44 protein-coding genes (1 of these 44 running past the window's edge) are annotated in these 42,322 nt (G+C 59.0%); 28 read left to right on the top strand and 16 right to left on the bottom strand.

What is annotated here, in order from left to right:
• The 11 genes from J7413_RS17735 to J7413_RS17685 all read left to right on the top strand — a co-directional run.
• A partial coding sequence (locus tag J7413_RS17735; RefSeq protein ID WP_209100662.1) for an aldehyde dehydrogenase family protein occupies window positions 1-378 on the top strand: 378 nt, incomplete at its 5' end.
• 31 nt (window positions 379-409) lie between these two features.
• Window positions 410-1,660 (top strand): ABC transporter substrate-binding protein, encoded by a 1,251-nt coding sequence (locus tag J7413_RS17730; protein WP_209100660.1) that lies wholly within the window; start codon window positions 410-412, stop codon window positions 1,658-1,660.
• An 87-nt stretch (window positions 1,661-1,747) separates the two neighbouring features.
• Window positions 1,748-2,641 carry a sugar ABC transporter permease gene (locus tag J7413_RS17725; RefSeq protein WP_209061973.1) on the top strand — a complete coding sequence of 298 codons (894 nt, stop codon included), beginning with the start codon at window positions 1,748-1,750 and terminating at the stop codon, window positions 2,639-2,641.
• Entirely contained in the window at window positions 2,641-3,522 is an 882-nt protein-coding gene (locus tag J7413_RS17720; RefSeq protein ID WP_209100659.1) for a carbohydrate ABC transporter permease, read from the top strand. Before J7413_RS17725 ends, J7413_RS17720 begins: the two co-directional genes overlap by 1 nt.
• A gap of 6 nt (window positions 3,523-3,528) precedes the next feature.
• Window positions 3,529-4,641, top strand: a complete 1,113-nt coding sequence (ugpC, locus tag J7413_RS17715) for a sn-glycerol-3-phosphate ABC transporter ATP-binding protein UgpC (RefSeq protein WP_209100657.1) — start codon at window positions 3,529-3,531, stop codon at window positions 4,639-4,641.
• 11 nt (window positions 4,642-4,652) lie between these two features.
• Window positions 4,653-5,402, top strand: coding sequence for a 3-ketoacyl-ACP reductase (locus J7413_RS17710; protein WP_348538774.1), 750 nt, complete (start codon window positions 4,653-4,655; stop codon window positions 5,400-5,402).
• Between the two features lie 9 nt (window positions 5,403-5,411).
• Complete coding sequence (locus tag J7413_RS17705) at window positions 5,412-7,004, top strand: GMC family oxidoreductase N-terminal domain-containing protein (protein WP_209100653.1); 1,593 nt, start codon at window positions 5,412-5,414, stop codon at window positions 7,002-7,004.
• Window positions 7,001-7,309: a Dabb family protein gene (locus J7413_RS17700; protein WP_209100651.1), complete on the top strand. Its 309-nt coding sequence runs from the start codon at window positions 7,001-7,003 to the stop codon at window positions 7,307-7,309. The genes J7413_RS17705 and J7413_RS17700 overlap by 4 nt, the downstream gene beginning before the upstream one ends.
• A 24-nt stretch (window positions 7,310-7,333) precedes the next feature.
• Window positions 7,334-8,494 carry a dihydrodipicolinate synthase family protein gene (locus tag J7413_RS17695; RefSeq protein WP_209100648.1) on the top strand — a complete coding sequence of 387 codons (1,161 nt, stop codon included), beginning with the start codon at window positions 7,334-7,336 and terminating at the stop codon, window positions 8,492-8,494.
• A gap of 12 nt (window positions 8,495-8,506) precedes the next feature.
• On the top strand, window positions 8,507-9,514 hold the full coding sequence (locus J7413_RS17690) for a LacI family DNA-binding transcriptional regulator (protein ID WP_209100646.1): 1,008 nt from the start codon (window positions 8,507-8,509) through the stop codon (window positions 9,512-9,514).
• Between the two features lie 3 nt (window positions 9,515-9,517).
• Entirely contained in the window at window positions 9,518-10,765 is a 1,248-nt protein-coding gene (locus tag J7413_RS17685) for a glycerate kinase (protein WP_348538775.1), read from the top strand.
• A 39-nt stretch (window positions 10,766-10,804) separates the two neighbouring features.
• Here J7413_RS17685 and J7413_RS17680 read toward each other — a convergent pair whose 3' ends face one another.
• Window positions 10,805-12,160, bottom strand: a complete 1,356-nt coding sequence (locus J7413_RS17680; RefSeq protein ID WP_209100642.1) for a hypothetical protein — start codon at window positions 12,158-12,160, stop codon at window positions 10,805-10,807.
• Window positions 12,161-12,498: 338 nt separating this feature from the next.
• Here J7413_RS17680 and J7413_RS17675 point away from each other — a divergent pair, with 338 nt between their 5' ends.
• Together J7413_RS17675 and J7413_RS17670 are read left to right on the top strand one after the other, a co-directional pair.
• Complete coding sequence (locus J7413_RS17675) at window positions 12,499-13,185, top strand: D-lyxose/D-mannose family sugar isomerase (protein ID WP_209100640.1); 687 nt, start codon at window positions 12,499-12,501, stop codon at window positions 13,183-13,185.
• 9 nt (window positions 13,186-13,194) lie between these two features.
• On the top strand, window positions 13,195-14,124 hold the full coding sequence (locus tag J7413_RS17670; protein ID WP_209100638.1) for a carbohydrate kinase: 930 nt from the start codon (window positions 13,195-13,197) through the stop codon (window positions 14,122-14,124).
• Window positions 14,125-14,135: 11 nt separating this feature from the next.
• Here J7413_RS17670 and J7413_RS17665 read toward each other — a convergent pair whose 3' ends face one another.
• Window positions 14,136-14,993 carry a DUF302 domain-containing protein gene (locus tag J7413_RS17665; protein ID WP_209100636.1) on the bottom strand — a complete coding sequence of 286 codons (858 nt, stop codon included), beginning with the start codon at window positions 14,991-14,993 and terminating at the stop codon, window positions 14,136-14,138.
• 8 nt (window positions 14,994-15,001) lie between these two features.
• Complete coding sequence (locus tag J7413_RS17660; RefSeq protein WP_209100634.1) at window positions 15,002-15,385, bottom strand: DUF4345 domain-containing protein; 384 nt, start codon at window positions 15,383-15,385, stop codon at window positions 15,002-15,004.
• A gap of 229 nt (window positions 15,386-15,614) precedes the next feature.
• On the opposite strand from J7413_RS17660, the gene J7413_RS17655 reads away from it, so the two are divergent.
• The 15 genes from J7413_RS17655 (at window position 15,615) to folD (ending at window position 29,964) form a co-directional block, all read left to right on the top strand.
• Window positions 15,615-16,241: a hypothetical protein gene (locus J7413_RS17655; protein WP_209100632.1), complete on the top strand. Its 627-nt coding sequence runs from the start codon at window positions 15,615-15,617 to the stop codon at window positions 16,239-16,241.
• Window positions 16,242-16,316: 75 nt separating this feature from the next.
• Window positions 16,317-16,703, top strand: coding sequence for a tol-pal system-associated acyl-CoA thioesterase (gene ybgC, locus J7413_RS17650; RefSeq protein WP_209100630.1), 387 nt, complete (start codon window positions 16,317-16,319; stop codon window positions 16,701-16,703).
• A 112-nt stretch (window positions 16,704-16,815) separates the two neighbouring features.
• Window positions 16,816-17,493 carry a protein TolQ gene (tolQ, locus tag J7413_RS17645; RefSeq protein ID WP_209100629.1) on the top strand — a complete coding sequence of 226 codons (678 nt, stop codon included), beginning with the start codon at window positions 16,816-16,818 and terminating at the stop codon, window positions 17,491-17,493.
• 3 nt (window positions 17,494-17,496) lie between these two features.
• Window positions 17,497-17,997 carry a protein TolR gene (tolR, locus tag J7413_RS17640; protein ID WP_209100628.1) on the top strand — a complete coding sequence of 167 codons (501 nt, stop codon included), beginning with the start codon at window positions 17,497-17,499 and terminating at the stop codon, window positions 17,995-17,997.
• A 9-nt stretch (window positions 17,998-18,006) separates the two neighbouring features.
• Complete coding sequence (locus J7413_RS17635; RefSeq protein WP_209100627.1) at window positions 18,007-19,101, top strand: hypothetical protein; 1,095 nt, start codon at window positions 18,007-18,009, stop codon at window positions 19,099-19,101.
• Window positions 19,098-20,423: a Tol-Pal system beta propeller repeat protein TolB gene (gene tolB / locus J7413_RS17630; protein ID WP_209100626.1), complete on the top strand. Its 1,326-nt coding sequence runs from the start codon at window positions 19,098-19,100 to the stop codon at window positions 20,421-20,423. The genes J7413_RS17635 and tolB overlap by 4 nt, the downstream gene beginning before the upstream one ends.
• A gap of 113 nt (window positions 20,424-20,536) precedes the next feature.
• Window positions 20,537-21,046: a peptidoglycan-associated lipoprotein Pal gene (gene pal, locus J7413_RS17625; protein WP_209100625.1), complete on the top strand. Its 510-nt coding sequence runs from the start codon at window positions 20,537-20,539 to the stop codon at window positions 21,044-21,046.
• A 6-nt stretch (window positions 21,047-21,052) separates the two neighbouring features.
• A complete protein-coding gene (ybgF, locus tag J7413_RS17620) occupies window positions 21,053-21,889 on the top strand; it encodes a tol-pal system protein YbgF (RefSeq protein ID WP_209100624.1) in 837 nt (278 codons plus the stop codon).
• Window positions 21,880-23,094 carry a tRNA lysidine(34) synthetase TilS gene (gene tilS / locus J7413_RS17615; RefSeq protein WP_348538773.1) on the top strand — a complete coding sequence of 405 codons (1,215 nt, stop codon included), beginning with the start codon at window positions 21,880-21,882 and terminating at the stop codon, window positions 23,092-23,094. The genes ybgF and tilS overlap by 10 nt, the downstream gene beginning before the upstream one ends.
• A gap of 124 nt (window positions 23,095-23,218) precedes the next feature.
• Window positions 23,219-25,138: an ATP-dependent zinc metalloprotease FtsH gene (ftsH, locus tag J7413_RS17610; protein WP_209100623.1), complete on the top strand. Its 1,920-nt coding sequence runs from the start codon at window positions 23,219-23,221 to the stop codon at window positions 25,136-25,138.
• 185 nt (window positions 25,139-25,323) lie between these two features.
• On the top strand, window positions 25,324-25,920 hold the full coding sequence (locus J7413_RS17605) for an MOSC domain-containing protein (protein WP_209100622.1): 597 nt from the start codon (window positions 25,324-25,326) through the stop codon (window positions 25,918-25,920).
• A gap of 187 nt (window positions 25,921-26,107) precedes the next feature.
• Window positions 26,108-27,784, top strand: a complete 1,677-nt coding sequence (locus J7413_RS17600) for a formate--tetrahydrofolate ligase (protein WP_209100621.1) — start codon at window positions 26,108-26,110, stop codon at window positions 27,782-27,784.
• Between the two features lie 61 nt (window positions 27,785-27,845).
• On the top strand, window positions 27,846-28,142 hold the full coding sequence (locus J7413_RS17595; RefSeq protein WP_209100619.1) for a chorismate mutase: 297 nt from the start codon (window positions 27,846-27,848) through the stop codon (window positions 28,140-28,142).
• A gap of 13 nt (window positions 28,143-28,155) precedes the next feature.
• Entirely contained in the window at window positions 28,156-29,049 is an 894-nt protein-coding gene (locus J7413_RS17590) for a bifunctional 5,10-methylenetetrahydrofolate dehydrogenase/5,10-methenyltetrahydrofolate cyclohydrolase (RefSeq protein ID WP_209100617.1), read from the top strand.
• A 12-nt stretch (window positions 29,050-29,061) separates the two neighbouring features.
• Complete coding sequence (gene folD, locus J7413_RS17585) at window positions 29,062-29,964, top strand: bifunctional methylenetetrahydrofolate dehydrogenase/methenyltetrahydrofolate cyclohydrolase FolD (protein ID WP_209100615.1); 903 nt, start codon at window positions 29,062-29,064, stop codon at window positions 29,962-29,964.
• A gap of 49 nt (window positions 29,965-30,013) precedes the next feature.
• Here folD and J7413_RS17580 read toward each other — a convergent pair whose 3' ends face one another.
• The 13 genes from J7413_RS17580 to J7413_RS17520 all read right to left on the bottom strand — a co-directional run.
• The gene (locus tag J7413_RS17580) at window positions 30,014-30,442 is read right to left on the bottom strand and encodes a PaaI family thioesterase (RefSeq protein ID WP_209100613.1); all 429 of its coding nucleotides are present in this window, start codon (window positions 30,440-30,442) and stop codon (window positions 30,014-30,016) included.
• 54 nt (window positions 30,443-30,496) lie between these two features.
• Window positions 30,497-31,159, bottom strand: a complete 663-nt coding sequence (gene pdeM, locus J7413_RS17575; RefSeq protein ID WP_209100612.1) for a ligase-associated DNA damage response endonuclease PdeM — start codon at window positions 31,157-31,159, stop codon at window positions 30,497-30,499.
• Between the two features lie 86 nt (window positions 31,160-31,245).
• Window positions 31,246-33,663: a ligase-associated DNA damage response DEXH box helicase gene (locus tag J7413_RS17570; protein ID WP_209100611.1), complete on the bottom strand. Its 2,418-nt coding sequence runs from the start codon at window positions 33,661-33,663 to the stop codon at window positions 31,246-31,248.
• Window positions 33,664-33,669: 6 nt separating this feature from the next.
• Entirely contained in the window at window positions 33,670-33,960 is a 291-nt protein-coding gene (locus J7413_RS17565) for a metalloregulator ArsR/SmtB family transcription factor (protein WP_209100610.1), read from the bottom strand.
• A gap of 114 nt (window positions 33,961-34,074) precedes the next feature.
• Window positions 34,075-35,304 (bottom strand): mandelate racemase/muconate lactonizing enzyme family protein, encoded by a 1,230-nt coding sequence (locus J7413_RS17560; RefSeq protein ID WP_209100609.1) that lies wholly within the window; start codon window positions 35,302-35,304, stop codon window positions 34,075-34,077.
• Window positions 35,305-35,440: 136 nt separating this feature from the next.
• Complete coding sequence (locus J7413_RS17555; protein ID WP_209100608.1) at window positions 35,441-35,809, bottom strand: hypothetical protein; 369 nt, start codon at window positions 35,807-35,809, stop codon at window positions 35,441-35,443.
• A gap of 118 nt (window positions 35,810-35,927) precedes the next feature.
• Complete coding sequence (locus J7413_RS17550; protein ID WP_209100607.1) at window positions 35,928-37,130, bottom strand: TCR/Tet family MFS transporter; 1,203 nt, start codon at window positions 37,128-37,130, stop codon at window positions 35,928-35,930.
• 161 nt (window positions 37,131-37,291) lie between these two features.
• Window positions 37,292-38,086 carry a hypothetical protein gene (locus J7413_RS17545; protein WP_209100605.1) on the bottom strand — a complete coding sequence of 265 codons (795 nt, stop codon included), beginning with the start codon at window positions 38,084-38,086 and terminating at the stop codon, window positions 37,292-37,294.
• A complete protein-coding gene (locus J7413_RS17540; protein WP_209100603.1) occupies window positions 38,086-38,820 on the bottom strand; it encodes an alpha/beta fold hydrolase in 735 nt (244 codons plus the stop codon). The genes J7413_RS17545 and J7413_RS17540 overlap by 1 nt, the downstream gene beginning before the upstream one ends.
• The gene (pcaD, locus tag J7413_RS17535; RefSeq protein WP_209100601.1) at window positions 38,813-39,601 is read right to left on the bottom strand and encodes a 3-oxoadipate enol-lactonase; all 789 of its coding nucleotides are present in this window, start codon (window positions 39,599-39,601) and stop codon (window positions 38,813-38,815) included. Before pcaD ends, J7413_RS17540 begins: the two co-directional genes overlap by 8 nt.
• Window positions 39,602-39,606: 5 nt before the next feature.
• Entirely contained in the window at window positions 39,607-40,800 is a 1,194-nt protein-coding gene (locus tag J7413_RS17530; RefSeq protein WP_209100599.1) for an endonuclease/exonuclease/phosphatase family protein, read from the bottom strand.
• A gap of 192 nt (window positions 40,801-40,992) precedes the next feature.
• Complete coding sequence (locus J7413_RS17525) at window positions 40,993-41,967, bottom strand: threonine/serine dehydratase (protein WP_209100597.1); 975 nt, start codon at window positions 41,965-41,967, stop codon at window positions 40,993-40,995.
• Window positions 41,964-42,322, bottom strand: partial view of an alpha/beta hydrolase gene (locus J7413_RS17520; RefSeq protein ID WP_209100595.1) — the 3' end only. The gene runs 487 nt beyond the window's last position; only the last 359 of its 846 coding nucleotides appear in the window; the start codon falls outside the window, past its right edge — the gene reads right to left on this strand; the stop codon is at window positions 41,964-41,966. The genes J7413_RS17525 and J7413_RS17520 overlap by 4 nt, the downstream gene beginning before the upstream one ends.

Here is a 42,322-nt window from a genome sequence, read left to right as displayed (position 1 = left end):
GTTTTAATTGATGTGAGCGCTCACATGGGGGCTGCACAAGACGAAATTTTTGGTCCAGTGTTGTCGGTGATGACATTTGACTCGCTGGAGGAGGCGGTCACATTGGCCAATAGCACGGATTACGGGCTGTCTGCGGGCGTATGGAGCGACAGTGTCCATAACTGTCTGGAATTTAGCCGCCGCGCCGAAGCCGGTACGGTTTGGACCAACACGTGGATGGATGGCTTTCCTGAGGTCGCCTTTGGCGGGGCAAAGCAATCCGGCCAGGGCAGAGAAATCGGGCGCTATGGCTTTGAGGAATTTTTGGAGGTGAAATCGGTTGTGATGCGGATCGGGAATACCCGGGCGCGTTGGGTGACCGACACAAACGAGGAATAACGAAAGAAACTTCGCAGATTGGGAGGATAACATGCGAATTTTTACAAAAACTAAGGCTGCTGTTGTGGGCGCATTGCTGGCCAGCACCAGCATGGTGCAGGCTGCAGACGTTGAGGTGCTGCACTGGTGGACCTCTGGTGGCGAAGCGGCGGCGCTGAACGTTCTGAAACAGGATCTGGAAGGCCAGAGTGTTGGCTGGCAGGACATGCCTGTTGCGGGTGGCGGTGGTGAGCAGGCGATGACCGTGCTGCGCGCCCGTGTGACCGCAGGCAATCCGCCAACCGCCGTACAAGCGCTGGGCTTTGATATTCTGGACTGGGCCAATCAGGGCGCGCTGGCAAACCTGAATGATGTGGCTGCCAAAGAAGGCTGGGACGAGGTTGTTCCTGACGCCCTGAAGGCATTTGCAAAAGCGGATGGCAAATGGGTTTCCGCACCTGTGAACGTGCATTCCACCAACTGGGTCTGGGCGAACAAAGCTGTGCTTGATGCCAATGGCATCGCTCAGCCGACCACATGGGATGAGTTTGTCTCTGCTGTGGAAGCTCTGAAAGCGGCGGGTGTCACACCAATCGCGCATGGCGGACAAGCCTGGCAGGATGCCACCGTGTTTGACGCGGTTGCGATGGGCGCATTGGGCCCGGATGGCTACAAAGCGGCCTTCATTGATCTGGACAGCGAGACGCTGGGCAGCGACGCCATGAAGACTGCGTTTGATCGCATGGCTTTCATCCGCGACAACGTGGATGACAACTTCTCCGGTCGTGACTGGAACCTCGCAACCGCGATGGTGATCAACGGCGAGGCAGGCTTCCAGATGATGGGAGACTGGGCGAAGGGCGAATTCCTGAACGCAGGCAAAGTGCCAGGCGAAGACTTCCTGTGCTTCCGTTTCCCGGGCACGGCGGAGCAGGTGACCTTTAACGCTGACCAGTTCATGATGTTTGATCAGGGTGGTGACGTCTCCACCGAGCAGGCGGCACTTGCGAGTGCGATCCTGTCGCCCAGCTTCCAGTCTGCGTTCAACGTGGTGAAGGGTTCTGTGCCAGCGCGTACGGATGTGTCTGATGCGGATTTTGACGCTTGCGGCAAGCAGGGCATGAAAGACCTCGCGGCGGCAGCCAGCAGCGGCAATCTGTTTGGCTCCATGGCGCATGGTCACGCGGCCCCGGCCTCTGTCAAAAACGCGGTTTATGACGTGGTGACAGCGCATTTCAACGGCGAGTACGACAGTGAAACTGCCGTGCAAGAGCTGGTGGATGCGGTGGATATCGCGAAGTAATCCATAGGGTTACCTCCCCTGGCGGGGCTGCCAATTCAGGCCCCGCCGTCTTTCTCAGACTTTTTCTTTCCCAATGGAGGTCGCGTCATGGCGCAGACTGCTGAGGCGGATTTCAAAACCCGTCTACAGAATTGGATTCCCAAATTGGTGCTGTCACCCTCGCTGGCGGTGATCCTTGTGTTTGTCTATGGGTTCATTCTGTTTTCCGTCTATCTTTCTTTTACGGACAGTCGCCTGTTGCCGTCGTATGGCTGGGTTGGCTGGGAGAACTACTCCAAGCTCTGGCGCCTGAGCCATTGGGAGATTTCGCTGACAAACATGGGCATATTTGCCCTGCTGTACATCACGCTTTGCACGGCAATTGGCCTTGGGTTGGCGATCTTTCTGGATCAGAAGATTCGGGGCGAGGGCCTGTTGCGGCCGCTCTACCTTTATCCGATGGCGTTGAGCTTTATCGTGACGGGGACCGCCTGGAAGTGGTTCCTTGATCCGGGGATTGGGCTTGAGAATGTCATGCACACCTGGGGCTGGGAAAGCTTCAAGTTTGACTGGATCAAGAACCGGGACTTCGCGATTTACACCGTGGTTTTGGCCGCTGTCTGGCAAACCTCTGGATTTGTGATGGCGATGTTTCTGGCGGGCTTGCGCGGGATCGACAATGAGATCCTGAAAGCCGCGCAGATGGACGGTGCGAGCAATTGGAACCTCTATCGCCGGATCATCATCCCGCAGCTGCGGCCTGCGTTTCTGTCAGCCTTTGTGATCCTGAGCCACCTTGCGATCAAGACCTTCGATCTGGTGATTGCGCTGACAGGTGGTGGACCGGGGCGGGCCACTGAGCTGCCTGCGACCTTCATGTATTCCTATACGTTTACGCGCAACCAAATGGGGATTGGTGCGGCATCCGCCACCATCATGCTGATGGCGATTGCCTCGATCATGATCCCCTATCTCTACTCTGAACTGCGGGAGAAACGGTGATGTCTGTTGCGACCCAAGACACAGCGATCCGCACGGGGCGTTTCACGCGCACGCTGATTTACGTGGTGCTGATCCTGTTTGCGCTGTTCTACCTGCTGCCGCTTTACGTGATGCTGGTGAACTCGGTGAAACCGCTGGATGAGATCACTGGCGGCGGCATGATGAGCCTGCCTGATGCCTTCACGCTTGAGCCGTGGAAGCAGGCCTGGGCGAGCGCGCAGATTGGTGTGGAGCCTACGGGCCTGAAGCCATACTTCTGGAATTCCATCAAAATGGTCGTGCCTGCGGTGACAATTTCCACCGTGCTTGGCGCGCTCAATGGCTATGTGCTGACCAAATGGCGCTTCAAAGGGGACACGATCCTCTTTGGCCTGATGCTCTTTGCCTGTTTCATTCCGTTTCAGATCGTTCTGATCCCAATGGCGCGGATGCTGGGGCTGATGGGGCTTGCTGGATCGACCTATGGTCTGTCCTTTGTCCACATCGTTTTTGGCATCGGTTTCACCACGCTTTACTTCCGCAATTATTACGCGGTGTTCCCAACCGAGCTGATCCGTGCGGCGCAGATTGATGGGGCAGGGTTCTTTCAGATCTTCTGGCGCATTCTGTTGCCAAGCTCTGGACCCATCGCGGTGGTGAGCGTGATCTGGCAGTTCACCAACATCTGGAATGACTTCCTGTTTGGAGCCTCTTTTGCGGATGCCAGCAGTCAGCCGATGACCGTGGCGCTCAACAACCTCGTGCAATCGAGCACGGGTGTCAAAGAATACAACGTGCATTTTGCCGGGGCGATCCTGGCGGCGATGCCCACTCTCTTCGTTTACATCGTGGCCGGACGGTACTTCGTGCGTGGCCTGATGGCGGGCTCAGTTAAAGGATAAGACGTTATGGGCTTTCTCGACATTGATAAGGCAACCAAATCGTATGGCGCGGTCGAAGTGCTGCATAATGTGGACATCTCGGTGGAAGAGGGCGAATTCCTTGTGCTGGTTGGCCCTTCAGGCTGCGGCAAATCCACATTGCTCAATATGATTGCAGGATTGGAGGACATCACCGGCGGAGAGATCCGCATCAAAGACCGGGTGATGAACGGGGTGCATCCGTCCAATCGCAATATCGCGATGGTGTTTCAGAGCTATGCGCTCTATCCAAATATGACTGTGGGACAGAACATCACCTTCGGTCTGGAAATGCACGGTGTGCCAAAGCCTGAGCGAGAAAAGGCGATGCACGATGTGGCCAAGCTCTTGCAGATAGAGCAGTTGCTTGATCGCAAGCCGGGGGCGCTTTCCGGTGGTCAGCGGCAGCGGGTTGCCATGGGGCGTGCGCTAGTTCGGGACCCGGATGTGTTCCTGTTTGATGAGCCGCTTTCCAATCTTGACGCAAAATTGCGCGTGGATATGCGTACGGAAATCAAGAAGCTGCACCAGAAGCTTGGCACGACGATTGTCTATGTGACCCACGATCAGATCGAGGCGCTGACGCTGTCGACAAGGATTGCGGTGATGAATGGCGGCTATGTTCAGCAACTCGGTACGCCGCAAGAGATCTATGACAACCCCGCCAATATCTTTGTGGCAACCTTCATGGGGTCGCCCGCGATGAATGTTCTTCCGGCAAAGGTGGTGATGCAGGGTGGTCGCCCGGCTGCAGAAGTTGCGCTGTCAGATGGGGGGCAGGCGGTGCTGCCTTTCAGTCAGGACAATCTGGCGACCTATGAGGGGCGGGAGATCTTGCTCGGCATTCGGCCAGAAACCATCACGGACCCTGACAGCGCCGATCGCAAATCCAGCAACATTGCTGAGCTGTCCAACCGCATCGATGTGACCGAACCGGCGGGCTCTGACACCTTTGTGTCGATGCAGCTTGGCGGGCGCGATGTGATTTCGCGCATGCGCTCTGACGTGCCTGTGGCGGCGGGGCAGCAGTTCACCTTTGCGGTCAATATGGAGAAGGCCGTGGCCTTCGACCCGGACACAGAGATGCGGATTGCCCCCTGATGGAAGCAGGTGTGGCTCTGATCACGGGCGGGCAGCAAGGCATCGGGTTGGGCATTGCCAAGGCGCTTCAGGAGGCGGGCTTTCAGATTGCCATTGCCTCCTTGCCAGAGGCGGGCGCGCCAGAGGTTGCAGCGGGTCTGGCAGCGCTTGGCGGCGCGGCGCTCTATATCCACCACGATGTGAGCGATCTTGCTGCGATCCCGGCCCTATTTGATCAGGTGGAGGCGGCGCTGGGGCCGGTCACAACATTTGTGAACAACGCAGGGGTGGGCGCGCCCGTGCGCGGTGACCTGCTCCATCTGAAACCTGAGAACTGGGATTTTGTCCAGAACATCAACCTGCGCGGAGCCTTCTTTCTGGCGCAAGAAGCGGCGCGGCGCATGGTGACGATGGACGGGGCGAGTTATCGATCCATCAGTTTTGTGACTTCAGTGAGTGCCGAAATGGCTTCGCCAGAACGCGGGGAGTACTGCGTCTCCAAGGCCGGGGCGTCGATGGTGGCAAAGCTCTTTGCTGCGCGACTGGCCATCGAAAACATCGGTGTTTTTGAGCTGCGTCCGGGCGTGATTGCGACGGATATGACAGCGGCTGTGAAGGGCAAATACGACGCGCGGATTGCGGATGGGTTGATCCCGGCTGCGCGATGGGGACAGCCCGGCGATATTGGGCAAGCGGTGGTGCCGCTGGCGTTGGGACAGATGGCCTATTGTAGCGGATCGGTGATTGCCGTGGATGGCGGCCTGTCGATTGCGCGGCTGTGAGGAATAGAGATGAAGACGGATTTTGATTTCATCGTTGTTGGCGGTGGCTCTGCCGGGTCGGTGATTGCGGCGCGGCTGAGCGAAGTGGCGGATGTGTCTGTCTTGCTGCTTGAGGCAGGGGGCACGGATCGGCATCCGTTTTTCCATCTGCCAGCCGGCTTTGCCAAGATGACCAAAGGCATTGGCAGCTGGGGCTGGACAACTGTGCCGCAGAAGCACATGAAAAATAAGGTGTTTCCTTACACGCAAGCCAAGGTGATCGGCGGCGGCTCTGCGATCAATGCGCAGATTTACACCCGCGGCGCGGCGCAGGATTATGACGATTGGCGCCAAATGGGTTGTGAAGGCTGGGGCTATGAAGATGTGCTGCCTTATTTCCGCAAGTCCGAGGATAACGACACGCACAACAACCAATTTCACGGACAGGGCGGGCCGCTGGGTGTGAGCCAGCCCGCCGCCCCATTGCCGATCTGTGATGCGTTTATCGCGGCAGGGGGAGAACTTGGCATTCCTGCAGCTGGTGACATGAATGGCGAGACGCAGGATGGGGTTGGATACTATCAGCTGACCCAGCGCAATGCGCGGCGCTCTTCGGCGGCGATGGCGTTTCTGGCACCCAATCGCAATCGCGCTAATTTGACGGTTCAGACGGGTGCTCAGGTGCGCCGTCTGACAGTTGAGAGCGGGCGCGTGACCGGTGTGGAACTGATGGACGGCACCAAGCTGCATGCAGCGCGCGAGGTTGTGCTGTCCTCTGGCGCGATTGGATCCCCACGCCTGCTTCAGCTTTCTGGTATTGGGCCAGCGGACGACCTCTCAGCCTTGGGCATTGAGGTGATGCTGGATCAGCCAAATGTGGGGGCCAACCTGCAGGACCATCTGGATCTCTACGCGATTTGTGAGGTCAGCGGGCCGCACACCTATGATCGCTTTGCCAAGCTGCATATGTCGGCCATCGCTGGGCTGCAGTATCTGTTTGCGCGCAAAGGGCCTGTGGCGAGCAGTCTCTTTGAAACCGGCGGTTTTTGGTATGCAGATGAAGGCGCGCGGTCACCAGACATTCAGATGCATCTTGGCCTTGGCACAGGGATTGAGGCGGGCGTGGCGGCGATGCCCAATGGCGGCGTGACCTTGAACGCATGCTTCTTACGACCCCGCTCGCGCGGTTCAGTCAGGCTGCAAAGCGCAGATCCGAGCAAAGCGCCATTGATTGACCCAAACTATCTGGCCGATCCCTATGACCGGGAAATGTCGCTTCGAGGGTTGCAACTGGTGCGGGACATTCTCGCGCAGGACGCACTCAAGCCCTACATACTGGCAGAGCGTTTGCCGGGGCCGAACGTGCGCACTGAGCAGGAGGCGTTTGACTTCATCTGCCAGCATTCCAAAACCAGCCACCATTGTGCAGGGACCTGCCGCATGGGGCCGGATGACGCGGCGGTGGTCGACATTCGCTTACGATTTAACGGGCTTGAAGGGCTGCGCGTGGCGGATGCCTCCATCATGCCAACCGTCAATTCATCAAACACCAATGCACCATCCATCATGATCGGCGAAAAGGCCGCCGACATGATCAAAGAAGATCAAGGGCTTACAAAATGATCAAACATATCGTTCTCACCCGGTTTCGCGCAGATGTGTCTGAGGAGACCATCGCAGAAATCTATGCCGGTTTGGCCAGCGTCACAGGGCGGCTCGCAGGGGCATCTGGGTTTCATGGTGGGCGGTCAACAAGCCCGGAGAAGATTGAGCGCGGCTATATGCACGGCTTCACCATTGATTTTGAGAGTTTTGACGCCCTTGCCGCTTATTCGGAGGATGCAGAGCACAAGCGTTGGGGCGCGGAGATCGTGGCGCATGCTGAAGGCGGGCTCGATGGTGTCCTGGTTTTGGATGTGGAAGCCTGAGCCGATGGTCGGAGGAGTGATTTCATGCTGAAGCTGCCGACACAGGACGGGCGTATCGAGGACTATCGTCTGCAAGGCACACCGCTTGTGCCGCGCGCACCGCGAGTCGACCTGACCCGCACGGCATTTGCCGCAGCGCATGTGGTGTCTGATCCACTTGCTGAGCGAGATCCCTGGACAGGTCGCCCGGCGGTGGATTGGGACACGACTCTGGCGTTTCGTCAGGGCCTTTGGGATCAGGGGCTTGGTCTCGCGGAGGCGATGGATACGGCGCAGCGCGGCATGGGCGTGGATTGGGCCACAGCGCGGGAGCTGATTGAGCGCACCATGGTTGCGGCCAAGGCGCATCCGCAAAATCCCCGCGTGGCCTGTGGCGCCGGGACCGATCATTGCGCGCTGTCTGAGCTGACCTCTGCCGATGCGATCATCGCAGCCTATGAGCATCAGGCCGAGGTGATTGAAGCAGCGGGTGGGCAGTTGATCCTGATGGCGACACGCGCGCTGCCTGCGATTGGGGCGGACAAAGAGGTCTATCGCACGGTGTATCGTCGGTTGATTGACGGGGCCGCGCAACCGGTGATCTTGCATTGGTTGGGCGATATGTTTGACCCGGCGCTGGCGGGATATTGGAGCTGTAAGAGCGTTCAAGAGGCGAGCGATTTTGTACTTGAGCTGATTGGCGAGAATCCGGGGCAGGTCGATGGCATTAAAATCTCTCTGCTCGATCAGGCCCATGAAGAGGCGTTCCGCGCGCGTTTGCCCGACGGGGTGCGGCTTTATACCGGGGATGATTTCAATTACGCGCCGCTGATTGAGGGGGATGGCAGTCACCATTCTCATGCGTTGCTGGGCATCTTTGCCGCCATCGCACCGGCGGCAAGTCAGGCGCTGGAAGCCTTGGCGCTGGGTGACACAGCACGCTATCACGCCCTGCTTGCGCCCACTGTGCCGCTGTCACGCGAGATTTTCCGCGCACCCACCCGGTTTTATAAGGCGGGCATCGCCTATCTGGCATGGTTGAACGGCGCGCAGCGCCATTTCATTATGCCGGGCGGGTTTCAGGCGAGCCGCGACATAACCCACTATGCAGAGGTGTTTCGTTTGGCAGACACAGCTGGTTTGCTGACCCAACCAGAGCTGGCAGAAACACGTATGAAAGCCTTGCTTTCCCTGCATGGTATCTGACACGTAGCGGCCATGGAACGCAGACCAACAATCAAAGATGTGGCCCGCGAGGCTGGGGTGTCTAAATCCACCGTCAGCCTCGTGTTGCAGGGCAGCGCTTTGGTAAAAGCGGAAACGCGTGACCATGTGCAGAAAGTGATGGCTGAGATCGGTTATGTCTATAACCGTGCGGCGGCCAAACTGCGCTCTGGGTCTACGGGGTTGATTGGGCTGGTCATCAATGATCTGCGCAACCCGTTTTTTTCAGAGCTTGCCGCATCCCTGCAACGCAGCCTCAGCCAACAGGATTATGCGGCGGTGGTGGCCAATACCGAAGAGGACCCGGCACAGCAGCAGAAAATGATCAAAGCGCTGATTGAGCACGGTGTGTCTGCCATTGTGATCTGTCCGGCATATGATGACAGCGGGCAGGCGCTCGAGCCAATTGCACGCGCTGGTCTGCCTGCGATACAGGTGTTCCGCCGGGTGGATGACAGGCTTGATCTGTTTCCTTTTGCGGCGCCGGATTATGCCGAAGGCGGTCGGCTTGCGACTGAGCATTTGTTGGCACAAGGCGCGCGCAAAATCGCTTTTGTGGGTGGGCTTGAAGGGCGGCCTGTGACGCAGGAGCGTGCGTCTGGGCACCTGAAGGTGATGGCTGAGCGCGGGCAAGAGCCTGTTGTGCTGGCAGGCGCATCAACGCGGCAGTTTGGGCGCGAACAGGCGCAGGTTTTGGCAAGCCAATATCCAGATGTGGATGGGGTTGTCTGTTTCAACGACTTGGTTGCGCTCGGGCTGGTTGCGGCATCAGCGGCGCAAGGGCGGGCCATTGGGTCCGAATTAAGGGTTGTTGGCGTCGATGACATCGAAGAATGTGCACATAGTGCGCCCCCGTTGAGTTCGGTGAGCTGCCGCATTCCTGAATTTGCCACCCATATCAGCGATACCTTGCTGGGGTGGCTCACCCAAGGCCCGGCGCCTGCGCCGGATGTGCGCCTGCCCGTGTCTTTGAAGGTGCGGGCCTCCAGTGGAGAAAGCTAAGTGATTGAGACCCCAAGTGACTTCCTGAGATCGTTGTTTGCCAAAGCCGTTGCCGTTGCGGACCCAATGGCGGCGCTGCCTGCAGCCTTGCCAGAGAAACCGGCGGGACGCGTGATTGTTGTGGGCGCTGGCAAAGCAAGCGCGCGCATGGCGGAGGCGCTGGAAGCGGCCTGGGGGCCATGCGAGGGTCTGGTGATCACGCGCTATGGTTATGAGCGGCCTTGCGCCGGTATTCGGATTGCCTCTGCCGCGCACCCTGTGCCGGATGCGGCGGGCGAGGCGGCCACGCTGGACATGCTGGATTTGATAGGGGGACTTGGCGCAGAGGACACGGTGATCTGCCTGATTTCCGGTGGGGCGTCCTCTTTGTTGACCGCGCCTGTGCCTGGCGTGACCTTGGACGAGTTGCAGCAGGTGAACGCTGATTTGCTGGCGTCGGGCGCGCCGATTTCGGCGATGAATGCCCTGCGCAAACACCTGTGTCAGGCCAAAGGCGGGCAGTTGGCGGCAGCGGCCTATCCTGCCAAAGTGGTGGCTTTCCTGATTTCGGACGTGCCGGGGGATGATCCGGGCATGATTGGCTCTGGCCCAACGGTTGGCGAGCCTTCCGATCTGGAGGCCGCATCGGTCGCGGTGGCACCCTTTGGCGTATCACTGCCTGCGCATGTTGAGGCCGCTGCGCGTGCGCATGGCGGCGTAGTCACGCCGGATGATGCGCGGCTGTCGACCACCGAAAATGTGCTCTTTGCCTCCCCGATGCAGTCACTGCTTGCGGCAAAGGCTGTTGCAGAAGATGCGGGATGCACGGTGGAGATTTTGGGCGATGCGTTGGAGGGCGAGGCGCGCGAGGTTGCTGCGACGCATGCGGCCTTGGCAAAAGAGCGTGCCGCGACGGCAAAGGGGCCTTTGCTTCTGTTGTCTGGCGGAGAACTTACAGTGACACGGCGCGGTGACGGCGTGGGGGGACCAAACGCGGAATATGCGCTGGCACTGGCAGAGGCGCTCAACGGGGCGGAGGGCATTCACGCGCTGGCATGTGACACCGATGGTGTGGACGGCGCGGCGGAAGTGGCTGGGGCGGTGATCTCGCCCGAAACGCTTGCGGAGGCTGCGGCGCGCGGCGTGGATGTGGCCGAGGCTTTGGCAATAAACGATGCGCACAGCTTTTTTGCCAAACTAGACGCGCAGGTCGTGCCCGGACCAACGCTGACCAACGTCAATGATTTCCGGGCAATTTTGATCAATCCCTGAGGGTGCGCGCCGCAAACTGGAACTGCGGCGCAACTTTGCTTAGGTCAGATAATCAAGCCATGGGCTTTGCTCGGCAATCATGTGATCGACCAGAGCCGGGATGCCTTTGGATTTGGTCACGATCGGATCCACGAGCAGTGCTTGAACCACCAGATCGCGACTGCCTTGCAAGATCGCTTCGGCGGTCATGTCGTGAATGCCGATCTGATTTGACAGAAGGCCGCGCACGCCTGCCGGAATATCGACGGCAATGCCATGCAGGCCTTGACTGTCAATATTGGCGGGCACTTCGACACAGATCCAGTCCGGCAGATTGGCGATGAAACCCTTGTTGGGAATATTAACGGCGGCCTCTTCATAGGTGGGGGCGCCAAGCAGTGCGTCCATGATCGGCACAACCCGCTCTTTCAACACTGGCTCGATCACAGGGTCGGTTTTGCCAAGGAAATTGCGGTAGTAGGTGTAGAAATCCAGAATGCCCTGATGATCAGAGCAGTCATGCGCCCACTGAATGTACTCGCCAAAGTGGCTGTCATAGGTGATGGGCAATGCGCCGAACTTTTCCAAGATCTCGGCAAAAAGCCAGCGATCCGACCATGGCCGCACCGTGTCGATCATGCTCAGGTCCACATCCATCCAACCTTCGGTTTCAATGGAGGCACCGGTTTTGCGCGAGGCTTGCAGGATTTCGGAATAGCCCGGCATCGCCGCGAAATAACTTTCTGCCTTGCTGCGCACATCGGGGTAAGCATCGCTGCCATCTTTGAGGTAGGTGCAGCGGGTCATGACCGAAAAGTGGTTCAGGCCGCCGGCGCGATAGGAAATCTCGTCGCGCGTAACGCCCAGTAGGGGGGCGAGATGGCGCTCCAATGACGCAATTTCATGGCACATGCCCACAAATTCGAGCTCAGGAAACTTGCGGTGCACGGTGGTGCAGATGCGGCTCATGGGGTTTGAATAGTTGAACACGGTTGCGTTCGGGCAGACATCCACAACCTGCTGGCAGATTTCAAGAATGGGCGGGATGATCCGCAGGCTGTGGAACAAGCCGCCCGGCCCGCCATTTTCACCGTAAACCTGCGGGATGCCGTATTGCTGCGGGATTTTCCAATCCATATCCCAGAGCGCAAAGCGATCGCCAACTTCAATCGAGATCACCACAAAACGGGCGCCGCTCAGGGCCGCAGGCAAATCTGTGGTTGCTGACAAGCTTTGTTTCAATCCATGAGCGGCGATGTAGTCTTCAGCCACTTTGAGCGTGCGCTGCGCTGCCGCGAGATTGATGTCATGCAGAATGATCTCCGCCTCTGTCAGGTTGGCGCTTTGAAAGATGTCGCCCAGCATCCCGGTTCCAAATTGCAGGCTGCCTGCGCCGACGAGAACAATCTTTGTCATGTGGCTCTCTCCTGTTGCGCGCCCTGATGGGCGAAAGCTGACAAGGTTTACTGAGGGATATCGTCGCCACCTGACCGCGCTGGGATCAAATGGGCAACGACACTGACCTGCACGCGTTTGGCACAGGTGGTACTGGTAACCTGCTGGGCGAAATGGGTTTCGGCAAGTGTGTTTTTGTGGGTTTGGAAACGAAACTTGTTTCGAGGCCTGCAGAAGCAAAACAGGCTGTTTCAGTTCAGCGTGTGTGCTGGCGGAAAAGGGTGGACTGTTAGCGCTAATATCGCTTTTATGACGCTGGCCTCACGTGGCATGCGCGGGCCCGGAGGAGAGACACACATATGAAACGCTCAACTATCAACGAAATCATGGCCTCGGCCGATGACATGATCCGGTCCTACGGGTTTAAGTTGCCCCCTTTTGCCTATTGGACGCCAGATGAATTTGTCGCGCACAAAGAGGCCGCCAGGGCGCTGGTCGATGCCCGTTGCGGGTGGGATATCACGGACTATGGCGCTGGCAATTTTGAGGAAATGGGGCTGTTCCTTTTCACGCTGCGTAATGGGCGGCTGGCGGATCTGCAGCGCGGCGGGGGTATGTGCTACGCAGAAAAGCTGTTGATTTCGCGGCAGGATCAGCTCTCGCCAATGCACACGCATGTCATCAAGGCTGAGGACATCATCAACCGCGGCGGCGCAACCATGGTGGTGGAGCTCTATGGCTCTGACGACGATGGAAATTTTGCCGAAGATCGCGGCGGGATGGTGATGTGTGATGGCATTGCGCGTCCGTTTGCGCCGGGTGAGAAGATCAAATTTGCACCGGGAGAAAGCCTGACACTGATGCCGGGAGACTGGCACGCGTTTTGGGGCGAAGGTGGTGATGTGCTGATCGGGGAAGTCTCGACCGTGAATGATGATGAGACCGACAATGTTTTTCGCGCGCCAATTGGGCGCTTTGCCGAGATTGATGAGGATGTTGGCCCCATGCACCTGTTGGTGAGTGACTATGCCAAGTGGCTTGGGTGAGGGCTGGCGATGATCTTGTGTTGCGGTGAGGCGCTGATTGATATGATTCCCGAAGCCACTGTGAGTGGTGGCGAAGGCTTTGTGCCGCATGTCGGCGGTGCGGTTTTTAACACGGCGGTGGGGCTGGGGCGACTTGGCGCTTCGGTGGGTTTGCTGAGTGGCATTTCAGAGGATCGTTTTGGGGCGCAACTTATCGCGCGCCTTGAAGAGAGCCATGTGGCAACAGACGCAGTTGTGCGCTTGGACCGGCCCACGACGATGGCGTTTGTCAATCTGTCAGGGGGGCATGCGACCTATGATTTCTACGATGAGGGCACCGCAGGGCGGATGATTGCGCCTGAGAATGTGGCGCCGATAGAAGGGACTGTGGAAGCGCTGTTTTTTGGTGGGATCAGCCTTGCGGTGGAGCCGTGCGCAGACACCTATGCCGATGTGCTGGCGCGCGAGGGGCAGAGCCGTGCGGTGATGATTGACCCAAACATCCGCCCGGGGTTCATTCGGGAGGAGGCGGTGTATCGCGCTCGGTTGGACAAGATGCTGGCACAGGCAGATGTGGTGAAGGTTTCAGATGAAGACCTTGCATGGCTGATGCCAGACCTTGCCGATATGGACGCGCGCGCCGCGCAGTTGCTGGCGCAGGGGCCTGCCTTTGTGATTGTGACCTGCGGCAGTGACGGAGCGCGGGGGTATCTGCATGCAGGTGACCCGATTGTTGTTCCAGCCGAAAAGGCCGCGGTGGTGGACACGGTCGGGGCAGGCGACACGTTTAACAGCGGTGTTTTGGCGAAGCTGTCAGAGCTTGGCGCACTGAGCAAAACGGCGGTGCGCGGACTTTCCGCAGCGCAGGCGGAGGTTGCGATGGCTCATGGTGCGAAAGTTGCGGCTGTGACGGTGGCACGTGCCGGCGCGAACCCACCTTGGGCCAGTGAGCTGGGGTGACACGGGTCGCTTTAAAGCGCGCCTTTGAACGTTTTTGTCAGCCTGTCGTTTAACTGGCGGTGTGGTGCGCTGCTTTCGCCATAATGAAGCTCGGCCAGCGCCGCGATGTCATTGAACAAAACAACAGACCCACTGGCGCCGTCTGAGTAGACAAGCAGTTTTTGGCAAAAAGCATCCAAGCCAATGGCAGGGAAGTCTGCCATTGCGACACCTCCGGGCGCAGGACCGCCAAAAAGCAGCAGTACCGCTTCGTTGATGTTTACACCCAGCGCGGCGGCTTCTGCTTGATAGTCGATTTCTCCGAACCAGATTGTGTCGCTTTGCGCTTGTATGGCTTTGGTGAGGCTCTCCACCGCGTCTGAAACGCCTAGATCTGATGTGAGTTCTATAATCCCGTAGTTTGTGATCAGGCCGGTGGTAGGCGCCGGCTGTGTATCAAGGTCACGAAAAACTTGCGTTTGTTTGGCGTCGAAGGTTTTGAGCGTCGCTGTATTTTCTAACCCGTGCCGAAGTTTCAGGAACGTTGCATCGGTATAGATAACCTCTGCCATACCATCCTGCACGAAGGAGAGCGCGCGGAAAGGTAGGTCCAGCCCCGCACGCAGGTTTTCTGCAAGAACGGAGGTGTTTGTTTTGGGGTCAGAATAAATGAGTGCTCTTGCTGACGGCATGTCAACGCCCTCGGCTGCAGCCAAACGCGCATGATCAATGTCAGCAACTTCCAGAAATCCGGCGTTCCGCGCACTTTTTTGCAATTGCGCGATGTGTGCATCCACATCTTGTTGCAGCGCCTGAGATTGCGCATGAGCGGCGCTGCACAAAAGCCAAAGCACTGCGGCAAGACAGGCTGTGCGGTTTTGGAAAAACATCTCTTGCCCTACTCAGCCGTGTTGATCTTTGAGAGTGTCAACGCAGCCAATATCGCAAAGGCCAACTCTGCCAGGAGGTAGAACATCAGAACGGCATTTGGCATTCCGTCTGCAAGGATGCTCAATATGCGCCCGGTTGCCAGCCCCGCCATGAAAAGAAACAGAACCCAGAGGGCAGCGTGTTGTAATGCTGGCTTAACGGCGGCAATCAGCCAAAACGCTGCATTTGCAAGGTAGAGTCCCATGATCGCGCGGAACACATGTGTGTGGTTTGTCGTTTCAACTGAAAAGCCCAGTAAATACGGTAGGGAGCTGCCCGGCGCGATGCCGTAAGATAAGGCGATTGGCACCAGCCCTAGGGCTGCAAGCATGAGCAAGAGTTTCGCATTCATTGCCGGATCCGATCAAATAATGTTTTTACAATACGATCAGGATGGGTTGCTTGCTGCAGCCTGTCAACGCTGGGTTGATTTCGGGTGACATGCTGCACTAGGCCCTCGGTGTCTTTGACATGTTGCTCACACATACTCTCTCTGTTGTGGCGCATCGCCCACAGGTCCAGCTCTTGCTTTCTGTTGGGGCGGGCGGCATGAAGCGGGTGTGAACGCAGGAGGCCCGCATATGACACCGCAGGACGTCGAAAAACTCTTTACCCGTCATGACGGCAGCTATGGATTTGCCCGTTGGGGGCGGCCAATTGCGCCGGTGGTGTTTGGTGTAGAAGACGAGACCCTGCGCACGGTGAAAGGGGCGTTTGAGGCGGTGGCCACTTTGGTGGGGCATCAGATGGCAGAGACGGACCCGGAACTCGGCAGCAATTTGATGATGTTTTTCTTCCGCGAGTGGGATGAGCTGTTGGCCGTGCCGGACCTGGATCGGTTGATCCCGGATCTTTCGGATTTGGTGGCACGGTTGCAGACCGCCGACGCCACGCAATACCGGGCCTTCCGATTTGACGATGATGGGGCGATTCAGGCGGCGTTTGTTTTCCTTCGGATGAGCGCAGATATGGCGAAGCTGCCCGCAGAAGCGCTGGCACTTGGGGAAGCGGTGCAGACCATTGTGACCTGGGGGCCTGAGGCCTTCGCGCAGAGCTCGCCTTTGGCTGTGGTGGCAGAGAGTGGCGCGACAGTGCTGCGCCCTGAGATCGCGGCAGTGATCGCGGCGGCCTATGATCGCATGATGCCCGCGGCCGCAGCGGATGCGAGCCATGCACTGCGCCTGTTTGCGCGTTTGCGTCTGGAGTGATCTTCGAGCGGTAGCCGCTTGCAATGGCCGTGGTGTGCGCCTACCCATAGGACAGCTGAATTTGGAGCAAGTTCAATGATCTACACCCTGCCAATCCGCATCTACTATGAAGATACCGACATGGCGGGTATTGTTTATTACGCCAACTATCTGAAGTTCATTGAGCGCGGGCGCAGCGAATGGGTGCGCGAGCTTGGACTGGATCAGAAAGAGATGAAGGCCGAGGGCATCGTTTTTGTGGTGCGTCGGGTTGAGGCGGATTACCTTGGCTCTGCCGTACTGGACGATGAACTGACGGTTGAAACCGAAGTGCGTAACGTGACTGGTGTGCGTCTGACCATGGATCAGCGGGTAAAGCGCGGCGAAGAGCTGCTTTTTCAGGCGGTGGTCACAGTGGTTTGCGTGAATGAGGCAGGCCAACCTGTGCGTTTGCCGGCAAATATCCGCCAAATGATCCATTAAGGCGCGCAAATTTTTGCGATTGCGGCCAATTCATTAGATTTCTCAGTGGAAACCCGCTAAGTTTGCTTTCAAACAAGGCTCCGAAAGAGGGCCTCAGGCAAGAGCAGGCATAATGGAACACGCAGCAGTCGATTTCTCGATGTGGGCGCTTTTCGCGCGCGCAACCCTCACCGTAAAGCTGGTCATGGTGATGCTCATTGTAGCGTCGTTCTGGTCTTGGTCAGTGATCATCCAAAAACACATCATGTATCGCAAGGCGCGGCGCGAGGCAGCACGGTTTGACCGGTCCTTCTGGTCGGGCGAGCCGCTGGATCAGCTGTTTGAGGAGCTGGGGCCGGAGCCGCGCGGGCGTTCTGCGCGGGTGTTTGCGGCTGGCATGGTGGAATGGCAGCGCAGCCACCGTCAGGATGGTGGGTTGATTGCCAATGCCACCAGCCGGATTGATCGCTCAATGGATGTGGCAATTGCCAAAGAAGCTGATGAGCTGCAGCATGGTTTGCCAATTCTTGCTACGGTTGGCTCTACAGCGCCATTTGTAGGGCTGTTTGGCACGGTGTGGGGCATTATGAATGCTTTCATCGAGATTGCCGCACAGCAGAACACAAACCTTGCGGTGGTCGCACCGGGGATTGCAGAGGCGCTTCTGGCCACGGGCCTTGGCCTTCTGGCGGCGATCCCGGCGGTGATTTTTTACAATAAGCTGAGTTCGGACAGCGACCGGATCGTTTCAGGCTATGAAGCCTTTGCTGATGAATTCGCCACGATCCTCAGCCGCCAGTTGGACGCTTAAGTTATGGGTGCGGGCGTGATGAAATCGGGCGGGGGAGGCGGCAAACGCCGTCGCCGCAATCGGCGCAGCAGTCAGCCGATGAGTGAGATCAACGTCACGCCTTTTGTGGATGTCATGTTGGTTTTGCTGATCATCTTTATGGTGGCGGCACCGCTGTTGACGGTGGGCGTGCCGGTTGAATTGCCAAAAACCGCCGCCAATCCTTTGCCGGGCGAGCAGGAAGAGCCGCTGACTGTGACCATCGACAAGGATCTGGGCATCACCATCATGACCACACCTGTGGCAGCAGACGAACTTGTGCCCAAACTGCGCGCGGTGGCGGCAGAACGCAGCTCTGAGCGGGTTTATCTGCGCGCAGATGGGGCCATTCCTTATGAAGCGGTGGTGCAGGTGATGGGGGCTTTGAATGCGGGTGGATTTAGCGATGTTGGTCTTGTGACCGATGTGGGCGGTCCGGCGCTGGACGGCACCGAGCCCGCTGCGACTGCAGGCACGGACAACTAGGGCGCAGGCGTGCATATCGGCCACTATATCTCTGGCATCGCCCACACCGGTCTGATCGGTTGGGTGTTGTTTGGTGGGGTGCTGAACCCCGACCCACCTCCGATGGAGGTAACGGATGTCTCTGTGATTTCGTCTGCGGAGTTTGATGCGCTTGTGCAGGGGCAAGTTGCGCCGGAGACGGCGACAGAGGTGGCCTTGCCCACCCCTCCTGAAGAGGTGGCTCCAACACCGGAAGTGACATCGCAGCCCGATGAAGCACCCGAGCAGGTCACGCCACCAGAAGCTCCGGCAGCAGAGCCTGATGTCTCCCCAGAACTTACCGAAGTGGCGCCTCCGGCACCAATTGAGCCGGAAGATGTGGTGCAGGATGCCCCGGAATTGCCCACGCCCGAGAGCGATAGCGCCGTTGTCATTCCTGACGCGCCGGTGCGCCCGGTGACGCAGCCTGCGGAACGTGTCGCCCCGGAACCTGTGGCGCCTCCAGAGCCTGACACGGCAATTGCTGATGTGGTGCAAGAAGCAACCGAGCCAGATGTGGCTGCGGAGAGTCGGGAAGAGGTGCAGGAAGAGACGGCACCAGAGGCAGCGAGCACAGAGATTGCCACCGAACCAAAGCAGGAAGAGCAGGCCAGCGCAGCGCCAAGTCGGTCTTTGCGCCCACGTGTGCGACCTGCTGCGCGTCCGGAACCAACGCCTGCGCCAGATGCAAATGCGGATGCGATTGCTGCCGCTTTGGCGGAGGCAAGTGCCGCTGAAACCGCAGAGACCGCTGCTGCCCCTGCGGGCCCACCGCTGAGCCAAGGAGAGCGTGATGGGTTGCGCGTTGCAGTGCAGCAGTGTTGGGTCGTGGATGTGGGCTCGCGCGCGGCAGATGTGACCGTGGTGGTGGGCCTGTCGCTTGACCGGGACGGCAAGGTGCAAGGCGACATTCGCATGTTGAGCGCGGAAGGTGGCGATGCCGCTGCGGCGCAGACGGCTTTTCAGGCCGCAAGACGCGCGGTTTTGCGCTGTCAGAAAGACGGATATGACTTGCCAGTGGAAAAATATGACCATTGGCGAGATGTTGAGATTACATTTAACCCAGATAATATGAGGCGCCGATGAGCAGACTTTTTGCCACAGTGATGATCGGGGTGATGGCCCTGAGCCTTTGGGCGCATAAGGCGGCGGCGCAGAGCACGCCTTTGCGGATTGAGATCACCGATGGCGTGATTGAGCCCTTGCCCTACGCGGTGCCGGAATTTGTGGCTGAAACGCAGGGCTCCAATCAGGTGGCTCGAGATATGAGCCAAGTGATTGCGGCGGATTTGAACGGCACCGGATTGTTTCGCCAAATCCCGGCCAGCGCCCATATTTCGAAAATCACCAATTTTGACAGCCCCATTCAATATGCCGACTGGAAAGCCATCAATGCGCAGGCTTTGATTTCCGGCGGTGTGTCGGTGAGTGGCAATCAGTTGGAGGTGCGCTTCCGGGTCTATGATGTGTTTGCGGGCACGGAGCTGGGCGGTGGTTTGCGATTTAAAGGAACCATTGATGGCTGGCGGCGCATGGCGCACAAAGTGGCTGATGAAGTCTATTCGCGGATCACGGGCGAAGGCGGCTATTTTGACAGCCGCGTGGTGTTTGTGAGTGAAACTGGCCCCAAGAGCGACCGTAAGAAACGTCTGGCCGTGATGGATTATGACGGCGCCAACCTGCAATATCTGACAGACAGCAGCGCCATTGTGCTTGCGCCTCGGTTCTCCCCCAAAGGCGATCGGGTGCTGTATACAAGCTATGAAACCGGCTTCCCGCAGGTGTATGTGCTGGATGTCGGCTCGGTGCAGCGACGGGTGCTGTCCAATGACAGCGGCACGATGAGCTTTGCCCCCCGGTTTTCACCAGACAGCCGCAGCGTTGTGATGTCGGTGACAGAAGGTGGCAACACCGATCTTTATAAGATGGACATCGCGAGTGGCAAACGGCAACGCCTGACCTCCACGCCGTCCATCGAAACGGCCCCGAGCTACAGCCCGGACGGCAGCCGGATCGTATTTGAAAGCGACCGGTCTGGCACGCAGCAGCTCTATATCATGGGCGCAAACGGGGGCGAGGCCACGCGGATCAGCTTTGGCAAAGGGCGTTATGGCACGCCCGTCTGGAGCCCACGTGGCGATTTGATCGCTTTCACCAAGCAGCACAATGGCCGATTCCACATCGGCGTGATGCGGGTGGATGGCAGCGAAGAGCGTCTGTTGACGGCCTCCTTCCTTGATGAGGGGCCAACCTGGTCGCCAAATGGCCGGGTGATCATGTTCACACGGGAAACCAAAGGCTCTGGCGGTGTTTCCGCGCTTTATTCTGTGGATGTGTCAGGGCGCAATCTGAAGCCGGTGAGCATTTCTGGTGGTGGCTCGGACCCCAGCTGGTCACCGCTGCAATAACGCTTGTGCGAGCGTGTCATAGCGACGTTTTATAGAAAGCGCGCTTGTGATACACGGGTGCGACAACAGGTAAGAGACGAAAGAACTTTCGGGATAAGAGGCGAGGCGATTTCATGAAGACTTGGACAAAAGCGGCGTTTTTGGTGGCCGCAGTGGCGCTGGGCGCTTGTACGAATTCGGATCGGTTTAACACGGGCGGCGACGGCTTCGGACCCGATGGCGCAGGGTCCGGGGTTGGCAGCAGCGCAGATCCGCGCTCCATTGCCTATTTCCAAGAAGCGGTCGGGGATCGGGTGTTGTTTTCGGTGGATCAGTCCACACTTGGTGAACAAGGACGCCTGACAGTTCTGGCGCAGGCCAACTGGCTGCTTGAAAACACCGACTACGTTGCGGTGGTTGAAGGGCACGCGGATGAACAGGGCACACGTGAATACAACCTTGCGCTTGGTGCGCGCCGTGCGAGCGCTGTGAAAGAATTGCTTGTCGCGCAGGGTGTTGCGTCCAACCGGGTGCGCACTGTGAGCTATGGCAAAGAGCGCCCGATCGAGGTTTGCTCTCAGGAAAGTTGTTATGCGCAAAACCGCCGTGCGGTGACTGTGCTGACGGCGAATGTTTCGGGGTAAGTGACGATGCGAGCGCAGGTATTTGCAGGACTGAGCGCACTTGCGCTTGTATTGGCCCCCGTCATGGGCAGCACGCAGACGCGCGAGGAAACGCTTGCGGATGTGCGTCAGCAGCTTTCGGTTCTTTATGTGGAAATCCAGCAGCTTAAGCGCGAACTTTCCACCACGGGCGCGCCAGGTACAGTGACGGCAGGGGCCTCCACACTGGAGCGTGTGGATGTCATTGAGCAGCAGTTGCAGGTGCTGACCAACAAAACCGAAGAGCTGCAATACCGTGTTGAGCGCGTTGTGGAGGATGGCACCAATCGGATCGGTGATCTGGAGTTTCGGCTTGTTGAGCTGGAAGGCGGCGATCTGAGCCAGCTGGGTGAGACCACAACATTGGGTGGCGATATCGCTCCCACCACCCCCGCGGCAGGCGAAGACGATGGCTCCGGTGATGGGGAGCCCACAGAACTTGCCGTTGGTGAAGAGACGGATTTCAATCGTGCCATGACGGCGCTGGACAATGGTGAATACACCTCTGCCGCAGATCAATTTGCGTCCTTTGTGCAGACTTATCCGGGCAGTCCTTTGGAGTCTGAGGCGCATTTGCGTCGGGGGCAGGCACTTGAAGGGGCTGAAGACAAAACCGGTGCGGCGCGCGCGTTTCTGGAGGCCTACTCCGGTGCGCCGGTTGCGGGCACCGCGCCCGAAGCGTTGTTCCGTTTGGGCAAATCCCTCGGCGCACTTGGACAGGCCAATGAAGCCTGTGTGACGCTCAATGAAGTTGGTGTGCGTTTCCCCGGCGGCGTTTTTGTCTCTGAGGCGCAGGCTGAGATGGCCAACCTGCAGTGTCCCTGACTTCTCTCGCGGCTGCCCTGACACAGGCACTGCAAGAGGGCTTTGGCCATACAGTGCCTGAAAGAATTGGTGTCGCCGTCAGCGGCGGCGGCGATTCCATGGCGCTGCTCGATCTTTTGCGCGTCTGGGGGAAGGCGGAGCTTTATGTCGCGAGCGTTGATCATGGCCTGCGGCCTGAATCCGCGGAAGAGGTTGCCTCTGTCGCAGATTACGTAGCGCACCATGGATTGAAGCATACAGCATTGCGCTGGGATTGGGATCGACAGGGCAATCTTCAACAGGCCGCACGTGAGGGACGCAGGAGATTGTTGCGAGATTGGGCCGGGGCGCAGGGGCTTGGGTGTGTTGCACTTGGGCACACGGCGGATGATCAAGCCGAAACCTTTCTGATGCGGCTGGCACGTGGCTCGGGCGTTGACGGGCTTTCTGCTATGGAGCCCGCGCGCAAAGAAGGAGACATCACATGGGTGCGCCCGCTTCTGAAGGTGCGCCGTGAAACCCTACGTGCCTACCTGCGTGAGAGGGGGCTGGCTTGGGCGGATGATCCAAGCAATGACGATGAGACATATGATCGTATCAAAGCCCGCCAGATGATGGCAACGCTGGAACCTCTGGGGCTGAGTGTCGCACGGCTGACTCAAACGAGCGATCACATGCGGGCGCAACGCGGCTTGGCGGATTGGGCTGTTGAGCGGGCGGAGCAGGATGTGATGTCCTACGATGTCGGGGACGTGCTGTTTGATCGCACAGGGTTGAAAGCCTTGCCCGATGCGCTTCAGGCACGTCTGATCTCAAAGGCTTTGGGTTGGGTGTCTGGCAATAGCTATCGACCCCGCTTTAAAGCGTTGGCCGAGGTGTTGGACGCACATGCGCCCAAAGCGTTGCATGGGTGTTTGGTGATCCCAAAGGCGGGCATGCTGCGTATCAGTCGTGAATGGAACGCTGTGAAAGACCTTCGTACGGGTGTGGACGCCGTTTGGGATGGCCGCTGGCGCCTCGCGCGAGCAGGTGGCGGCGTCTCAGCGGGTTTGGAGATCGCGGCGCTTGGAGAGGCAGGAATGGCACAGGTGCCCGACTGGCGATTGAGTGCGCGGCCACGCCAAAGTGTGCTCTCCTCGCCTGCTGTCTGGCAAGGGGATACGCTCGTTTCTGCGCCGCTTGCAGGGCTTGCGAACGGCTGGGAGGCGCAGGTTTTGGCGCCTTAGTGTCAAAATGGCACGACTTGCGAGGCTCTTTGTCAAATATCGCATTGATAACGGGGCAGCGATCTCTATTTAACTGTATACGCGCCCGTGATAGGGAACGGGCGTACTGAAAGGGAGACTTGCCTTGGGCAATGCGCGAAATGTAGCTTTCTGGGTCGTGCTGTTTTTGCTGATCCTTGCCTTGTTCAATCTGTTCAGCGGTGACAGCAGCACACTGCAGAGCCGTGAAATCAGCTATTCTGACTTTGTAGCTTCTGTGCAAAGCGATCAGGTGGCCAGCGTCACGCTGGATGGCGAGAAAGTGCGCTATACCACCAAGGACGGCTCCAATTACATGGCCGTGATGCCTTCGGATGCGGAAGTGACGAACCTTCTGATCGACCAAGGCGTTCCTGTGCGCGCAGAGAGCCAGGAAACCTCTGGTTTTCAGGCGTTCCTGATCAGCCTTCTGCCTTTCCTTCTGCTGATTGGTGTTTGGGTTTACTTCATGAACCGCATGCAAGGCGGTGGCAAAGGTGGCGCAATGGGCTTTGGCAAATCCAAAGCCAAGATGCTGACCGAGAAGCAGGGCCGCGTGACCTTTGATGATGTCGCGGGCATTGATGAGGCCAAGGAAGAGCTCGAAGAAATCGTCGAGTTCCTGCGCAACCCTCAAAAATTCTCCCGCCTTGGCGGTAAAATCCCTAAAGGCGCGCTGCTTGTGGGCCCTCCCGGCACCGGTAAAACCCTTCTGGCACGTGCGATCGCGGGCGAGGCGGGCGTTCCGTTCTTCACCATCTCCGGCTCTGACTTCGTTGAGATGTTTGTGGGTGTGGGTGCAAGCCGCGTGCGTGACATGTTTGAACAGGCCAAGAAAAACGCGCCTTGTATTGTGTTCATCGACGAGATTGACGCCGTGGGTCGTCATCGTGGTGCCGGTTATGGCGGCGGCAATGATGAGCGAGAGCAGACCCTCAACCAGTTGCTCGTTGAAATGGACGGCTTTGAAGCCAACGAAGGGGTGATCATCCTCGCGGCCACCAACCGCCGTGACGTGCTTGACCCAGCTTTGCTGCGCCCGGGCCGTTTTGACCGCAACGTGACTGTGGGCAACCCTGACATCAAAGGCCGTGAAAAAATTCTTGGCGTGCACGCGCGCAAGACCCCGCTTGGCCCCGATGTGGACCTGCGCATTATTGCGCGGGGGACACCTGGCTTCTCCGGTGCGGATCTGGCGAACCTTGTGAATGAGGCGGCTCTTATGGCCGCACGTGTTGGCCGCCGTTTTGTCACCATGGAAGATTTCGAATCAGCCAAGGATAAGGTGATGATGGGGGCGGAGCGCCGCTCTATGGTTCTGACGCAGGACCAAAAAGAGAAAACCGCTTACCACGAAGCTGGCCATGCGCTGGTGGGTCTGAAACTGCCGGAATGTGATCCGGTTTATAAAGCGACCATCATTCCGCGCGGTGGTGCCTTGGGCATGGTTGTGAGTCTGCCAGAAATGGACCGACTGAACTGGCACAAGTCTGAGTGTGAGCAGAAGCTTGCAATGACCATGGCGGGCAAAGCTGCTGAGATCATCAAATATGGCGACGATCACGTTTCCAACGGTCCAGCAGGTGACATTCAGCAAGCCAGCCAACTGGCCCGTGCAATGGTGATGCGCTGGGGGATGTCTGATAAGATTGGCAACATCGATTATGCCGAAGCCCATGAAGGGTATCAGGGCAACACCGGTGGCTTCTCTGTGTCGGCGCATACCAAAGAGCTGATCGAGGAAGAGGTGAAGCGCCTGATCCAAGATGGCTACGACAAAGCCCACAAGCTTCTGAGTGACTACAACGAAGAGTGGGAGCGTCTGGCGCAGGGGCTTCTGGAATACGAAACGCTGACCGGTGACGAAATCAAGCGCGTGATGGATGGCGATCCGCCTCAGTCCGGCGATGATGACGGCAGTGATACGGATGAAGGCAACGCGCCAAGCGTAACAGCTATTCCGAAAACCAAGCCACGCAGCAAACCAAGCGGCGACGGTGGCATGGAGCCAGAACCGACAGCGTGATCAGATCCGCTGATGAAATAAAGCCCGGAGTGCGAAAACGCTCCGGGCTTTTTTGTGCGCGTGCCTTATCGCGCTGACGTCGCGCATTTGGCGTGTGTCTTGCTGATGAGACTCATCAAGAAGGTTGTTTTGCCCTTTTCGCGGCATCCGCGTAGGCTGCGCAAAACGACTTTATGGAGCCTTCAATGCCGGCGCTGAAACCCACGAAATTTTCCGCAAAAATTGTCTGGCTGGGGCAGGTTGCTCCGGCGGGGAAAGACTTGAGTGCGACATCTGTTGAGACGCTCTCGCTTGCCATCGGAGGGGCTGAGGGCGAAGCGCACAGTGGAATCACCCGCCCCTCCTGTGTGCGGGTTAAGGCGCTGTATGAAAAGGGCACTGAGATTGCAAATGTACGCCAGCTCTCTGTGCTGTCTAAAGAAGAGCTTGATTTGATTGCGCAGGATATGGGGTTGGCGGCGCTGGATCCTGCCTGGCTTGGTGCCTCTATCGTGTTGGAGGGCATTCCTGATTTCACGCATGTCCCGCCCAATGCACGCTTGCAAGGGCCTGATGGGGCCACCATCACGATTGATATGGAAAACCGACCCTGCGTGTTGCCGGGGCGGGTGATTGAGGGCAGTCATCCGGGGCATGGGCCGAAATTCAAAACCGCCGCAGAAGGACGCCGGGGCGTGACCGCATGGGTGGAGCGGCCCGGACAGTTCGCCGTTGGCGATGTGGTGCAGCTCTTTGTCCCTGATCAGCCGGTTTGGGCGCATCTGGATGAGGCCCGGGCGTAAAACAGCGGTGACGCGGCGTATCAGTGCGCTGTGTCGCCGATGCTGACGTTGCGTTTCCAAAAAGAAACAGCCGTGTTTGATGCCGACGCAACAAGCGCGGAAAATGTCGGAATTGCATGCCGGTGTTCTGATTGTGAGCGCTACAAGAGGGGCAGAAAGCGTCAATACTCTTGTGACAGGACCCGCCATGAGTTTCAAAACCGACATCGAAATTGCCCGCGAAGCCAAGAAACAACCGATCCAGGAGATTGGTGCAAAGCTGGGCATCAGCAGCGCTGATTTGCTGCCTTACGGCCACGACAAGGCCAAGGTGAGCCAGGAGTTCATCAACTCCGTCAAAGACAAAGAGGACGGCAAGCTGATCCTCGTGACCGCCATCAACCCGACACCTGCGGGCGAAGGCAAAACCACCACCACTGTGGGTCTGGGCGACGGTCTGAACAAGATCGGCAAAAACGCCATGATCTGTATCCGCGAAGCGTCTTTGGGCCCGAACTTCGGCATGAAGGGCGGCGCAGCGGGCGGCGGCATGGCACAGGTTGTGCCCATGGAAGAGATGAACCTGCACTTCACAGGGGACTTCCACGCGATCACCTCGGCACACTCGCTGCTGTCGGCGATGATCGACAACCACATCTACTGGGGCAATGAGTGCGAAATCGACATCCGCCGCGTCGCATGGCGTCGTGTGGTCGACATGAACGACCGCGCTCTGCGTCAGATCACGGCTTCTCTGGGCGGCGTGTCCAACGGCTTCCCACGTGAAACCGGCTTTGACATCACCGTGGCCTCTGAGGTGATGGCGATCCTGTGTCTGGCAAACGATCTGGAAGATCTGGAAAAGCGTCTGGGCGACATCATCGTGGCCTACCGTCGCGACAAAACCCCGGTGTATTGCCGCGACATCAAAGCAGAAGGCGCAATGACCGTTCTGCTGAAAGACGCGATGCAGCCAAACCTCGTGCAGACTCTGGAAAACAACCCGGCCTTTGTGCACGGCGGCCCATTCGCCAACATCGCCCACGGCTGTAACTCTGTGATCGCAACCAAAACCGCGCTGAAAGTGGCGGACTACGTTGTCACTGAGGCAGGCTTTGGGGCCGACCTTGGTGCCGAGAAGTTCATGAACATCAAGTGTCGCAAAGCGGGCATCGCGCCTTCCGCGGTTGTTCTGGTGGCCACCGTGCGCGCCATGAAGATGAACGGTGGCGTTGCCAAGGCGGATCTGGGTGCAGAAAACGTCGAAGCAGTTCAGAACGGCTGTGCCAACCTTGGCCGTCACATCGAAAACGTGAAGTCCTTCGGTGTGCCGGTTGTTGTGGGCATCAACCACTTTGTCACCGACACCGACGCAGAGGTTCAGGCCGTCAAAGACTACTGTGCAGAGCACGGTGTGGAAGCAGTTCTGTCCCGTCACTGGGAGCTGGGTTCGGAAGGCTCTGCGCCTCTGGCAGAGAAAGTTGTGGAAATCGTGGAAGGCGGCTCTGCCAACTTCGCACCGATCTACCCGGACGAGATGCCGCTGTTTGAGAAGATCGAAACCATCGCAAAGCGCATCTATCGTGCCGACGAAGTGCTGGCTGACAACAAGATCCGCAACCAGCTGAAAGAGTGGGAAGACGCAGGCTATGGCAACCTGCCGGTCTGTATGGCGAAAACCCAGTATTCCTTCTCCACCGATCCGTCCCTGCGCGGCGCGCCAACAGGCCACTCTGTGCCTGTGCGTGAGGTGCGTCTGTCCGCCGGTGCTGGCTTCATCGTGGTGGTCTGCGGCGAGATCATGACCATGCCAGGTCTGCCGCGCAAGCCTGCTTCGGAAAGCATCCGACTGAACGACGAAGGCTTGATCGAAGGTCTGTTCTGATCGCGATTGCGGTTTGGGTATAGGCAGGGTAGGCATGCGCGACACGTTCCGGAGAACAGCGATGCTTGCCCCTGCCGATTGCCCTGACATGCCCACTTTGCGCGCGCAAATCGACGCGTTGGACCATGAGTTGGTCCAACTTTTGGTCAAGCGCGCAACCTATATCGACCGGGCAATAGAGATCAAACAGGAGGCCGGCTTGCCGGCCTCTATTCCGGCCCGCATCGAAGATGTGGTGGCCAAAGTGAAAGCCACAGCAGAATCCGAGGGACTGGACCCAGTCATTATCGAGACCTTGTGGCGACAATTGATAAATTGGTCGATTGAGCGCGAAGCGCAGACCATAAAATACGAATAGCGGAGCACACCATATGCGCGCAGCGGTGATTGACGGCAAAGCGATTGCAGCGGAGCTGAGAGCGGAAGTCAGAGCGGAGGCGCAGACGCTAAGTGAGCTGGGATGGGCGCCTCGGTTGGTGTCTATCTGTGTTGGAGATACAGCGGCGGCGGAAATCTATGTCCGCAACCAGCAGAAACAGGCCGAAAGTGCGGGCGTTCAATTTGAAGCCCGCAGCTATCCGTCGGAAACGTCTCTGGAACAACTGATCGGTATTTTGCAGGGCCTGAACCATGATCCGCGCGTGAACGGCATCATTATTCAGCGTCCGCTGCCAGAGCATATTCCAGTGAAAGCGCTCCAGAAGACGGTGCACCCACTGAAAGATGTGGAAGGCATGCATCCGGCCTCCATCGGCAACATTGTATACAACGATCTGGCACTTGGGCCTTGTACCGCAGTGGCAGCCGTTGAAATCCTGAAAACCCTGCCGCTGCAGATGGAAGGTCTGAACGTCACGGTGATCGGTCACAGCGAGATTGTGGGCAAACCGATTGCCTTCTTGATGATGGGCCTCGGCGCAACCGTAACTGTGTGCCACCACATGACGCGCTCTGTGGCCATGCACAGCCGCGCCGCGGATGCGGTGTTTGTCGCTGTGGGCAAACCGGGGCTGGTGACCGGTGACATGATCAAACCGGGCGCGGCAGTCATCGACATTGGTATCAACCGGGTTGAAACACCAGACGGGCCGCGCACGGTTGGTGATGCGGATTTCGCAAGCTGTTCTGAGGTGGCCGGGTGGATCACACCTGTGCCGGGTGGCGTTGGCCCTGTGACGGTGGCCACGCTGATGAAAAACGCCGTGTTGGCGACACGGATGCAGATGGATCATTACCGGGCGTCTTACGCTCGGGCGGATGCGTAAGGGGAGAGCAAGATGACTGCGCAAGTGATTGATGGAAAGGCCTTTGCGGCCACTGTGCGCGAGAAGGTGGCGGGCCATGTCGCGCGTCTTAAGGCGGATCACGGGATCACCCCCGGTCTGGCCGTTGTGCTGGTGGGTGAAGACCCAGCCAGCCAAGTCTATGTGCGTTCCAAAGGCAAGCAGACCGTGGAAACAGGCATGAACAGCTTTGAGCATAAGCTTGAGGCGGACACGTCCGAAGCCGACCTGCTGGCGCTGATTGATCAGCTCAACAATGATGCCTCGGTGCATGGCATTCTGGTGCAGCTGCCGCTGCCGGGTCACCTGAACGAAGATCTGGTGATCAACTCGATCGCGCCGGAAAAAGACGTCGATGGTTTCCATATCTCCAACGTGGGTCTGCTGGGCACCGGTCAGAAATCCATGGTGCCCTGCACCCCTCTGGGCTGCTTGATGATGCTGCGCGATCACCATGGCTCGATCTCTGGCATGAATGCTGTTGTGATTGGTCGCTCCAACATCGTGGGTAAGCCAATGGCACAGCTTCTGCTGAATGACAGCGCCACTGTGACCATCGCGCATTCGCGCACCAAAGACCTGCCCGGCGTGGTGAAACAAGCCGACATCGTTGTCGCCGCTGTTGGCCGCCCCGAGATGGTGCCGGGGGACTGGATCAAAGAAGGCGCAACCGTGATCGACGTGGGCATCAACCGCATCGACGCACCTGAAAAAGGCGAAGGCAAAACCCGCCTTGTGGGCGACGTGCATTATGAAAGCGCGGCCAAAGTGGCCGGGGCAATCACACCTGTGCCCGGTGGCGTGGGCCCGATGACCATCGCCTGCCTGCTGGCCAACACAGTGACAGCCTGCTGTCGTGCCAATGGCTTGGAAGAGCCTGAAGGTCTGACCGCATAAGTCTTTTGAGACTGTGAAACGTTACGGGCGGCTCAGGGAGCCGCCCGTTCTATTTTGGCAGGATAGGGACCATGGTGCCGGTCATCAGCGCGACTTGCGTGCGCTGCTCTGCTGTGATGGCAAACACCTCTGCTTGCACAATCACGAGACGCCGCCCGGGTTTGATCACCTTGCCAATGGCTTCGAGCCGATCGCCCTGCGCAGGGGCGAGCAGATGGATCTTCATTTCACTGGTCAGCACTTCCGCCTCCTGCGGCATCACAGACAGCGCAGCATAGCCCGCTGCGCTGTCACCAAGACCAAAAGTCAGGGCCGCATGCCCAAAACCGTGCTGCTGACTGCAGGTGGGCAGGATCGGCGCCCTTATCGTGATCTGGCCCGCGTCAATATCCGCAAGCTCTGCGCCAAAAGTGGCCATCATGGCCTGTTTGGCAAAGCTGTCTTTGATCTTCTGTGTGATCGGCTCTGAAAGTGACATGGTGGCTCCTCCCAACCCGGAGCAGAAGGCACCGCTGGTGTTCCGTCAAGCGGCTCAGCGCGGCATGGGGATAAGACGTGGCGTCTTGCCAGTCAAAACGGCCATGGCGTCTGGGCGCATGAGCTCTGAGAGCACATCGGCGTCACTGCGCAAGCCGCCCGTATAGGTGCCAAAGGCGGGTAGAATGATGCGGTCCCTGTCAAACAGGAACGCAGCGCGCGAGATTTTGCGGAGCCGAGTCTGAAGCGCGACTTTCGGATGGTAATGTCCTGAGATTTCGCCGCTTTCGCCAGTTTGTGCGATGTGGCGGAATATCAGTGGCGGCAGGTGTAGCTCTGCGAGATGTTCTCCGCCCATGTCGATGGGGCCGGGATCATGATTGCCTTCAATCCAAATCCAGCGGCGTCCGGCCTGCAAACGTGCGATCCACAGCCGCTCTGCTTCTGGCAGTGACTTTGCCGCCTCGGCATCATCAAAACTGTCGCCAAGGCACACCACCGTCGCAGGCTGCGTTTCTTCCAGTACGTGCTCCAGACGCAGCAATGTGTCGCGTGTTTCGTAGGGGGGCATCGACGGGCCACCTCTGCGTCGCACGCGCTCGGATTTGCCGAGGTGCAGATCGGAGACCACGACGAGCTTTTGCGCCTGCCACCACAAAGCGCCAGATGCCAATGCTGCTAGGGTGCAATCTGCAAATGGTAGTGCGACGCCGTTCATGGTACGTTCTTATTTGCATGTTTCGCTGTTATCAAGACGGAGCGGCGCAGCATATGTGGATTGTGCATTTGACGTGTCTTTTGCAGCTAGACCTGCGCAAGGCCGCTGTCCTTCATCAACGCTGCAGTTTCCTCGGCGAGCAGGCGCTCTTCTGCGCTGCCGCTTTGCACGGGCACCTTACCCACTTCCAGAAGCAATGGCGCCGCAAGCGGGGTGACATGTGGCGTGCGCACATGGTCGATCCTGTCACCAACTTGCTGGAGCAGCATTTCTATTCGCGCAAAGTCCACGAGGCCACGCATGGCTTCGATGCGTGTGACTTTCATCAACAGGTGATCGGGATCGTACTTGAGCAAGGTGTCATACAGAATATCAGAACTGAAGGTGGCCTGCCGTCCTGATTTTTTCGCGCCCGGTGTGTTGCGCTCGATCAGGCCCGCGATGGTGGCTGATGCGCGAAAGGTGCGTTTCATCAATGCGTTACCGGCCAGCCAGCCTTCTAACCCTTCCTGCATCACCTCGAGATCAAACAATTGCTTTGGATCGACCACCTCATCCAATCCCCAGATCAACGTGGCATAGTCAGACGACACAAACCCCAGTGGGGCCAGATCCATCTCTTCCATATGTTTTGTGAGCAGAAGCCCCAGCGTTTGCTGGGCATTGCGGCCTGCAAAGCCATAGACGCACATGTTTTGCCGGCCGTCGCGTTCGAACGTTTCAACGAGCAGTCGATTGGGTTCGGGCAGGCGCGACATGTCTCGTTGCAGGCGCAACCAGTCGGCGGTGTGAGCGGGGAGTTCGGGCCAGTCCCCCTGTTGCAGGTAGCGCAGGGTGCGTTGGGAAAGCTGGGTGGATGTGGCAAATTTGGTGCCGGAGAAGACAGCCACGCGCGGTTTTCGTGCTGCGTTGCGCGACACCTGCACCGTCATGTCTCGCAGGCCCTCGTAGCGTACGATTTGCCCGCCAATCAGGAAAGTGTCGCCGGCCGAAAGTGTCGCGGCAAAGGCCTCTTCGACTTCGCCGAGGGGCTTGCCACCCCGATTGCGCTTGAGCTGCACCTTAAGCGTATCACTGTCCTGTATGGTGCCCGCGTTCATGCGCAGGCGCGCGGCACTGCGTGGATCGCGCAACTGCCAAAGACCATCCTCCCGAAGTTGCAGTCTTTGCCAGCGATCATAAGCCTTTAGCGCATATCCACCAGTGGCGCAGAAGTCGAGGCAGGCCTCAAATTCTGATCGAGACAGGTCAGTATAGGCGCCCACGCTGACGATCTCCGCAAATAGGGTATCTGCATCAAATGGGCCTGCGGCAGCAGTGAGCAGGATGTGTTGACACAGGACATCTTGAGGCCCGGGACCCCGGGTATCCCCGTCGAGTTCGCCCGCGCGGACAGCGCCCAGAGCGTTGACACATTCGACCACCTCCCAGCGGTTAGCTGGCACAAGCAGGGCCTTGGAAGGCGCGTTGTAGCGGTGGTTGGCGCGTCCGATGCGCTGGATCAGGCGTTTGACATTTTTGGGAGCGCCGACCTGGATCACCAGATCGACATCGCCCCAATCGATCCCCAGATCCAGACTGCCGGTGCAGACAATCGCGCGCAGATCCCCACGCACCATGGCGGCTTCCACCTTCTCTCGCTGCGCGCGGTCCAGACTGCCATGGTGAATACCGATGGGCAGCCCTTCGTCATTGGCAAGCCACAGATTGTGAAAGAAAATTTCGGCCTGTGCACGGGTGTTGTGAAAGATCAATGTTGTGGTGTGGGCCTTCACTTGTTCCAGCACCGCAGGTATCGCATAGGCTGCGCCGCCCCCTGACCAGGGCGGGGCGTCCTTGGTGGTCAGCATTGCGATGTCGGGTGCTGGACCGGGGTCTGCATAGAGAATGTCACACGGGTCAGGATTGCGGGCCAGCAGGCGGGCGATGTCTTCGGGGTGGTCGACCGTGGCCGACAGGCCAACGCGGCGCAAATTGGGGCGCAGTGCTTGCAGGCGGGACAGAGCAAGGAACAGCTGGTCTCCGCGTTTGCTCTCGGCAAGTGCATGAATTTCATCGACAATCACGCGCTTCAGCCCCGCAAAGATGCGAGGGGCGTCCTCATATGACAGCAGCAGTGCAAGACTTTCCGGCGTTGTGAGCAATATGTCAGGTGGGTCTACGCGCTGGCGCTTTTTGACAGTTTGGGAGGTGTCTCCGGTGCGGTCTTCTATTCGGATATCAAGCCCGATTTCTTCGACCGGTGTGCGCAGATTGCGCTTGATGTCGGCGGCTAAGGCCTTGAGAGGGCTGACATAAACTGTGTGCAGCCCGACATGGGGAGCGGTGGCGAGATCGCACAATGTCGGCAAAAAGCCCGCGAGGGTTTTGCCGCCACCGGTTGGCGCGATCAGCAACGTGCAGGGCGCATCGGCCCGGACGAGCATGTCCAGCTGGTGAGGATGCGCCTGCCAACCACGCGTCGCAAACCAATCAGAGATTTTGGCTGGCAGCGTGTCAGGCACCAGAGATCACTCCGCAGCTGGCGCGCAAAAAAGACGATATAACAGGGAGATAACCTGTGATGTGTTGGAATCTGCGAGGCGATAGTAGATCGTTTTACCTTCGCGCCGCGTGGCCACGAGCCCCTCTTCGCGCAGACGTGCGAGCATCTGACTGACTGCGGCCTGACGCAGATCCAGCAGGGCCTCAAGTTCGCTCACCGATTTTTCCCCGCCTTCCAGATGGCACAGGATCATGAGCCGCCCGGAATGGGCCAGTGTCTTGAGATAAGTCGCTGCAGCATCGGCATTTTTAGCCATCTCACTGTGCAATTCAGGCGGGTCTTTTAAGGTCACGGCTGTTGGTTCCGGTTAGGCAGAAAAGCGGTTGTCCGCTTCTCATATAACATGTGCTGGCTGGGGTTGCGAGACACGTCAGTGCTTCGGAGGAGCCCCTCCTTCAAAACTGTTGCCGTTGACGTAATCGCAGGGGGCGTCCTGCATTTGCAGGTGTAACCCTTTGCCATCAAATGGATTCATACGTGCAAGCGCTTCATCAACCTCGATGCCCAGACCTGGTGCTGTTGGGGGGATCACGAAACCTTGTTCTACCCTAAGGTGATTCTTGATCAGCACTTTGTGAAAGGGCGTATCGATTGTTTCGATCATCAGCAGGTTGGGAATGGAGGCCGCAAGGTGGATATTTGCGGCCCATTCAATGGGGCCAGCATAAAGGTGCGGCGCCATCTGTGCGTTATAACACTCTGCGATTGCAGCGACTTTTTTCATTTCCCATATGCCCCCTGCGCGTCCTAGGGCGGGCTGCAAAATCTCTGCAGCCCCGGCGCGCAGGACGGCTGCGAACTCTGATTTGGTGGTCAGGCGCTCGCCTGTGGCAACAGGGATTCGGACGGTGCGCGCAACGCGGGCCATGTCTTCGATATTGTCTGGCGGGGTGGGCTCTTCGAACCAGAGCGGGCTGTAGGTTTCGAGCGCCTGACCCAGACGAATGGCGCCTGCGGTGGTGAATTGGCCGTGGGTGCCAAAGAGCAAATCCGCTTTGTTTCCAACGGCTTCCCGGATCGCTTTGCAGAAGGCGACGGATTGCGTGATGTCGCTCATGGCGGGCATGTGGCCACCGCGCATTGTGTAGGGGCCGGCGGGGTCGAATTTTATGGCGGTGTAGCCTTGCTCTACCGCGGCCAGCGCGCTTTCAGCGGCCATTTCAGGGGAAGTCCAAAACTCTGAAATCGTATGATTTTCAAGAGGATAAAGGTAGGTGTAGGCGCGCAGTCGCTCGTTCATCAAACCGCCGAGCAACGCGTAGACGGGCCGGTCACGGTCTTTGCCGAGGATATCCCAACAGGCGATTTCCATCCCCGAAAAGGCGCCCATCACGGTCAGATCTGGGCGCTGCGTGAAGCCGGAAGAATACGTTCTGCGGAATAGTCTCTCAATGTTTTCAGGGTTTTCATTGAGAAAGTACCGCTCGAACACATCCCGGATGACATGGGTCATCGCCGCAGGTCCAACAGAGGAGGCATAACATTCGCCCCATCCAACAATACCCGTGTCTGTGGTGAGCTTTACCAAGATCCAGTAGCGCCCGCCCCAACCGGGGGCTGGGGGCGCAGTGATGATGACGTCGAGATCCGTGAGCTTCATGGGAGGGATCCTAAAGGCAACGGCTGTTGTTAACCATGATTTTCAACGTCGGTATTGCGTCGGTTTTCCAACGGTATTGCGACGGTGCAATTTTGCGGTGCTCAGAAAGGTTTTCGCACCGCGCGTTGCGCATGCGTCAGAGCCCTTTGGCGGCGGCGAAAGCCTCCAGCTCCTGCTGAATTTCCGCCACCGCGTCCAAGGTGCCAAAGAAGGTGAGATCGGGCGCGTCGATGTCATCCATAAACGCCTCGATCTCCATCAGGATCGGTTGACGGTCGAAGTCGCAGGTGAGCTTCCAGCGGCGTGTTTCATCAACGGCCATGCCCTGCAGCCCATGTGCGATCTCTTCTGCAAGCGCGGCTGGGAAGGTGAAGCGTGCGTTGTTGCCAAGTTGTGTGAGGAAGGGGGCGACCTCCTGCAGATCGAAGTTCATAGAGGTTTCGGAAGTGGCCGGTGCAGGGGGCTTGGCTTCTGCGGGCTTGAACAGATTGGTGACGAACTTCAAAACGTATCTTTCCTTTTGTGCGCGCGGGGGCGGCGTTGGCTCAGGTGCCTGACCGCTCAGCCGGACCATAGCGGCTCTTTGCAGTCACGTGCCAGTGCCCACAGTCGTTTTTGACGCATCAGGCGGATTTGCGGGATCCGGCAAACACGATCAGGGACAACACCATAAGCACGGCAGCGAGCAGGAAGGGCGCGCCAGGCAGGTAAAACATTGCATGATCAGCGGAGAAATAGGCAAAGGTTTGTGTCATCACCAAGGGCGCTAGAATATGTGCCAGAGAGGTGAGCGAGGAGGAAATGCCCTGTAGCTCACCCTGTGCATCGTCGGCGACGCGGCGGCTCATGATGCCTTGCAGCGCAGGCAGGCCGACAGAGGCCAGCGCGGCGAGGGGAATGCCCATCAACAGCAACATGCCGGACGGGATAAACCCGATATAGATCAGCGCAACCACTTCCAGCGCGAGCCCAATGACAACAGTGCGGCGGTTGCCAAGCCATTTGATGGTGGGTGCGATCAGCGCGGCCTGCACAATGGCGTAACAGAGACCATAGGTGGACAGGGACACGCCGATCATGCCTTCCTCCCAGGCAAAGCGTTCGGTGACAAAATAGGCCCAGATGGCGGGGTAAACGGCTGCTGCGATTTGATAGAGGAAGAACACCAGAAGCAGCTTGGTCATCGCGGGCAGGTGGTTGAGCGCATGGAGCGCGCCAAGCGGATTGGCGCGGCGCCATTCAAAGCTGCGGCGGTTGGCTTGTGTCACGGTTTCCTTCAGCACCATCCACCCCAGAAAAGCATTGCCGCCTGCCAGCACAGCGGCGGCCCAGAAAGGCGCGCGGGTGCCGAATTGGCCGAGAATGCCGCCCATGGCAGGGCCAAGCACGAAACCAATGCCCACCCCAGCGCCCACCAGACCAAAGGCGCGGGCTTTGTCCTGTGGGGTAGAGATGTCGGCCATATAGGCCATGGCGGTGGCATAGGTGGCGGCTGTGATCCCGGCGATCACGCGGCCGATCACCAGAACCCAGATGTTCTGCGCCAGCGCCATGATGACATAATCGGCGGACATCACAGCCAGAGAAATCAACAGGACGGGGCGGCGGCCAAACCGGTCAGACAGGTTGCCAAGCAGGGGGCCGCAGAGAAATTGCATGAAGGCAAAGACGGTGGACAGCACGCCGCCCCAGATGGCCGCCGCGCCCAGATCCCCGCCGGTGACTTCGCGAATGAGATCAGGCATCACCGGAAGGATCAGCCCGATGCCCATGGCATCAATGATGACGGTGGTGAGGATCACCAGAGTGGGAAGGCGATTTTTCATGAGTTTGCTGTCTGTCCTGCGATGGCGAGAGCTGAAAATGTGATGTGAATACGCCACCAGTTGGCACTTGGATGTGCCACTTTTTGAAGCGCCTCCCCACAGCTTCAAGACGTTGCGCCACGCTGGCGCAAGCTGATGTCAGAGGCAATCTTTCCCCAACGTCAATGTGAGGTTGGTCTGCCCATTTGCAACAGCGAAAGACTGCCGAGGGCGATCTGGGGCAGGTGCAGGGTTTCGGCGAGACTGGCGTGGGGCGCCAGTGTGCTGAGCTGCAATGTGCCGTTGAGGGTTTGCACCTGTTGGAGGAGTGCGGCGGCTGTGGGGCTGGGCTGCGTTTGGGATGCAGGGTGGTGTGCGGCGGCCTGTGCCGCGGCGGTGAGCCATTGGGCAATGGTGCGTGTGCTTTGGCGGGTGTCGCCGGATGTGCCCAGCGACAGCGCGCTTGCGATCTCAGCACCGATGTCCGCATCGTTCGCAAAGGCTGCGTGAATGTTCTCCGCGCGCAGGGCGGGCAATTCCGCCAGCACGGCGGCGCTTTGATTGGTTTCTGGCAGGGCCTGCAGGGCTTTTTCTGCGAGGCTCAGCAGCTGGCGCAGCCGCAGCATTAGGGCGGTGTCAGCAATGTCCTGCGGGGTGGCACCATGGCCGATGAAGCGGCTGTGCTCGGGCGCTTCCATGGCTTTGTCAAAGGCGGCGATCAGCGCGGGGACATAGGAGTGATCCGTGGCCACCCCCGCGGCGAGGCCCGCCGGATCCACCTGCACCTCCATGGCGCTGCGGTGGATGAAGAAGCCGCTGTCCTCGGGGATGTCACCGCGGGTGGCCTGCACTTTGGCAAGCGTGCCCAGAACCAGCAGCGCGGCGCGCAGTTCTGCACTGTGGGTGAAAAGGCGCCCGGCCTCTCCCACTGGGAAAAGCTTGGTGAACATTGGGCTGTCAAAGACGGAGGCGGTCATCAGCTGGCTTTCAGGATGCGGTCGATCAGGGTGGCAAGGCCGGCGGGATCGGCAAAGAAGGGAGAATGGCTTGTGGCCATCTCATAAACATCCGCGCTTGGCCAGTCCTGTGTCATTGTGACCTGAAACTCCGGCGGGATGGTCTGGTCATCGGCACAACGGATGTAGCTGCGGGGCGTGGCGCGGTGGCCCTCCCCCAGGGTGATGGGATCAGACTGCGCACGGATTGATTGGGGGCAGAGGTGAGCGTTGGCAAAATCTTCGGTGCCTGCGGGGCAGTCGTGATAAAACGCGGCGCGGGTCTGGGCGGGATCAATTGTGTAGCTGGCGCCGTCCTCTGATTTGACCACCGCTTTCATCAGCGGCTGACGGGGCGCGGCGCGGCGCATATCGGCCAAGGAATGCCCGTCCCAAGGGGCGTAGGCGCAGAGATAAATCAGGCGGGCGATTTTAGTGGGGGCGATGTCGGCGGCGCGGGTGATTGGGAAGCCACCCCAGCTGTGGCCGAGCACCACGGTGTTGTCGCCAAGGGCGTTCACAATGGCTTCGGCGCAGCTGTCCAATGTGACCTCTGCCACCGGGGTGGTGTCAGCGCCATGAGAAGGCAAGTCGATGGCGCGGGGGTGATGGCCGAGGGCCGCGAGCGCGGGGATGAGGTCGCGCCAGCACCATGCGCCGTGGCAGGAGCCGTGCACGAGCAGGATGTCAGCGCCAGAGGTCGAAGTCTCAGACATGGCCGGTTTCTTTCATGAAGTTGCTGAGGAGTTGGGCGTATTCGACAGGCTTTTCCACACAGGGCAGATGGCCCACGCGGCGCAAGAGTTCCATGCGTGCGCCGGGGATCAGCTCGACGGTTTCGCGCACCAGATCGGGGGGCGTGGAGCCATCCTCGGACCCCGCGATGCCCAAGGTGGGCAGGCGCAGGCCGGAGGTGGGGGTGTAAAAGTCGGTGCCTTTGATCGCGGCGGCGCAGCCTGCGTAGCCTGTAGGCGGCGTGGCCTCAAACAGCGCGCGCCACTGGGCCAGCTCTGGCCGGATGCGGAAGTCGCGGCTGAACCAACGGGTCATGGTTGCCTCTGACAGAGCGGTGAGACCTTTGGTTGCCGCCGTGTCGATGCGGTCGTCCCACATCTTGGGGGAGCCGATTTTGGCGGCGGTGTTGGAGAGCACGAGCGCCCGCACCAGATCGAGCCGTTTGACGGCCAGCCCCTGCGCCACCATGCCGCCAATCGACAGGCCGACCACCAGCGCGTCTTTGACGTTCAGATGATCGAGCAGGGCTTCGGCGTCTTTCACAAGCTGGCCCATGGCGTAGGGGGCGGGTGGCACCTCTGTCTGCCCATGACCGCGCATGTCGGCGCGGATCAGGCGCAGGCCCTCGGGCAGATGCGCCAAGATGGGATCCCAGAGCCGCATGTCTGTGCCCAAGGAGTTGAGAAACATAACGGGCGCGCCTGCTGGGTCGCCGTCTTCGCGGTAGTGGATTTGAATGCCATTGAGTGTGGCAAAGGGCATGTGGGTCAGTCCTTCAGGCGCATGTGGGCCATGATTTGTCCGTGATCAGAGGCCAGCTTGTTATAAGGCGCTTCGGCGTGGCTGCCATCGGTGAGATGGTCGTTGAACACGCTGAAATACTCCATATCGCCCAAGCGGGCCGCGTTGTCTGGGTGGAAATGGCGCGAAAGATAGATTTGGTCAATGCTTTCATAGACCCCGCCAAAGGCCGTGGTGTAGACCATGTCGCGCAGGGATTTGCGGGTGAAGAGCGCCTCGGCAGAGGTGAGGCGTACCGCCCCGACGGCCTCTTGAATGGCGTCGTTTTCATCGCGGCTGTAGCGGTCATTGGCGTGTTTGGCATCATGGCGCAGCATCCAGCTGTAGTTGCGGAAGGGCACCTCGCCGGAGATGATTTCAGAGCTGACCGCATGTTCGCCGTCGTTGAAATCCCCCAGCACCATGACCGGGCGGCCCAAGTTCAACTCTGCGACAATGGCGCGGCGCAGCACCCAAGCTTCGGCCATGCGGCGCAGGCTCGCGCGAATGGCCCCCATGGCGCGGCCAAGCGGGTCATAGGTGGTGAGATCGGCCTCAGCCGCCGCGCCTGTCTCAGGATCACGCACAAACTCGCCCAGCTTGGATTTGAGGTGGCAGTTGAAGACGGTGATGATCTGATCGCCCACCGGAATGCGCGCCTTAAGGATCGGGCGGGAGGTGCGGGTCAGGGTGAAGTGGCCCGCCTCGCCGCCGCCCAAAGCCGAAAAGGGAATCTTGATGGGCTCGGCCAGTTCCTGAATCACCTCGGGTGGTTCGGCAAAACCAAAGCGGGACAGAATGGCGACGCCGGGGCGGCGGTGGCCGGGTTCACCGGTGTCATTCACATTGGGGGCCACAAACAGGCCCTCGGTGCCATAAGGCGTGTAGCCCAGTTTGCGAAAGATCGCTTTGCGGTGGTAGCGTTTGGAATGGTCAGGAATGACGGCCTCATTGGAGGTGGCCCCAATGCGGTCGGCCTCTGCCACCACATCGCGCAGGGCGTTTGCTTCAAAGATTTCCTGAAAGCCGATGATATCAGCATCCATCGAGAAAATCTGAGAGGCGGTCCAGTCTTCTTTCCAGGCGTATTCCTCGGGCGTGTAGGATTGGAAGGTGTAGTATTCCTGATCCGGGCCGATGAGGTTTTTGACGTTGAAAGAGGCGATGGTGAAATGGGTCATATGAAAAATCTCGCAGGTTGGCGCGGCTGAAAGCCGGGCAGCGCCCGAACCGCCCCCCCCCACCGGGGCGGGCGCTTTGGGAAGGGGAGCGCAAGACCGAATCTATCATGCGATACGGTAGAGCCTGCGCCAAGTGGCTGGCCGCCTCGCGCGGCTCGGGCGCTGCCCCTGGTAGGAGAAGCGCCCCTTGCGTTAGGCGTATTTGGAAAGGGCATTGTTGAACACATCGGCGTCCACATTGCCGCCGGTGCAGACGGCCACGACGGCCTCTCCTTCGATTTGGTCGCCATGAAACAGCGCGGCGGCAAGCGCGACCGCGCCGCCAGGCTCCACCACGATTTTCAAGCGTTTGAAAGCCAGCGCCATGGCGTGCAGCGCTTCGTCTTCGCTGACCACAAGGCCGGGGCCGCAGAGGCGGGACATGATCGGGAAGGTGATCTCGCCCGGGCAGGGCGTGATGATCGCGTCACAGAGGCTGCCGGAGGTGCGGGCGTTGGTCTCTATCGTGCCCGACGCTAGCGATCGCGCCACATCGTCAAATGCTTCCGGTTCAGCAGTGCGCACGCGCATTTTTGGGGCTTCGGCCTCAAGCGCCAGTGCGATGCCGGAGGTCAGCCCGCCGCCCCCGCAACAAACCAGCACATCCCCGGAGGTGACGCCCATCTCAGCGGCCTGCGCGGCGATTTCAAGACCGGTGGTGCCCTGACCGGCGATCACCTCGGGCGCGTCATAAGGGCGGATCAGGGTCAGGCCGCGTGCCTCGGCAATGGTGCCGCCAACCTCTTCGCGGTTCTCGCCACCGGCGCGGTCATAGAGCACGACCTCGGCGCCCAAGGCGCGGGTGTTGTCGATTTTGAGCTGCGGGGCGTCTTTGGGCATGACGATCACCGCGGGCGCGCCGTGTTCGGCTGCGGCGAGTGCGACGCCCTGCGCGTGGTTGCCGGAGGAATAGGCGATGATGCCGCGTTTGCGGGTCTCGTCGTCCAAGGCGGAGACCGCTGCCCAGCCGCCCCGGAATTTGAACGACCCCGTATGTTGCAGGCATTCCGGTTTCACAAGCAGGCGACGGCCTGCGATCTCATCCAGAAACGGCGAGGTCAGCAGGGGGGTGCGACGGGCGTGGCCCTCAAGGCGCGTTTGGGCCGCGCGGATCATGTCGATGTTCATAAGCTTTCCCGCTCTTTGAGGGTCGAAATCCATTGGTGCAGTACGGCGCGGCTTTCTGGCTCATCCAGAAAGGGCACATGGGCGCGGTCTGTGACCTCTGCCGCCAGAATGGGCGCGCGGGCCTGCATTTCCTCCACCGTTTCGCGGCTCAGAATGTCGCTGTTTTCGCCACGCAGAACCGCAAGCGGCAGGCCTGCGAGCTTGTCATACTGCGGCCACATGTCAGAGGCGGGGCCTCTGGGATCAAACTCTGCCAGCACGGCGTTGCGCAGCGTGGGATCATAGTTGATGGCAAGCCCGCTGTCGGTTTCCACAAAATGATGCGCGGCTTCCTCGACCCAGCGGCTGGCCGGGA

The sequence above is a fragment of the Shimia sp. R10_1 genome (assembly GCF_017744095.1).
Classification (GTDB): Bacteria; Pseudomonadota; Alphaproteobacteria; order Rhodobacterales; family Rhodobacteraceae; genus Shimia.
This window is presented reverse-complemented; position numbering and strand designations above follow the sequence as displayed.

Excerpts from the sequence above, each read along its gene's own strand:
- J7413_RS17730 (WP_209100660.1), top strand. The coding sequence starts at position 410 with ATGCGAATTTTTACAAAAACTAAGGCTGCTGTTGTGGGCGCATTGCTG.
- J7413_RS17725 (WP_209061973.1), top strand. The coding sequence starts at position 1,748 with ATGGCGCAGACTGCTGAGGCGGATTTCAAAACCCGTCTACAGAATTGG.
- J7413_RS17720 (WP_209100659.1), top strand. The coding sequence starts at position 2,641 with ATGTCTGTTGCGACCCAAGACACAGCGATCCGCACGGGGCGTTTCACG.
- ugpC (WP_209100657.1), top strand. The coding sequence starts at position 3,529 with ATGGGCTTTCTCGACATTGATAAGGCAACCAAATCGTATGGCGCGGTC.
- J7413_RS17705 (WP_209100653.1), top strand. The coding sequence starts at position 5,412 with ATGAAGACGGATTTTGATTTCATCGTTGTTGGCGGTGGCTCTGCCGGG.
- J7413_RS17700 (WP_209100651.1), top strand. The coding sequence starts at position 7,001 with ATGATCAAACATATCGTTCTCACCCGGTTTCGCGCAGATGTGTCTGAG.
- J7413_RS17695 (WP_209100648.1), top strand. The coding sequence starts at position 7,334 with ATGCTGAAGCTGCCGACACAGGACGGGCGTATCGAGGACTATCGTCTG.
- J7413_RS17690 (WP_209100646.1), top strand. The coding sequence starts at position 8,507 with ATGGAACGCAGACCAACAATCAAAGATGTGGCCCGCGAGGCTGGGGTG.
- J7413_RS17680 (WP_209100642.1), bottom strand. The coding sequence starts at position 12,160 with ATGACAAAGATTGTTCTCGTCGGCGCAGGCAGCCTGCAATTTGGAACC.
- J7413_RS17675 (WP_209100640.1), top strand. The coding sequence starts at position 12,499 with ATGAAACGCTCAACTATCAACGAAATCATGGCCTCGGCCGATGACATG.
- J7413_RS17670 (WP_209100638.1), top strand. The coding sequence starts at position 13,195 with ATGATCTTGTGTTGCGGTGAGGCGCTGATTGATATGATTCCCGAAGCC.
- J7413_RS17665 (WP_209100636.1), bottom strand. The coding sequence starts at position 14,993 with ATGTTTTTCCAAAACCGCACAGCCTGTCTTGCCGCAGTGCTTTGGCTT.
- J7413_RS17660 (WP_209100634.1), bottom strand. The coding sequence starts at position 15,385 with ATGAATGCGAAACTCTTGCTCATGCTTGCAGCCCTAGGGCTGGTGCCA.
- J7413_RS17655 (WP_209100632.1), top strand. The coding sequence starts at position 15,615 with ATGACACCGCAGGACGTCGAAAAACTCTTTACCCGTCATGACGGCAGC.
- ybgC (WP_209100630.1), top strand. The coding sequence starts at position 16,317 with ATGATCTACACCCTGCCAATCCGCATCTACTATGAAGATACCGACATG.
- tolQ (WP_209100629.1), top strand. The coding sequence starts at position 16,816 with ATGGAACACGCAGCAGTCGATTTCTCGATGTGGGCGCTTTTCGCGCGC.
- tolR (WP_209100628.1), top strand. The coding sequence starts at position 17,497 with ATGGGTGCGGGCGTGATGAAATCGGGCGGGGGAGGCGGCAAACGCCGT.
- tolB (WP_209100626.1), top strand. The coding sequence starts at position 19,098 with ATGAGCAGACTTTTTGCCACAGTGATGATCGGGGTGATGGCCCTGAGC.
- pal (WP_209100625.1), top strand. The coding sequence starts at position 20,537 with ATGAAGACTTGGACAAAAGCGGCGTTTTTGGTGGCCGCAGTGGCGCTG.
- ybgF (WP_209100624.1), top strand. The coding sequence starts at position 21,053 with ATGCGAGCGCAGGTATTTGCAGGACTGAGCGCACTTGCGCTTGTATTG.
- J7413_RS17605 (WP_209100622.1), top strand. The coding sequence starts at position 25,324 with ATGCCGGCGCTGAAACCCACGAAATTTTCCGCAAAAATTGTCTGGCTG.
- J7413_RS17600 (WP_209100621.1), top strand. The coding sequence starts at position 26,108 with ATGAGTTTCAAAACCGACATCGAAATTGCCCGCGAAGCCAAGAAACAA.
- J7413_RS17595 (WP_209100619.1), top strand. The coding sequence starts at position 27,846 with ATGCTTGCCCCTGCCGATTGCCCTGACATGCCCACTTTGCGCGCGCAA.
- J7413_RS17590 (WP_209100617.1), top strand. The coding sequence starts at position 28,156 with ATGCGCGCAGCGGTGATTGACGGCAAAGCGATTGCAGCGGAGCTGAGA.
- folD (WP_209100615.1), top strand. The coding sequence starts at position 29,062 with ATGACTGCGCAAGTGATTGATGGAAAGGCCTTTGCGGCCACTGTGCGC.
- J7413_RS17580 (WP_209100613.1), bottom strand. The coding sequence starts at position 30,442 with ATGTCACTTTCAGAGCCGATCACACAGAAGATCAAAGACAGCTTTGCC.
- pdeM (WP_209100612.1), bottom strand. The coding sequence starts at position 31,159 with ATGAACGGCGTCGCACTACCATTTGCAGATTGCACCCTAGCAGCATTG.
- J7413_RS17565 (WP_209100610.1), bottom strand. The coding sequence starts at position 33,960 with ATGGCTAAAAATGCCGATGCTGCAGCGACTTATCTCAAGACACTGGCC.
- J7413_RS17560 (WP_209100609.1), bottom strand. The coding sequence starts at position 35,304 with ATGAAGCTCACGGATCTCGACGTCATCATCACTGCGCCCCCAGCCCCC.
- J7413_RS17550 (WP_209100607.1), bottom strand. The coding sequence starts at position 37,130 with ATGAAAAATCGCCTTCCCACTCTGGTGATCCTCACCACCGTCATCATT.
- J7413_RS17545 (WP_209100605.1), bottom strand. The coding sequence starts at position 38,086 with ATGACCGCCTCCGTCTTTGACAGCCCAATGTTCACCAAGCTTTTCCCA.
- J7413_RS17540 (WP_209100603.1), bottom strand. The coding sequence starts at position 38,820 with ATGTCTGAGACTTCGACCTCTGGCGCTGACATCCTGCTCGTGCACGGC.
- pcaD (WP_209100601.1), bottom strand. The coding sequence starts at position 39,601 with ATGCCCTTTGCCACACTCAATGGCATTCAAATCCACTACCGCGAAGAC.
- J7413_RS17530 (WP_209100599.1), bottom strand. The coding sequence starts at position 40,800 with ATGACCCATTTCACCATCGCCTCTTTCAACGTCAAAAACCTCATCGGC.
- J7413_RS17525 (WP_209100597.1), bottom strand. The coding sequence starts at position 41,967 with ATGAACATCGACATGATCCGCGCGGCCCAAACGCGCCTTGAGGGCCAC.